This is a genomic window from Jingyaoa shaoxingensis, assembly GCF_014385005.1.
In the GTDB taxonomy this organism is placed as follows: domain Bacteria; phylum Bacillota; class Clostridia; order Lachnospirales; family Lachnospiraceae; genus Marvinbryantia; species Marvinbryantia shaoxingensis.
In genome coordinates this window covers 57,672-110,702 of record NZ_JACRSZ010000013.1, presented here as the reverse complement: position 1 = coordinate 110,702, position 53,031 = coordinate 57,672, and the positions used below count along the sequence as shown (strand labels likewise).

At 42.7% G+C, this 53,031-nt stretch carries 55 protein-coding genes and 1 riboswitch (1 of these 56 cut by a window edge); of the genes, 7 read left to right on the top strand and 48 right to left on the bottom strand.

Features of this window, described 5'->3' with window-relative positions; genetic code table 11:
• A partial coding sequence (locus tag H8716_RS12725) for an IS66 family transposase (protein ID WP_249309352.1) occupies positions 1-450 on the top strand: 450 nt, incomplete at its 5' end.
• A gap of 73 nt (positions 451-523) precedes the next feature.
• Here the strand turns inward: H8716_RS12725 and H8716_RS12720 are convergent.
• The 19 genes from H8716_RS12720 to asnS all read right to left on the bottom strand — a co-directional run bounded on the left by H8716_RS12720 (position 524) and on the right by asnS (position 17,897).
• On the bottom strand, positions 524-829 hold the full coding sequence (locus tag H8716_RS12720; protein WP_249309350.1) for a hypothetical protein: 306 nt from the start codon (positions 827-829) through the stop codon (positions 524-526).
• 183 nt (positions 830-1,012) lie between these two features.
• Entirely contained in the window at positions 1,013-2,269 is a 1,257-nt protein-coding gene (locus H8716_RS12715) for an RNA-guided endonuclease InsQ/TnpB family protein (protein WP_249309349.1), read from the bottom strand.
• A gap of 54 nt (positions 2,270-2,323) precedes the next feature.
• Positions 2,324-2,734, bottom strand: coding sequence for an IS200/IS605 family transposase (tnpA, locus tag H8716_RS12710; RefSeq protein ID WP_283243126.1), 411 nt, complete (start codon positions 2,732-2,734; stop codon positions 2,324-2,326).
• Positions 2,735-2,850: 116 nt separating this feature from the next.
• Complete coding sequence (locus H8716_RS12705) at positions 2,851-3,285, bottom strand: hypothetical protein (protein WP_249309348.1); 435 nt, start codon at positions 3,283-3,285, stop codon at positions 2,851-2,853.
• Positions 3,286-3,453: 168 nt separating this feature from the next.
• Positions 3,454-4,362: a ribokinase gene (rbsK, locus tag H8716_RS12700; RefSeq protein ID WP_249309347.1), complete on the bottom strand. Its 909-nt coding sequence runs from the start codon at positions 4,360-4,362 to the stop codon at positions 3,454-3,456.
• A 427-nt stretch (positions 4,363-4,789) separates the two neighbouring features.
• Positions 4,790-5,065: a CRISPR-associated endonuclease Cas2 gene (gene cas2, locus H8716_RS17895; RefSeq protein ID WP_249309345.1), complete on the bottom strand. Its 276-nt coding sequence runs from the start codon at positions 5,063-5,065 to the stop codon at positions 4,790-4,792.
• A gap of 78 nt (positions 5,066-5,143) precedes the next feature.
• Entirely contained in the window at positions 5,144-6,112 is a 969-nt protein-coding gene (gene cas1, locus H8716_RS12690) for a type V CRISPR-associated endonuclease Cas1 (protein ID WP_249309343.1), read from the bottom strand.
• 1 nt (position 6,113) lies between these two features.
• Entirely contained in the window at positions 6,114-6,680 is a 567-nt protein-coding gene (cas4, locus tag H8716_RS12685) for a type V CRISPR-associated protein Cas4 (RefSeq protein WP_249309342.1), read from the bottom strand.
• Positions 6,681-10,523, bottom strand: a complete 3,843-nt coding sequence (cas12a, locus tag H8716_RS12680; protein WP_249309341.1) for a type V CRISPR-associated protein Cas12a/Cpf1 — start codon at positions 10,521-10,523, stop codon at positions 6,681-6,683.
• Between the two features lie 294 nt (positions 10,524-10,817).
• Complete coding sequence (gene rpsR / locus H8716_RS12675; protein WP_117448796.1) at positions 10,818-11,081, bottom strand: 30S ribosomal protein S18; 264 nt, start codon at positions 11,079-11,081, stop codon at positions 10,818-10,820.
• A 23-nt stretch (positions 11,082-11,104) separates the two neighbouring features.
• On the bottom strand, positions 11,105-11,554 hold the full coding sequence (locus H8716_RS12670; RefSeq protein WP_249309340.1) for a single-stranded DNA-binding protein: 450 nt from the start codon (positions 11,552-11,554) through the stop codon (positions 11,105-11,107).
• A 15-nt stretch (positions 11,555-11,569) separates the two neighbouring features.
• Positions 11,570-11,857, bottom strand: coding sequence for a 30S ribosomal protein S6 (gene rpsF, locus H8716_RS12665; RefSeq protein WP_117448847.1), 288 nt, complete (start codon positions 11,855-11,857; stop codon positions 11,570-11,572).
• Positions 11,858-12,019: 162 nt separating this feature from the next.
• Positions 12,020-12,649, bottom strand: a complete 630-nt coding sequence (locus tag H8716_RS12660; RefSeq protein ID WP_249309339.1) for a hypothetical protein — start codon at positions 12,647-12,649, stop codon at positions 12,020-12,022.
• Positions 12,650-12,675: 26 nt separating this feature from the next.
• The gene (locus H8716_RS12655) at positions 12,676-12,867 is read right to left on the bottom strand and encodes a DUF951 domain-containing protein (RefSeq protein ID WP_249309337.1); all 192 of its coding nucleotides are present in this window, start codon (positions 12,865-12,867) and stop codon (positions 12,676-12,678) included.
• A gap of 12 nt (positions 12,868-12,879) precedes the next feature.
• Positions 12,880-13,605: an NAD-dependent protein deacylase gene (locus H8716_RS12650; protein WP_249309336.1), complete on the bottom strand. Its 726-nt coding sequence runs from the start codon at positions 13,603-13,605 to the stop codon at positions 12,880-12,882.
• 29 nt (positions 13,606-13,634) lie between these two features.
• Positions 13,635-14,540, bottom strand: coding sequence for a class B sortase (gene srtB, locus H8716_RS12645; protein WP_249309335.1), 906 nt, complete (start codon positions 14,538-14,540; stop codon positions 13,635-13,637).
• 11 nt (positions 14,541-14,551) lie between these two features.
• Complete coding sequence (locus tag H8716_RS12640; RefSeq protein WP_249309334.1) at positions 14,552-15,796, bottom strand: sensor histidine kinase; 1,245 nt, start codon at positions 15,794-15,796, stop codon at positions 14,552-14,554.
• Positions 15,786-16,481, bottom strand: coding sequence for a VanR-ABDEGLN family response regulator transcription factor (gene vanR, locus H8716_RS12635; protein ID WP_249309333.1), 696 nt, complete (start codon positions 16,479-16,481; stop codon positions 15,786-15,788). Before vanR ends, H8716_RS12640 begins: the two co-directional genes overlap by 11 nt.
• Before the next feature lie 24 nt (positions 16,482-16,505).
• Positions 16,506-17,897 carry an asparagine--tRNA ligase gene (gene asnS, locus H8716_RS12630; protein ID WP_249309331.1) on the bottom strand — a complete coding sequence of 464 codons (1,392 nt, stop codon included), beginning with the start codon at positions 17,895-17,897 and terminating at the stop codon, positions 16,506-16,508.
• A gap of 513 nt (positions 17,898-18,410) precedes the next feature.
• Between asnS and H8716_RS12625 the strand changes: the two genes are divergently transcribed.
• A complete protein-coding gene (locus tag H8716_RS12625) occupies positions 18,411-19,637 on the top strand; it encodes a pyridoxal-phosphate-dependent aminotransferase family protein (RefSeq protein ID WP_117448804.1) in 1,227 nt (408 codons plus the stop codon).
• 131 nt (positions 19,638-19,768) lie between these two features.
• Here H8716_RS12625 and H8716_RS12620 read toward each other — a convergent pair whose 3' ends face one another.
• From H8716_RS12620 to fdrA, 8 genes are all read right to left on the bottom strand, one after another.
• Positions 19,769-20,356 carry a DUF4317 family protein gene (locus H8716_RS12620; protein ID WP_249309330.1) on the bottom strand — a complete coding sequence of 196 codons (588 nt, stop codon included), beginning with the start codon at positions 20,354-20,356 and terminating at the stop codon, positions 19,769-19,771.
• Positions 20,357-20,358: 2 nt separating this feature from the next.
• Positions 20,359-21,018: a YczE/YyaS/YitT family protein gene (locus H8716_RS12615; RefSeq protein WP_249309328.1), complete on the bottom strand. Its 660-nt coding sequence runs from the start codon at positions 21,016-21,018 to the stop codon at positions 20,359-20,361.
• A gap of 83 nt (positions 21,019-21,101) precedes the next feature.
• Positions 21,102-22,754 carry an N-acetylmuramoyl-L-alanine amidase gene (locus tag H8716_RS12610; RefSeq protein WP_249309327.1) on the bottom strand — a complete coding sequence of 551 codons (1,653 nt, stop codon included), beginning with the start codon at positions 22,752-22,754 and terminating at the stop codon, positions 21,102-21,104.
• A gap of 116 nt (positions 22,755-22,870) precedes the next feature.
• Entirely contained in the window at positions 22,871-23,860 is a 990-nt protein-coding gene (locus tag H8716_RS12605; RefSeq protein ID WP_249309326.1) for a FadR/GntR family transcriptional regulator, read from the bottom strand.
• A gap of 121 nt (positions 23,861-23,981) precedes the next feature.
• Positions 23,982-24,185 carry a hypothetical protein gene (locus H8716_RS12600; protein ID WP_249309324.1) on the bottom strand — a complete coding sequence of 68 codons (204 nt, stop codon included), beginning with the start codon at positions 24,183-24,185 and terminating at the stop codon, positions 23,982-23,984.
• Positions 24,186-24,195: 10 nt separating this feature from the next.
• Entirely contained in the window at positions 24,196-25,806 is a 1,611-nt protein-coding gene (locus H8716_RS12595) for an L-lactate permease (RefSeq protein ID WP_249309321.1), read from the bottom strand.
• Between the two features lie 83 nt (positions 25,807-25,889).
• Positions 25,890-26,825: a carbamate kinase gene (gene arcC, locus H8716_RS12590; protein ID WP_249309319.1), complete on the bottom strand. Its 936-nt coding sequence runs from the start codon at positions 26,823-26,825 to the stop codon at positions 25,890-25,892.
• Positions 26,826-26,848: 23 nt separating this feature from the next.
• Entirely contained in the window at positions 26,849-29,845 is a 2,997-nt protein-coding gene (gene fdrA, locus H8716_RS12585; protein ID WP_249309312.1) for a bifunctional FdrA/YlbE family protein, read from the bottom strand.
• Between the two features lie 204 nt (positions 29,846-30,049).
• On the opposite strand from fdrA, the gene H8716_RS12580 reads away from it, so the two are divergent.
• From H8716_RS12580 to H8716_RS12565, 4 genes are all read left to right on the top strand, one after another.
• Positions 30,050-30,502, top strand: coding sequence for a MarR family winged helix-turn-helix transcriptional regulator (locus tag H8716_RS12580; RefSeq protein ID WP_249309309.1), 453 nt, complete (start codon positions 30,050-30,052; stop codon positions 30,500-30,502).
• Positions 30,492-31,841, top strand: coding sequence for an MATE family efflux transporter (locus H8716_RS12575; RefSeq protein WP_249309306.1), 1,350 nt, complete (start codon positions 30,492-30,494; stop codon positions 31,839-31,841). The genes H8716_RS12580 and H8716_RS12575 overlap by 11 nt, the downstream gene beginning before the upstream one ends.
• 79 nt (positions 31,842-31,920) lie before the next feature.
• Complete coding sequence (locus H8716_RS12570; protein WP_249309303.1) at positions 31,921-32,820, top strand: alpha/beta hydrolase; 900 nt, start codon at positions 31,921-31,923, stop codon at positions 32,818-32,820.
• A gap of 15 nt (positions 32,821-32,835) precedes the next feature.
• On the top strand, positions 32,836-33,585 hold the full coding sequence (locus tag H8716_RS12565) for a sulfite exporter TauE/SafE family protein (protein ID WP_249309297.1): 750 nt from the start codon (positions 32,836-32,838) through the stop codon (positions 33,583-33,585).
• A gap of 38 nt (positions 33,586-33,623) precedes the next feature.
• Here H8716_RS12565 and H8716_RS12560 read toward each other — a convergent pair whose 3' ends face one another.
• From H8716_RS12560 to H8716_RS12480, 17 genes are all read right to left on the bottom strand, one after another.
• Entirely contained in the window at positions 33,624-34,856 is a 1,233-nt protein-coding gene (locus tag H8716_RS12560; RefSeq protein WP_249309293.1) for a M20 family metallo-hydrolase, read from the bottom strand.
• A 75-nt stretch (positions 34,857-34,931) separates the two neighbouring features.
• A complete protein-coding gene (locus H8716_RS12555; RefSeq protein WP_249309291.1) occupies positions 34,932-36,173 on the bottom strand; it encodes a dicarboxylate/amino acid:cation symporter in 1,242 nt (413 codons plus the stop codon).
• A 326-nt stretch (positions 36,174-36,499) separates the two neighbouring features.
• A complete protein-coding gene (locus H8716_RS12550; RefSeq protein ID WP_249309289.1) occupies positions 36,500-37,294 on the bottom strand; it encodes a dihydroorotase in 795 nt (264 codons plus the stop codon).
• A gap of 14 nt (positions 37,295-37,308) precedes the next feature.
• Entirely contained in the window at positions 37,309-37,752 is a 444-nt protein-coding gene (locus H8716_RS12545; protein ID WP_249309286.1) for an aspartate/glutamate racemase family protein, read from the bottom strand.
• A 159-nt stretch (positions 37,753-37,911) separates the two neighbouring features.
• Positions 37,912-38,604 (bottom strand): YoaK family protein, encoded by a 693-nt coding sequence (locus H8716_RS12540; protein ID WP_408610893.1) that lies wholly within the window; start codon positions 38,602-38,604, stop codon positions 37,912-37,914.
• A 22-nt stretch (positions 38,605-38,626) separates the two neighbouring features.
• Positions 38,627-39,190 (bottom strand): Fe-S-containing hydro-lyase, encoded by a 564-nt coding sequence (locus H8716_RS12535; RefSeq protein WP_249309272.1) that lies wholly within the window; start codon positions 39,188-39,190, stop codon positions 38,627-38,629.
• Position 39,191: 1 nt separating this feature from the next.
• Entirely contained in the window at positions 39,192-40,034 is an 843-nt protein-coding gene (locus H8716_RS12530; RefSeq protein WP_249309268.1) for a fumarate hydratase, read from the bottom strand.
• A 14-nt stretch (positions 40,035-40,048) separates the two neighbouring features.
• On the bottom strand, positions 40,049-41,662 hold the full coding sequence (locus H8716_RS12525) for an FAD-dependent oxidoreductase (protein WP_249309266.1): 1,614 nt from the start codon (positions 41,660-41,662) through the stop codon (positions 40,049-40,051).
• Between the two features lie 14 nt (positions 41,663-41,676).
• On the bottom strand, positions 41,677-42,351 hold the full coding sequence (locus H8716_RS12520; RefSeq protein WP_249309263.1) for a 4Fe-4S dicluster domain-containing protein: 675 nt from the start codon (positions 42,349-42,351) through the stop codon (positions 41,677-41,679).
• A gap of 17 nt (positions 42,352-42,368) precedes the next feature.
• Positions 42,369-43,223: an FAD/NAD(P)-binding protein gene (locus H8716_RS12515; protein WP_249309261.1), complete on the bottom strand. Its 855-nt coding sequence runs from the start codon at positions 43,221-43,223 to the stop codon at positions 42,369-42,371.
• Positions 43,223-44,263, bottom strand: coding sequence for a 4Fe-4S dicluster domain-containing protein (locus H8716_RS12510; RefSeq protein ID WP_249309259.1), 1,041 nt, complete (start codon positions 44,261-44,263; stop codon positions 43,223-43,225). The genes H8716_RS12515 and H8716_RS12510 overlap by 1 nt, the downstream gene beginning before the upstream one ends.
• A 3-nt stretch (positions 44,264-44,266) precedes the next feature.
• Positions 44,267-45,241, bottom strand: coding sequence for a 4Fe-4S dicluster domain-containing protein (locus tag H8716_RS12505; RefSeq protein WP_249309258.1), 975 nt, complete (start codon positions 45,239-45,241; stop codon positions 44,267-44,269).
• Positions 45,229-45,672 carry a hydrogenase iron-sulfur subunit gene (locus H8716_RS12500; protein WP_249309257.1) on the bottom strand — a complete coding sequence of 148 codons (444 nt, stop codon included), beginning with the start codon at positions 45,670-45,672 and terminating at the stop codon, positions 45,229-45,231. The genes H8716_RS12505 and H8716_RS12500 overlap by 13 nt, the downstream gene beginning before the upstream one ends.
• A complete protein-coding gene (locus H8716_RS12495) occupies positions 45,663-47,651 on the bottom strand; it encodes a CoB--CoM heterodisulfide reductase iron-sulfur subunit A family protein (protein WP_249309256.1) in 1,989 nt (662 codons plus the stop codon). The genes H8716_RS12500 and H8716_RS12495 overlap by 10 nt, the downstream gene beginning before the upstream one ends.
• A gap of 5 nt (positions 47,652-47,656) precedes the next feature.
• Entirely contained in the window at positions 47,657-48,046 is a 390-nt protein-coding gene (locus tag H8716_RS12490) for a 4Fe-4S dicluster domain-containing protein (RefSeq protein WP_249309254.1), read from the bottom strand.
• The gene (locus H8716_RS12485) at positions 48,043-48,846 is read right to left on the bottom strand and encodes a CoB--CoM heterodisulfide reductase iron-sulfur subunit B family protein (protein WP_249309252.1); all 804 of its coding nucleotides are present in this window, start codon (positions 48,844-48,846) and stop codon (positions 48,043-48,045) included. Before H8716_RS12485 ends, H8716_RS12490 begins: the two co-directional genes overlap by 4 nt.
• Before the next feature lie 16 nt (positions 48,847-48,862).
• Positions 48,863-49,810 (bottom strand): L-lactate dehydrogenase, encoded by a 948-nt coding sequence (locus H8716_RS12480; protein WP_249309251.1) that lies wholly within the window; start codon positions 49,808-49,810, stop codon positions 48,863-48,865.
• 116 nt (positions 49,811-49,926) lie between these two features.
• A riboswitch (cobalamin riboswitch) is annotated at positions 49,927-50,133 on the bottom strand.
• A gap of 186 nt (positions 50,134-50,319) precedes the next feature.
• Here H8716_RS12480 and H8716_RS17750 point away from each other — a divergent pair.
• Entirely contained in the window at positions 50,320-51,234 is a 915-nt protein-coding gene (locus tag H8716_RS17750) for a DUF2877 domain-containing protein (RefSeq protein WP_330606615.1), read from the top strand.
• Here the strand turns inward: H8716_RS17750 and H8716_RS17890 are convergent.
• From H8716_RS17890 to H8716_RS12455, 4 genes are all read right to left on the bottom strand, one after another.
• Positions 51,145-51,369, bottom strand: coding sequence for a nitrous oxide-stimulated promoter family protein (locus H8716_RS17890; RefSeq protein ID WP_334299715.1), 225 nt, complete (start codon positions 51,367-51,369; stop codon positions 51,145-51,147). The genes H8716_RS17750 and H8716_RS17890 overlap by 90 nt on opposite strands.
• A 395-nt stretch (positions 51,370-51,764) precedes the next feature.
• Complete coding sequence (locus H8716_RS12465; protein WP_249309250.1) at positions 51,765-51,947, bottom strand: helix-turn-helix domain-containing protein; 183 nt, start codon at positions 51,945-51,947, stop codon at positions 51,765-51,767.
• A 696-nt stretch (positions 51,948-52,643) separates the two neighbouring features.
• Positions 52,644-52,808: a hypothetical protein gene (locus H8716_RS12460; protein WP_249309249.1), complete on the bottom strand. Its 165-nt coding sequence runs from the start codon at positions 52,806-52,808 to the stop codon at positions 52,644-52,646.
• A gap of 131 nt (positions 52,809-52,939) precedes the next feature.
• A protein-coding gene (locus H8716_RS12455; RefSeq protein ID WP_249309247.1) for a response regulator transcription factor crosses the window boundary here: on the bottom strand, positions 52,940-53,031 show its 3' end. The gene runs 598 nt beyond the window's last position; the window shows 92 of its 690 coding nt (coding positions 599-690); the start codon falls outside the window, past its right edge; it ends in the stop codon at positions 52,940-52,942.

The following is a 53,031-nucleotide window of genomic DNA, read 5'->3' as shown; positions in this document are numbered from 1 at the left end:
GCAAAAAATCACACTGCGGAGAAGAGAAAACAATTTCGTCTTGAAAAGGAGAAGCCGATACTGGAGGCATTCTGGAATTGGCTGGATCAACAGCGCCCAAACAAGGGAACCCGTTTGGCGAAAGCGGTGAACTATGCCCAAAATCGGAAAGACACCCTGATGACCTATCTGGAAGACGGTCATTGCAGTTTATCCAACAATCTTAGCGAGAATGCAATCAGACCATTCACTGTTGGCCGGAAGAACTGGCTGTTCAGCGCCAGTCCTAAAGGAGCCACCGCTAGTGCTATTGTGTATACAATAGTTGAGATGGCAAAAGCGAATGATCTGAATACCTATAAATATCTGACATATCTCTTATCACAACGGCCAAACGATAAAATGTCAGATGAACAGCTGGAACAACTTGCTCCATGGAGCGAGACTGCGAAAATGAACTGTCAAAACTAAAATAAAGTAAAACGCTTGCATCTATCATTTTGGTGCAAACGTAATTTACGAGTAACGTAGCAATATTTTGCGCTTACACTACAAGTACTCCTCCATTACATCGTCCCCCACCAGTTTGCTTCAGATAGCTGTTCTGGTTTAAGAGTCCGGTAAGTGAATCCAGCTGATTCCACATCTCATTACAATAAATAAAATACAATACCGACAGCAACGTTACACATAACCAGGTAACGTGGAGTTCAGGAAGCGCCACCTGGATGGTTGTTTCCACCATCACAAAAAGAATCAGTGGATAGATCAGCAGTCTGCTGCGGTTCTGATACTCCCTGGCAGTGACAATCGTAGATGCTGAAAGGTACAAAATTGCCCCAAAATACATGATGACATATATGCAAAAATGTGGGCCTCGTGAATAAATATTATCTGCATTCACGGAAAATACCATTCCGTGTGGGATAGAAGTGAACTACTCGGCAACTAAGTTGCCAGAGCATCTGAAATCTGGCGAGATGCCGCCTTTTTTCAGGGTGCGTCCATGACACCAATACTGCTTACCTTTCGGCTATGCAGCTACTTTTATTATTTCTGGATTTTTCAGTCCGGTTACGGACAGTTTCTTCTGCTTTCCGGATACGGAAAGATATTTCCGCAGGATATTAAATGCGCCTACTGTATCTGCGTTAAATCTTACTCCGCCAGTTATATACATACCCCGCTCTTTTCGATTTGACGCTTCTGCATATTTTTTTGATACTTCCGGTGATAACGGACTACACTGACTGGTATAGCTTTCTTCCTGTTTTATCAATTGTATTCCATACAGTTTCAGTTTATATTCCAGCATGATATACAGCCTGTTATATGGCAGTCCGTGGAACTTCTGGTTGGTCTTATGCCCCATATCTTTTTCTTTACGGATATTTCGGATGTCTCCCACAACCACACAGCGGATATCTTCTTTTCTGCAATATTCTGCAATCCATCTGGTCACTTTGTGAAGGTAATCCTTTACTGTATTCTGCTTTTTCCTGTAAAGTCTCTGAATATGTTTCGATGATTTTGGGTATTTTATTCCTCTTTCCGATTGCTGCGCATACCATACAGACTGTACTCTGGCTATCTCTTTATGAAAATATCTTTCCAGAGAAAGATATTTTCTTCCCAGGATAAAAGTCCTGCCATTTCCAGAATCATAGCAGGTCATCAGATTATGAAGTCCCAGATCAATAGATAAATAATGTCCATTCTGGGAAAGCTCTTCCGGCTCTTCAATCTCATAGATAACAATAAGATCGCATGTTCCGTTTTCCGGTGGATAGATCCGCAGCTGTTTTATACGATCCATGTCCCTGAAAATCTTATTTTCAAGATATAGAAATTTTTCATGGATCCCGTATGTTTCTTCCATGTAGCTTTTCAGCTCCTTTGGCAGAGACAGCCGCAGCTGGTCTGAACCTTTCTCATGCCGGATCCCCATCTGCATGTATGTGACCGGTATATTGTCCTGTTTAAAACGGGGCGGATTTGGTTCGTTGATCCCTCCGGTCTTTTTCAGTACATAAAATGATTTCCATGCTTTATCCAGCTGTTTGCAGGTCTCCTGCGCTGTCTGTGACGGAAGCTGTTTATACCACAGATTTTCTTTATGTACTTTTTTCTGATAATACCAGTCAGGATACTTTTCCAGTCCCAGTTCCTTATAATGACGCCGTTCGTAGTTGCAGATATTCCAGAGTTTGGATGCTGCATAACACATATGTCCTATGATATTGGAATATTCCGGCCGGATTTTTACAGATGTTCTATGTGACAGCAGCATTCCTCTCTCCCCTTCAGACAGTCACGCGAACTGATATTCACAGTCCGCTTTAAATTAATACGACTTGCTCTGATGTTCAATATAACGGCGGATATTTTCCTCAGATACAGATCCGATCGTTTCCACATAATAGGAATGGTTCCACAACTCTCCCTTCCATAGCTGGTTTCTTATTTCTGGAAAACGTTCGAACAGTTTTCTGCCGGTGATTCCCTTCAGATACTTAACGATTGCTGTTATGGACAGCTTCGGTGGAGCTGATACAAAGCAGTGGACATGATCACCTTCGCCACATTCGAACAGATGAACGGTAAACCCCTTATTCTCAGCAATCTGCTGCACCAGTTCCTGAAGATATTCCTCGATTTCTGGTTTTAATATCTTCCTCCGGTATTTCACTGACCATACCATATGGTAGTTGATATTACACACACAAATCCTGTAATGTATTAGATTTTCTTTCATGCATATAGTATAACATAATGAGTAGAAACACACAACAAATATTCGAACATATTTTCGATTGATTATATGTCAGTTACAGCATTCATATCAAGAGCCGGGAGATTATTATATTATTTTCACTGTGCAGATATGCACAATCCTGCGCTTTCATCTCGGTAATTGAATTGCCGAGGATTCCCGCTTATTGTCCTAAAAAGAAACATCAAATATCCTATTTCACAACAAATCGCTATCCCGATCTTACGTCGAAAGGCTGTTTTTCTGTCCAGGACATACACAAGACAGATCGCCACTGCCGGTGACAGACCAAATCCCAGATAGTTGGCTGCAATATTCAGCCAGCGATAACCTGACGGCAAGCCGTCCACTGCAAGGGTAACAACTTCCAATATCGAAATCCCTGCGATTAAAAGATAAGCCAAAAAAAAACCACGCTTTTGTTTTTTACTAAGCGATTCACTCAGATGTGTGAGAATGCACATAAAGCATAAAACAAAAAGATCAATTGTCGTTAACACAAAAAAATACCCATTCATTACAAACTTTTCCATTCATTTCAATTCCCAACTACCGTTGCCTGTAAATATCTATTTTGTTGTTCCACAGTTACGAATTTTAATTCCGGGTTAAATATCGATGTACAGCCTCATTTACTTACTACATAGTAAAATCCCACATACACTGCACTTAGAATCAATGATATATGGGATTCATAAGCTTTATTTTTTCAAGACTTCCTGTAATGTCGGAATAGAGTCTTGCGCCCCTTCTCTTGTTACTACAATCGCAGACACCTGATTGGCGAATTCTGCTGCTTCTTCCAGTGTTTTTCCATCTAATATCATAGCTGCCAGTGCTGCCGTGAAAGAATCTCCCGCTGCCGTAGTATCTACTACTTTCACTTTTTTCGCCGGGATATGAACTGCCGTCTTATTTTCAGCATCCAGATATGCACCTTCACCGCCTAAAGTAACCAGAACATTTTTCACACCGTGATCTTTTAAGATCTGCACTGCTTCTTCCAGATGGTTCTGTGCATCTGCAATGCCGGTCAGACGTGATAATTCAGATTCATTTGGCTTGATGATGTCTATATACTGATAAAGTTCTTCCGGGAAATGCTCCGGTGCCGGTGCCGGATCCAGAAGCACAATTTTCCCCAGTTTTCTGGCCAGCTTCACTGCATAAAGAACCGTATCCATTGGAATCTCCAGCTGAAGGATCACAATCTCACATTCCTCAATCAGATTGCGGTGTGCTTCAATATCTTCAGGTGTAAACTGTGCATTTGCTCCCTGCACCACCACAATGCTGTTATTCCCTTCTTTATTTACTGTAATAAATGCTGTTCCGGTGCTTACGTTCTCTTTTGTGAGCAATCCGGATACATCCACCCCAGACTGCCGAAGGCTCTGACGCTGCATCTCACCATAAGCATCATTTCCGATGGCTCCCAGCATGATTACATCCGTGCCAAGTCTTCCCGCTGCGCAGGCCTGGTTGGCACCTTTCCCACCGGCAACTAACTTCATACCATCACAGAGAATCGTCTCCCCTGCTACAGGCATGTGATCCACCTTCATTACCATATCGACATTCAAACTTCCGATTACTAAAATCTTACCCATTATGAAAAACTCCTTACAACCCATCAAGTTCTTTTATATTGCTTAACCTGAAGCAATCAAGACATTTGATGAGATATCTACATTAGTAGAAATTCTTTTATATTGCTTAACTAGGTGATGCGTTATGATGACTCTTGCTATCTACATTAGTAGAAATTCTTTTATATTGCTTAACAATGTATTGAAAAGGTTGTTATAACGGGAATCTACATTAGTAGAAATTCTTTTATATTGCTTAACCAGTATGGATTCGCTGATGAAGTCCGATCTACATTAGTAGAAATTCTTTTATATTGCTTAACTCCTACATCGTGAATATTCACAATTTTGAAGCTATTTTTCTTATTTAAACTCATTCTTTTATCACATTTGCACACATCTGGTTAGGCAATATGTTCTTTTTCTTTTATTAAGACTGAGGTTTGCGTTAAGTTATAATTAGGAAATCCGTTTCATCGTTTTTCGCATACCCGAACCGCATTACTTCACAACTGGATGACATTTTGAATATGATTACGCTATCTGTCTGAGCAAACTTAGATTCATATTTGTTCTTCAAATCGTTTACTATATTATTTACGATTCTTTGGCTATTGTCAATCTCAAAAACAGAATACTGAATTCGATGTCCGAATCGTGACAAATATTTTGCAAATTTTACCCGCAACTTATCATCGGATATATCATAACTCACTATAATCATTTTATGTCTCCCTTCAAACAACAATTTCATCATTATATTTTAGATGTTATGCCTTACACATCAAACGTGTTTCGTATTTTACACCTTATATAGTAAAAATATGGGTAGTTCTTCTACACTTCTTCTCTTCATAAAATATCGATAGTATTGTTGCACATACAAAAAAATATCATCTTTATATTCTAAAATTGCCTTCATAAGAAACTGTATGTATTCTGGATTTTTTTTATATTTGAGGCACCATCTCTGATCATATACATCAAAATCGTCCACTTTACACTGACCCAGATTAATTGCTTTTCTGATCTCATAGTCCACGATCGGACGCATCGGTTCCATAATATCGCATACCAACGACTTTCTCATATAAAAGCATTTATGAAATACACCATAATAAGTATCAAAGCCATACACTTGCAGCATAGCATCTACAATATTAAAAAGTATAGTGTATCCAATATCTAATGTAACATTAATGTAATCATTTTTGATTCTAGGTTTTCGTCCATTCCACTGTACATTATCAAACATCCTTGGGAAATATACTCTGGCTGCATTTCCTTCTATCCCCATGATTTCAAGATATTCCAGATTCTCTTCCAACTGCATCTGAATATCATCCAGTAACTGAATTCCCTCTTTTAAATATTCTGTCTTACGTCTGATATTCCGCAATGCCTGAGCCTGATTTTTGATTTTATTCTGCTCAATTTTTCTACCGATCTCATCTCCGTCATAATCATACTGGTGACGACGCAATAACGTATTTCCTTCCATTCTTGAACCCAGTACCTCATACACCTTAAATGTCGTGCTCATTAAGCAAATAGAAAATCCGAATTTCTTACTTCTCTGTATCAGTCCACTGGTGATTGATATATTTCCAATTACACATATCATAAATAATCGATAACAAGTAGACTGATATTTTATTTTTCCTTCTTTGTCCTTTACCACAATATTATCATTAGAGAATGAAAGTTTCTCTCCTGCATTAGTAAATAAAAATATAATCTGCTTTTTCTTGAAATCATTGGCATTTAACATCTTATTCTCCTCTGTTTAAGGATCTGTCGCAGGCATCCTCATAGATACAGTTTTTACACTTTTCTATGTTTGTCTGGTAAAAAGTTTCCAAATTGAATGTTCGCATTTCTTCTATTAAATGTTCAAATTTTTGCAGCATGTTGGGATCCTTTTCAGGTAATGCTATCTTATAATTTTTATTATCATCCATGCTTCGTATATAAAGTTCTTTCACTTCATATCCCATTTCTGTCATGGCGTAATACTGCGCATATAGCTGAAAAATATATCCCTTATAAATCTGTCTGACATGCTTTTTTCTTTCAATCAGCCTTTTCTTGTCACTTTCATATAAATCAATTTTTCCACACAAACCATACTTTTCCGAATAAACATCCAGTGACATCATAGCACTTTTTCTGGTCGAATATTTTTTCTCATCAATTGTTTCATGAGCTTTCGTTCCGTTTATCTGTGCGGATGATTGATATAGCAGGTTGTCCTGGCTTCCATATAATTTATGAAAATATATGGAAACCGGGCAGAATATAAAATCATTTAAATTCGAAATGATAATCAGATCTTCCATCTATCGGTACCTTTTATTCTGTATATAATCAAACCAATCTGTATTATTTAATCGTAAGACATCTGGTGATAATACCTCTTCTTCACTCCAGTTTTTCTGTATAGCCTGCATGATATATAAGCCTTTTAATGCAATGCAGTATGCACCGTTGGCATCGGCATCTACCGGCAGAATCTTTTCTTCCTCATCGTCTTTATCTCTGTACTTAAAAGAATCAAAAAATTTTCCCTCTTCATTTAATACCGGGGAGAGCAACCGGTCATACTCATCATCTACCGCCTCACTTTTGCTGTTACGTAGCTGCACAGTAAAACGGACTATTCTTTGCAATTCACAGAACAGTTTTGTATTGCTTACTTTTTCCAACTCCGGTAAAAGATTTTGTCCTGACCGAAACTCTATACCTTCCGCTTCCAATATGTTCGACATTTCTTTTGTCAGATCCAGTTCTTTTCCGGTATCACGCACACGTTCATTAACAAACTCTTTCTGTGTTCTGGTTCCATTGGTATAAATAGTCCAGTTGTTTCTGGCTAGTGTCACATTATGTGTAGCAAAGTTTGCGTAATCAAAGCTGAATCGAAACAACTGTTTTTCTACATCATAGCAAATCTCATCAAACGATAAGATAAATTCACGCTTTGCCTGATCGGTTGGATATGCCTTGTGATTGAATATATCCACAAATCCGGTAGTTGGATCTATCTTTGAAGTAAATGCAGCTGGAACATAGAAAATCATTCCACACTGTCTTCCCATTTTCTTCACAGAATCCGGAATATAGGCTAACTGATAACCACGCAGTACGCCACCATCTTCATCTGCTGGACGGTCTTTGAAAACGAGGTAATTCAGCTTTTGAATCAACATGTTTTCGAACTTCTGATAAATCTGTCGCTCTACTTTAAAGCGCCCCAGTTTAAATCCATAATTCAGATCTTCTATCGCTATGATTGCATGAAATTCTATCATCATTTTAGCTATTTCATGTATCACTCCTGACAGGTATCCTTCCTTTAAATCCTTGATCTGCCCAATCTCCTTCCAGTTTTTTCTGGCTTCATCTCTATTTTGTTCTCTTTCTTTTAACTTTTCTTTGTAATTATATTTATTTACCACATTGAAAGATTTCTGCTCTATGATCTCTCCCTTCATATTGATAACAGATACATAGATGAGGTTCCGTTCCCCTCTGTCTATACCAATCACATGCATATCATTCTGATGCGCAATATATCTCTGTGCAACGGAATTTAACGCTTCTTTTCCTGAAGCCCTGTAATTAATTGTAATTGGAAGGTGAATAAAAAACTTGTCCACACTGTAGCGATAATCTTTCACAATATCTTTTTTCGTCTCATGGTAGACTGCTTTTTTCAAATATTCCTTTGCTTCTGCCGATAGTTCTCCCTTCAATCTATGATTCATGTAATTATAAATTTCCTGATACGCTTTCTCCGGAATGTTCGCTTTTACAGTTTCTCCATGCATTTCTTCCATATACGTGCGGTTCACAAGTATAGTGCCTTTTTTGTGAATAATCGGCTTCTTTACACTGGATTTACGGAAAAAGATCTCTGCCTCCCCATTTAATTTCAGCACCTGTTCTCTGGCATTTTCTTCACTGAACAGATTTTTCAGATACATGGTATGTAGATTCTCTCTCCCAGTGCTTTTTTCCGAGAAGTCCTTATTATAAATCTGAAATAAATAAAGTTTTCCCTCTTCATTTAAACGATCAATATCTGCTTCTTTTATATAAGTCCAGTCTATTTTGTATCCTTGTTCTTCTACCTCACGATAAAAGCCACTGATATCCTGATAGGTATCTGTATCAGAAAAATCGAATCCAAATATTTTCCAGTCTGGATTTCGCTCTATTCCAGATTTGAAATAATCAATTAGGTCATGACAAAACTGCAGATCAAATTTTTCTTCTGATTTTATATGTCTGCGTTCTTTATAGCCATTGATGATATACTCTGATGGCAGATAGGTTTCCATGCCTTTTTTACTGAGCAGGACTTTAGGAAGCATTTTGTTAGCTGATGGAAGATAATAATATACCATTTTTTTATATTCTTTTCCTCCAAGAGGCTGTGAATGCCCTTCTATGATTTCTTTTTCTGGTTTTTGTGCAGGATTAAAAATTCCAAGATAATATTTTCCTGCTTTTTGAAGCAAAATCGCATTATAATCATATTCCTTGCTCTTTGACCAGCCATTTGCAAGTGTCGGTGTGCCAAAATTCAATTTTATTTTGGTATCAGAATACGGCTTCTGTGTCACATAATTTCGCACTTTATTATATAACGGCACAATGTCCTTTATCTCCTCGTACAGGTCATCCAGTTCACCGTAAAAGTCTACCTCTTTTTCTACAGTCTCTTCTATATAGAACCGTTTTATCCAGTGAAACAGGTTCATATAATTGTCTAATACATCTTTTATTTCTGTAGCATATTTTTCATTTTCAATCAGGTTCACTTCTGGATGATATTCTAAAGGATGTACTTCTTTTAACAAAACAATATTCTCAATCTCTGCAATATACTCTTCGGGTTTTCTTTTGATTTCCTCTGTGCTTGCATATTCTTCCAATAACCGTTTTATTTCTGACAATGATTTCCATTTATCAGCTTTTACTGCAGCCTTCACTTTTTGAGCTTTCCGCTCGCCCTTTCCGGCTATCTGTTGTTCATAATAATGTGTCAGACTATCGGTAAGTGTGTTCCAACTGCCACACAGGTGATTCGATATTTTTTCATAATAAGGCGCTGTGATATAGATCTTGTTCAAATCGAAACTATCTGTGCTGTTTTTTAATACAGCAATTCGTTCCATCACCTTTTTATCTATAACATTTTGCAGGAATCTGTTGACGGCCTCATATACTTCTGCATCATTATCATACTTTCCCGGAATTTCAAAAGATGTAGAAGTTTTGCTTAAAATCTGTTTATGTAACCTCTTCATACGATACAGGTTCCAGTTTTTCTTTTCTTTCTGGCAATATTCCTTCATATATTGATTTACTACACCACATATATCATTGTAATGTTCGATTTCTTTCTGCGTCATCAGCATCATATAATAATCTACTATAAAAATATGTGATAATTTCCATTCAATAAAGCAGTCTTCGTTTTTTCTCTCTATGATACTGATCTGGCTTTCTGCATCTCTCTGAATGTTTTGAAAAGCCACTATATTTTCTAAAAAGATCTCTGCATTTTCATGCACAACTCGATACCCAATAGCAGTGACCATGGCTTCTTTCGCGAAAACATTTTTTCTATTTGAAAAAAAATCATTAAATGACGAGGTAAAACGATGGAACAATGCAACTGTCTCCAGATTCTTCTTTTTTTCTTCTTCACTGTATTCTCCATTTGTTTGGATAAAATCTGGCAGAATTCCAGAAATCATTTTTTCTTTAAACATTTCTGAAAACACTGCATCATCTGATAAGTATTGGTAAATCTCTTTGCGCTTCTTCTCCTGGATCTTTTCTAATTGCTTTTTTGTAACATCCGTCTGCTTCTTCTTCACTTTTTCCAACGCATCAAATAACTCACACCAGTTAATATTATGAACATCTCTTAAATGTACATCAATATAATTCCTATAGTAATCATCCATGATTGCTTTCAGTTCTTCTCTTTTTTCTGCTCTTAGAGTATCCTTTTCCAAAATACCATGTTTCTGTATATATTTCAAAGTACTTCCAACCGGTATCAAACTGTTCCGTAGTGTTTTACTTGAACTGCTTAAACCAATCAACTCTCTATATCGATTATACATATTCTGATTATTCTTCTCAAAAGAACGTTTACCTTCCATCCTGTTGTTTTCCCCCTATAATTTTTTATTTATTGCTGTTGTTCTCTCTTTTCAGTGTATCTTATTCCTAATATTTTTTCAATTCTTTTCTATATATATGTTATAATTTATACTATTTATCAAAAAAATAACACCTCATAAGGTGCTACTTTTTAACAAATATATATAATCTACAACAGTAGAAATTCTGACATATTATCTGCCAACCGCAAAAGTGTTTTATAAAAACCCCTCAGCCACCGCTCTTGCAGTCTCTAAGGGGTTCTTTTATGTTCTTCTACGTGAGACTATTGATTAGTCCTGTACGTATGGCATCAGTGCAACGTGACGTGCTCTCTTGATTGCAGATGTAAGAGCTCTCTGATGTTTTGCACATGTTCCTGTGATTCTTCTTGGAAGGATTTTTCCTCTTTCAGAAACGTATTTCTTTAATTTGGCTGTATCCTTATAGTTAATTTCATTATTTTCTTTACCGCAGAATACACAAACTTTTTTTCTTCTGCGTCCGCCTCTTCTCTTCATTGGAGAGTCGCTTCTATCACTTCTATTGTAAGCCATGATTCTTACCTCCTATCGAAATTCTAGTTAAACGGCAGCTCCTCATCGATACCATCCGGTATATTCATGAATCCGTCTCCTGCTGCGGCACTAGGTGTCGGTCTGCTCGGTGACGGTGCTGCACTATAGCCGCCTTCTGATGCTCCGGATGCATTCTTGCTCTCAGCGAATTCCTGTTCTTCTACAACAACGTCTGTTGTGTAGACCTTCATTCCGTCCTTATTGGTATAGCTTCCTGTCTGGATACGACCGGTAACCGCGATCTTGATTCCCTGACGGAAATATTTCTCTGCAAATTCTGCGCTTCTACCGAATGCAACGCACTGAATGAAATCTGCGGTTGCTTCTCCATCACGTTTAAATCTGCGGTCTACAGCCAATGTATATCTTGCTACTGCGGTAGCATTCTCGCCTGCTGAGTAACGAACTTCCGGGTCTCTCGTTAAACGACCCATTAAAATGACTTTATTCATTCTGATCTCCTCTTATTATGCGTCCTGTCTAACACACAAATATCTGAGAACGTTTTCCATAATACGAACATGTCTTTCCAGTTCTGCCGGGCAAGTAGCCTCTGCGTCGAACTGAATGAAATAGTAAAAACCTTCGCTCATTTTCTGAATGTCGTAAGCAAGTTTCTTCTTACCCCATTCGTCAACATTCGTAATTGTACCGCCAAAACGTGTAATATACTCTTTTACTTTTTCTACGGTAGCTGTTCTTGCGTCGTCCTCAAGCTTTGCGCTGACAACAACTGCTAATTCATACTTGTTCATGCGTTTTGCACCTCCTTGTGGTCTCTGGCCCCTTTCCGAAAAAGGAGCAAGGAATTGAAATATATCACGAATATATACTTTAGCACAGAAAGTGCCTGAAATCAAGCACTTTCTGTAAAAAATCAAATATTGTTTTTGATAAAAACAGTTATTCCCTGTCTTTTATTTAAACTCGATATTTATATACTGTGTACGTTTCAGTTTCGTATTTTCTGCACATACCCAAAGATAAAATCCTTTTCCTCCGGATATCTTCACAGATCCACCGTTCTTTAATGCCTTGTCCTTATTCCAGTTTCTCTGTGAATAAGATATTGTTCTCAATTTCCAGCCTTTTTTCAGATTGAGTTTTATTTTCTGCTTCTTGTTCTGGTATTTGGAATAACTCAAGTATATAGTAGTTGCTTTATTGAAGCGATTTCCTTTTATTGTTGTCTTTCCAATTTTTACAGATGAAATAGGATTTTCATATTTCAGAATCGTAAGTTTTGTTTTATAGGTTTTCTTTCTAATCTTGGTTGTAATGGTTACCTTACCAGGCTTTTTTGCATGAACCCAGATTACACCTTTTTTTACCTTCACTGTCGCAATTTTGGTATTACTGGATTTTACAGTTGCTTTCGCCTTTCCTACTGATCCGATATTATAATCTTCATAAGTACCCGGAATCAACAGATTCGTCTCACTTGTGTGTATGTCATAATAGGTTTCTGCTGCCATTACCGGAATGGCTGTTACCATAATCATTACTGCCAGTAATATGGATATTGTTCTTTTCATCATTTTCTTCATAATTGCAATCTCCTTTTCTTTTTCTGTTATTCTTTCTTTGTCAGTCCTCTGGTATTTTTCTCTACCAGTTTCCGGGATACCATGACCTGATGTCCGCATCCCAGACACCTCAGCCGGAAATCTGCTCCCACTCTCAGGATCTCCCATTCCTGGCTGCCGCATGGATGTGGCTTTTTCAGTTTTACTATATCACCTACGTCATACTGTAAACGTTCCATTTTCATCTCCTGCTATTGAATTTCAATACTTTCAAATACTTTTCCGATGCTGTTCTGAATTACCAGATCCGCATTTTTATCTCTGGATGTTACGCTCTTGTTGATTACCACCAGATGTTTGCCACGGAAGTAATCAATCAGTCCTGCTGCCGGATAGACCACCAGTGATGTTCCACCGATTATCAGTACCTCTGCCTGAGAGATGTACTCCACGGACTTGCGCAGTGTGTAATCATCTAAGCCTTCTTCATACAGCACGACGTCTGGCTTGATGGTTCCGCCACAGGTACAGGTCGGCACGCCTCCTGCATGAAGCATATATTCCGCATCATAAGACTTATGGCATTTCATGCAGTAATTACGCAGAACGCTTCCGTGAAGTTCCAGCACTTCTTTACTTCCTGCTGCCTGATGAAGCCCGTCAATATTCTGGGTAATCACAGCCTGTACATGTCCCTGTGCTTCCCACTGTGCCAGACGCTTGTGTGCCATATTAGGTTTTGCATCCAGGCACAGCATTTTTTTCTTATAAAAACGATAAAATTCCTCTGTATGATACATGAAAAAGCTGTGACTCAAGATTGTCTCCGGCGGATAATCATATTCCTGATGATACAGCCCGTCCACACTTCGAAAGTCCGGAATACCGCTCTCCGTAGAGACTCCGGCACCACCGAAAAATACCACTTTGCTGCTCTCCTGAATCCATTTCTGTAAAGTCTCAATTTCTTTTTCCATGTGTTATTCCCTCTTTCCTGCCTTAAAACTCAGTCTATCCGTTCCTCTGTTTCATAGCCACCTGCTTTAGGTACCGCCTGGTAGGTTCTGACTCGTTTTCCCTGTACAATAAACCTGGTTGCCTCATTACCTGTACAGGTGGACAGGGTCACTACCGTATCGGTATAATCCACATCTACGCCGGTATCATATAATGCCTGATCCTGTGCACGATAAATGAATTCCCGGAAGTCTTCTTTATCCCGGAAGGTAATCTGATAATCCTGCCCGAACTTGTCCACTTCTGCACATGCAAAAATCTCGTATTTATAAATTCTGGTCGGTGTATAGATCCAGAAATACGGACTTTTCTGGTATACTTCCTGATCCCGGTAATCCTTCAGACTGCCAAACATAGAGCCATTTTTCATGTTGTGTCCATATACAATGGTATTACGCTGCCCAAAATTGCTTTTATTCATATAATCCATGAATATAGAACCAGCAAAATTATCTGTCCTCTGGAAGGTCCGATGCAGATAATAATCATTGTCTTCGCCCTGTACAATCGGATAATTGATGGTATCCACAGCTTCCATCTCCAGCCAGCCAATCACATCCGGGTTAATTTCCTGTAGACTGTCAAAATCAATGGGATTTTCCATGCTCTCAAACCGACTGCTGCCACTGTGCTCCGTCAGTTCTGCATCTCCCCATTCATCTCCCATGGTATCATTGGCATCCATGGAATCTTCCAGACCTTCTGTCACTTTTTCATTGTCTGCATACTCTTCCAATGCCGTGTATTCATCCACTCCGGTCTTATAGTCCAGATAGATGGTCACCAGCTTCCATGCAGCGAAACAGAAAATACCGATTGCAATTAACAGGATCAGTGTACTGATTACATTCCCGATCCCGCCTTTTTTCTTCTGCCTCTGTCCTCTTCTTGCCATAGACTTCCCCCTTACACTTTTCTTCGATTCTTTTTCCCACTTTCTGACTTCTTATTTGTTCCAAGCCTCTGATGACGTGTCATTGGATCCTCTTCTTTTGGCTGTTCTGGCGGCTGAACCTTCTGCGTCGGGTTACTGATTCCCGGAAGTATAACGGTAAATGTGGTACATTCCCAGTCGCTTGCTGCCTCAATAATACCACCGTGTAATTCTACGATACGCTTGGCAATAGACAGTCCCAGTCCGGATCCGCCGGTCTGGCTGGATCTGGCATTGTCCACACGGTAGAACTTTTCAAAAATGGTTTTCAGGTTCTGCTCCGGTATCTCATGACCCTGATTCTTGAATGTAATGACGATGTCCATTCCCTTGGCTCTCGCCTCAATCTGGATCTCTGTATCTGTATAACTGTAAGCTATAGCATTTCGAAGCAGATTATCAAATACACGGGCAAGCTTGTCCGGATCCCCCAGTACCATAAGATCATCATCTGTCTCTATGGAACAGGTCAGATATTTTGCCCTCAGGACACCATAACTTTCATCTGCCAGCTGTTCCAGCATCATGGACAGGTTCAGTTGTTCCTTCTCCAACACAATATCCTGCAGGTTGTATTTGGTGATCTCAAAAAATTCATTGATCAGTTCCCGCAGTCGTTCTGCCTTTTCCAGGGTAACATGAATGTATTTCTGCCGTTCCTCATCGGCTATGGTTTTTCTCTGATCCAACATAGTCAGATAGGCAACTACAGAAGTCAGCGGAGTCTTCAGATCGTGTGCCAGATAAACGACCAGATCATTTTTCTTCTGTTCACTGATAGCAGTCTCCATCTCCTTACGCTTCAGCGTCGCCCGCAGTGCCATCAGCTTATTTTCCAGTGGCTTCAACTCCGGTACCAGCACAATCTGCTCATCATCTTCTCTCTGAATTGCATCAATTGCCGCTTCCACACTGCTCAGGTAATGCAGCATTCGCTTGATCAGAAGATTGTAAAAAATCAGAAACAAAATAATAAATCCCAGTATCAGGAAAAAATCCTTATGATCCATGAATATTCTGCCGTACCACTCATTGGCTGTCACTGCATCCATATTGGTGCTGGTGAAGATCCCCATGATGAAGTTCGTAAACAAATCCTGAAAGATACCGTCAATGAAAAAATGGACAATCCCCTCCCCTATGACCAGTGTCAGAAATGCCACCAGCCCTGTACGAATCAGAATTGTCCTCTTTAGCTTCTTATAGTTACTTTTCAACCTTGTATCCAACTCCCCATACGGTCTTTATGAAGTCTGTCTTTCCCATAGAGCCGCCCATCTTCTCACGAAGGTGACGGATATGTACCATTACCGTATTGTTGCTCTGTTTATAATATGTCTCATGCCATACCTGTTCAAACAACTGCTCTGAGCTGATTACCTGTCCACGGTTCTCACACAGAATCCACAGAATATCGAATTCGATCGGTGTCAGCGTCAGTTCCCGTTCGTTAAACTGGCACTCATGGGTGCTGCGGTTCATCACCAGACCGCCGAAATCTATGATATCTTCCTGTGGCTTGGTTCCTTCATTGTATTTGGTGACACGGCGAAGCTGCGCTTTTACCCGTGCCATCAGTTCCAGGGGATTAAATGGCTTTTCAATATAGTCATCTGCCCCCAGAGTCAGTCCTGTGATCTTGTCCATGTATTCGGTCTTAGCCGTCAGCATAATCACAGGGAACATATAATTTTCTCTGATTTTCTGTAAAATCGTGAATCCATCAATGTCCGGAAGCATCACATCCAGGATGGCGAGAGAAGGATGTTCCTTCTCTACTGCCTCCAGAGCATCTTTTCCATTGTAGCATTTGACCACTTCAAAATTCTCATTCTGAAGATAAAGTCCGATGACGTCGGCAATCTCCCGTTCATCATCTACTACAAGTATCTTATCCGACATAATTTCCTCTTCTTTCTTTTCTGGTTACAATTCACAGTTCCCTACTGTTCTTGGGAATGGAATGGCATCTCTGATATTGGCCACACCGGTCAGATACATCACGCATCTTTCGAATCCCAGACCGAATCCTGCATGACGGGTGGAACCGTACTTACGCAGATCCAGATAGAACTTGTAATCTTCTTCTTTCATTCCCAGTTCGTTCATACGAGCCAGAAGCTTGTCGTAATCATCCTCTCTCTGAGAACCGCCGATGATCTCACCGATACCAGGAACCAGACAGTCCATAGCAGCAACGGTCTTGCCATCTTCATTCATCTTCATGTAGAAGGCCTTGATCTCCTTCGGATAATCGGTTACGAATACCGGTTTTTTGAAGATCTGCTCAGTCAGATATCTTTCATGCTCGGTCTGCAGGTCGCATCCCCAGCTTACCTTGTAATCAAAATTGTCATTGTTCTTTTCCAGAATCTCAATGGCTTCTGTGTAGGTTACATGACCAAAATCAGAAGACACTACACTGTTCAGACGATCGATCAGTCCCTTATCCACAAAGTTGTTAAAGAATGCCATCTCTTCCGGTGCATTCTCCATCACGTAACGGATAACATATTTCAGCATGGACTCTGCCAGTACCATGTCATCCTTCAGATCTGCAAATGCGATCTCCGGCTCGATCATCCAGAATTCTGCTGCATGACGTGCAGTGTTGGAATTCTCTGCACGGAAAGTCGGTCCAAATGTATAGACGTTACGGAATGCCTGTGCAAAAGTCTCTGCATTTAACTGACCGCTTACGGTCAGGTTGGTGGATTTGCCGAAGAAATCCTGTGTATAATCTACTTTTCCATCCTCTGTCATCGGCACATTTTTCAGATCCAGTGTTGTTACCTGGAACATCTCGCCGGCACCTTCACAGTCACTTCCTGTGATCAGTGGCGTGTGTACGTATACGAAATCTCTCTCCTGGAAGAATTTATGAATCGCATAAGCAGCCAGGGAACGTACACGGAAGGTTGCCTGGAACATATTGGTACGAGGACGCAGGTGGGAAATAGTTCTTAAGAATTCCACACTGTGTCTCTTTTTCTGTAATGGATAATCCGGTGCAGAAGTTCCTTCCACTTCTACGGAAGATGCCTGAATCTCAAACGGTTGCTTTGCCTGTGGTGTCGGTACCAGTGTTCCTTTTACGATCACGGCTGCACCTACATTTAATTTGCAGATGTCTGCAAAGTTCTCCAGCTGATCTGCAAACACTACCTGCAGTGTCTCAAAAAATGTACCGTCATGAAGTACCAGGAATCCAAATGTTTTGGAATCACGAATGCTTCTTACCCATCCGCCTACGGTTACTTCCTGATTCAGGTACTGTTCTCTATTTCTATAGATTTCTCTTACTGTAATCAAGTCCATATCTCCATACTCCTTTTTAAAGAATCCTCTATAATGATTATACGGATTACTTCGTGCACCACACTCTCGTAATTCGTCCCCTATATTCGCATATCGTGGTGCTGACGCTCCACTTTTATGCTCATATCGCGGCGTGTCCCAAAGTCAGATTTCACCCTGTGCGAGCACAAATGAAATCTGACTTTTTGACACTGTAATCATAGTATATCCTATTCTGAAATGCGGTGCAAGCTGAATTACACCAACTTTCCCTCATTCTGTCTAATATTTTGTTTGTGGTCAACCAGTTTTAATTTCCATTTTTTATTTGCGTGATTTATTCAAATGCCTTTATTATCTGTATTTTTCATTATTCTCATTCATAATTTCCAAGATTTTTCATGATTTCATATTGAAATTCAAAAGGGATCAGTATATACTATCCATAAAATGATTCGGAAGCTTTTCCGGAACGCATGTTATGAGCACTATACATTAATATAACAAGATATAACAAGATAAAGGAGTATTATTATGAAGACTTTTAAAGAAATCAATCCTTCTCCTCGTACACTGATGACACCAGGACCTGTTGAAGCAGATCCTCGTGTATTAAAGGCTATGTCCTCTCATATCCTTGGCCAGTTTGACCCGGAATTCACTGATCTGATGGCTGAAACTCAGGAAATGGCACGTATCCTTTTCCAGACAGAAAACAAACAGACTTACTGTGTAGATACCACTTCCCGTGGTGGTCTGGAAGCAGTTCTGACCGGCGCTATCTGCCCAGGTGATAAGGTTCTGATTCCTGCATTCGGACGTTTCGGATATCTGCTCAGCGAGATTCTGGAAAGATGCGGCGCTGACATCACACTTCTGGAAAGAGAGTGGGGAACTGTTTTTGATCCGGAAGAAATCGAAGAAGAATTAAAGAAGGGCGGCTACAAAGCTGTTGCCTGCATCCATGGTGAAACTTCTACTTCCATGATGCAGCCAATGGAAGAACTTGGCAAGATCTGTAAGAAATATGATGCTCTGCTGATCGTCGATACGGTTGCTACCATGGGTGGTGTTGATATCCCGGTTGATAAATGGGGCATCGACGGATGTATCGCAGGTACCCAGAAATGTATCTCCGCACCATCCGGATCTGCACTGATCACATACAATGACAAGATCTCCAAGATCGTAAATGAAAGAAAGAAAGTTGAAAAAGGTATCCGTACCAGCAGTGATATCGATGGTACTCTTCCACAGATTCCAAGTAACTATCTGGATATCGCACAGCTGGAAGATTACTGGAGCCCACGTCACCTGAATCATCATACAGAGGCAACTTCCATGCAGTACGCTGTACATGAAGCACTTCGCTGCATCATGCTGGAAGGTCTGCAGGAACGTTTTGCACGTCATGCCCTGAATGATAAGGCTCTGTGTGCAGGTTTGCAGGCAATGGGTCTGAAGATCTTCGGTGATCTGAAGCACAAAATGCCATGTGTAACTGCTATCTGCATTCCGGAAGGCATCGATGGACCGACTCTTCGCGGACAGGCCCTGCGTGACTTCGGTATCGAGATGGCTACCTCTTTTGGTCCTCTGGATGGCAAGATCATCCGTATTGGTAACATGGGTTACTCCAGCCAGAAGAGAAACATTCTCTTCACATTAGGTGCTATCGAAGCAGTCCTGATCGACAACGGCGTAAAAGTACCGGCCGGCGAGGCAGTTGCTGCAGCACTTCAGGTTTACAAGAACGCATAAGACGAAAAAATCCGGGTGGATTTTAAATCCCCCGGATTTTTTTATTTACGCGAGCAACAAGCCAAAGTCTGTGCTTGCACAAGACCTTGGCGACTGCCGCGATAACTTGAGAAACTCGCGGAGCGTGTTTCTCATAGTTTTGCATGAAACACATCGATGCCATACAGATCGCTGCTGTGATCGGTAAACGCAGGGAACAGGAAGCCACATCTGGCATCCCCCGGTTCATAATCTCCTGATACCGGACAGATGGCACATATTAGGAAATTGTACACTTCCTCTGAATCCCACAGGCTTTCTTTATCTTTTGCCTTTACCGGCACATCATAGCTTCCGTAAAACATATAGATAGCATAATCTCCGGATGCGCTGTACTGATCTGACACGAATTCATAAAAGGATTCCAACAGAGCATCGTTTTTTAATTCACTGTTGCGCAGTTCCATCAGTACGCTCCAGACATTGCCCGGTTTTTTCGCTTCTTCTGAAAAATGGTATAATTTTAATTCTTCATTTGTCTCTGAAAAAGGAATGGCTTTGGCTATCTTCAGATTCTTCTCCTGATCTGCTGAAGACAGCTTCTGAAAATGGATATTGAAAGTGCCGTCAATGAATCCGTCTGCATCCAGATAGGCTCCTGCTATTCTGTGAAAGCAGTTGCGCTTCACAGTCATTCGTCTGGTCAATTCCAGCATATCTTCTCTGTTAATTTTCTGCATGTCTACAACTCCCGGAACAATTCAAAATGTTTTGCCAGCCATTCTCCCATCCAGCTGATAACCGGTCCCAGCATGAGTACCATTAACACCGTAACTACTCCAGGTGTCTCTCCCAGTATCCATCCAATCAGCGTCACAATCAGATCGAATGCAATACGAATGGTTCGAAACGGTACGTTCGGCAGTCTTACAGAAATCAGATATGGAATGGCATCGTACGGTGCTGTTCCCATATCCACATCCATATAAAGAGCTGCGGACAATACAAATAAAATGATTGCCGGAATCAGCACTCCGATCCGTACACTCCATAACTGAAACATCTCCATTGGAAGAATCCGATTCCACAGCCAGGTACAAAAATCTATTGTATAACCTATTAAAAACATGTTAAATAAGGAACCGAATCCAAAGTTCGTTGCACCAAAGATCAGTACGATAACCAGCAAAATAATATTCATCAGTGCCTGCCAGTTGCCCAGACTCATATGCAGCTTTGCTGCAACAGCACGGTTCATCAGCGTACATGGGTCCGTTCCCAGATTTACCTGTATCAGGAAAGATAAAGTCACGCCCATGCTCAGAACTGCCAGCAAAGCAATGAAAAGTCTTGGCCAGAAATTCTTCTTTCCAATAAATCCACTCAGTAAATTTTTCATCATTCTCCTCTTTTCCTTTTCCTTTTGTTGTTCCATGGAGATCTTCCCTGCATCCTATGGAAATTGTCTGTTTTCTCGTATATCTGCTATTTTTCTTCTATGAGCTGATACATATCGGAAGAAATCCCTGCAATGTTACTCTGCGCCGCTCCCACATCAGACAGATTCTCTGACATAATACACAGGATATACGGTATATCCGCAAATACAATTGCAGCATCGTTCTCTACCGTATCCAGTTCACCTGTTTTATTGGCGCTTTCCACGCCTTCCGGAAGACCTGCCGGAATCTTGTGTGTACGCTGCTGATTCTTCAGAAATCCCAGCATCTCCTCTGCATGAGGCAGTTCTCCCTTATATACTCTACGCAGGAATTCTGCACAGTCACTGACCGAAGTCAGATTATCCCCGTTATCTGCCGGTGCCAGCAGCATACGTCCCATGTTGGTACTCTCGTAGCTGTTGGATGCACAGTATTCATTTACCACCCCGCGGCCTGTGGCATCATCTCCGTCTCCCAGATAATTCGTCAGGGTGTTGGCTGCTGTATTATCGCTCACCGTAATCATATCTGACAAAAGGCTTTGTATCTGATCTTCACCATAAACCGCTGTCAGACTGTCATAACTGTCATACACTGCACCCATGATGAACAGCTTAATCAGGCTTGCTGCCTGCATAGACTGATTGTTCACCGTACAGCTGTCTTCTGTATTTAAATCCACGACTGCTGCTGACCAGTTCTCACCGGCTCCGGCACGAACTGCCAGATCCTCTGCCAGTTCATTTTCAATTCTGTCCATATCCGCAGATGATGTTACGGTCTCTGTCGTACTACTGTTCTTCGTATCTGTTTCCTGCTCGCTCTGTGATGTATTCTCAGTCTGTTCCTCTGCCTTCTTTACTGGCACTTTATCTTCGAAATAATCATCTATTCCATTGGCAATTCCCTCTGCCATCACTGGCTGAAAGGTCTCATCTGCCATCAGAAGATCATCGTTCTGATTGCTCATGAATCCCATTTCCAGAATCGTCACCGGAATGGTACTCCAGTTGATGCCGGACATGTTATCGTAATACTGCACTCCATCATCTGCGATCCCTGTGCTTTCACAATAGGCCTTTAAGATATCTTCTCCCAGTTCATAGCATTCCTCATACATATATCCAACATACGGATTACTCTGAGACGGCACCATGGCAAGTGCGCCATTCACGGATGTATCATCACTGCCGTTGGCATGAATCCGCACCAGAATATCCGCACCTTCCGCTGCAGCCAGCTCTGCACGTTCTTTATTGCTGATGGCAGTATCATGGTCTTCTCTGGTCATCACCACTTCATAGCCACGATCCTCCAGTTCGTCTCTTAATAAAAGCGATACCTGCAGATTTAATTCATATTCATTTAATCCACTGAACTTTCCGGTGGTTCCTGTGGTGGCTTTCGCCTTTGTCTCAGAAGATCCCGGTGCCGACGGCTCCTGAGCACTCATATCCACCCAGCTGCCCTGATGCCCCGGATCAATTGCAACCTTCCAGCCATTGAGCTTCTCTGTTGCAGCTTCTGTACTCTTTTCTGCGTCTCCGACTGTCGTCTCTGGCTCTGCCACAGAAGTTCCGCCCTCTCCAATTCCAACCAAATGTCTGGTTCCGCCTGCTGCCAGCACACTGCTTCCCAGCGCTGCACTAAAGAGGCAGAACGCCACTGTAACTGCATATACATTTCTTTTTTTCATATATAAGATCTCCTATTCTGTCTCTTCTCCCATTTAGTTTATGTCATTTCACATCCTATAACGCTCCGGACATCATTTGTTGCTGTCCACACTCTGTGAACAGCAGCCTTTTTCTCTCACCGGTAATTATATCTTCCTGCTGCTCTTTCCAGATGATACTTCATGGCCTCTGCTGCGCCTTTTCCGTCATGTTTCAGAATGCAGTCATAGATCCGGCTGTGTTCTTCTTCGCTTTCCTTCAGCTGCTGTGCATTGACCATACCGCTTCCACTGACATGTCTCATCAGACTGCTGATGGTCTGCATCATACTCAGAATTACCGTATTCTGGGAACATCTGGCAATCCCCTGATGGAACTCCAGGTCTGTCTCCAGAAAAGCTTTATAATCCTGTTGGGCATAGGCGCAGTTCATTTTCTCATCTACCGCTTTTAAGTTTTTCAATGCGTCTGTATCTGTACATTCAGCCGCCAGCTCTGCCGCCTTTACTTCCAGGAGATTTCGTACCGTCAGAATGTTCTCCACCTGTTTTCCATTTAAAAACAGGGACCAGGATAATGGGATAATAAAAAAGTTGGTCTCATCATTACTAATATAGGTACCCTGTCCCGGACGGATGTCGATCATTCCCAGCACATCCAGTACCTTCAGTGCCTCCCGGATTGCAGAACGTCCCACACCAAGTTTTGTCGCAAGTACACGGTCCGACTCGATCTGATCTCCTTTTTTCAGCTTATGATCAAAAATCTGATCTGCAAAATACATGGTCAGGCGATACAAAAGCTGGTTAATATTTCCCTTGCGCATACCATTTTCCTGAATTTGTTTATTTCTGGACTGGCTTGGAATCAGCATATCGATTTTTTCCGCAAATTCTGCAGAATCCATAGAAAAAATCATAGAATCCATCGAAAGCTGTTCGGCTATCGAAAGCACCACATCATTCAGTCTTACTCCTCCTCTGGATTCCAGATTCGAGTAGGTGGCAATACTCATGCAGGGCATCCCATTTTCTTCACTTAAAAAGCGTGCAATAAATTTCTTCTGTGTCAGTCCGAGATACCGTCTCAGATATCTCAGATTATCTTTTTTGTGACTTGAATTCAAATTCGTCGACTCCATATGTCCTCTTTCTGTCTGCCGGCCATTTCCCGGTCACTTCTTAATTGTATCTATTCAGTACCTCCACAAATTCGGACATGAGTTCCGAACCGTTATCTCCAACCTTTTACTTTCCATGTATCCGGTCAATCAGATACATCTTCACAGGTGAGTATAACATCGCTGCCACAATCATCAGAAATCCCACCGTGCACAGTCCATTTCCATCGGACTGCAGTCCTGTTACAATCAGTACGCACGCCACTGCAATCACCAGAAATGCAATGGTCAGACGTCCCGCTTTCGTCTGAAAAAATCCTTTTTGTCCCATTTCTTTCCCCCTAAATCATTGTAAGCAGGTACCCTATTATACCGATAATCGCGGTACCCGTCAATGTAATCGGCATGATCTTTTTGATTACTTCACCTTCCTGGCCAAGAATATTGGCTGTGGTCGTTCCCAGAATAATTTTACTTGGTGCAATCGTACTTCCCACTGCACCTCCGGCTGACTGGGCGCCCAGAACTACCGATGCATCCACATTCAACAAATTTGCCGTAGTTGCCTGAAAGCCGCCAAACAAAATGTTGGAACTCATGTTACTTCCTGTCATAAAGGTTCCCAGAAGACCTATAAATGGTGCCAGCAGTACATATACTTTTCCCAGTACACTTGCAATACCGTTGGCCAGCACAATGGTCTGTCCGGTTCCGTCCATGACCTTCGACATCATAACCAGACCAATCACAGAAATGCCGGACGGCATAGTCATGGAAATCGCATTCACAAATACTTTCTTTACGCCATCTTTTTTAATCCATCCCTTTTTCCGGTAATATATCAGGCCAATCACCGCAGATAAGAACAGGAACATTCCTGCATGGGTAAACGGACGGATCGGTGAGTAGCAGTCAGATGCTGCATTCACTCTTCCATAGCCGGTGACAGTCTCCGGAAACGGCAGTCCCAGTGCCACTTGATTCAGCACCGTATTTAACGGCTTAATCAGCAGTACCGCCAGTGTAATCACTGACAGCAAAATATATGGTACAAATGCCTGTAACAGCGTCATATCTGTGGATTCCTGGATGTTTTCTTTTTCCGTATGCTGACGGTTCATAATCGGGCTGTCTTCTACACACCATTCTTCTCCGTAAAATCTGGTCCGTCCTAGGAATAAAATTGCAATCAGTGAGACGCAGGCCGGCACAAAACAGGACAATGTGGTATTGATCTGACTGAGAAGAAGTTCTCCACCGCCCTGAATTGCAGACAGCAGCAAAATCGCCGGAAAGCCTTTTTTGATGGCCTTTCCTTTTCCATAAAACCAACAGACTGCAAATCCGCTGACTGCATTCCAGAACCAGATAAAGGCCGCTGTCCAAAACGCTGTCATCAGATAGTCTCCTGTTCCCTGTGTCAAGCCTGCTGACATAGCAAGGGCATCCCATGCTGCTGCCAGTGTTCCGTAGGTATTTCCCCAGGATTCGCCAAAAAGAGGGAGGACGACGGCCCACAGAGGATTGACCCCGATTCCGATCAGGAGCGGAGCACCTACCGCATCAGGAACACCAAATCCGGTGATTCCCTGTAAAAAGCTGGTGAATACATATCCGATTGCCAGTACCAGAAGCAGTTCATTTGGCAGGAACTTCTTCAGACCGTTTCGGATTACCTGATAGGCATTGGCTTCATTTCCCACCTGATACAGTAAAACAGCAGTCCAGATGATAATCAGAATCACCAGCGCACTCCAGAATCCCTTGGCACTCTCCGCTGCCAAAAGACGCACATCTGCTTTATAAAAGCAAAGACCTGTTACAATCGCAATGATAAGTCCCACCGGGGCAGCTTCTGTGGCTCCCCACTTGAACTTTAACATCAAAATCAGCAAAACAATGATTGGCAAAAATGCCATCAGCCACATAAATGGTGTTACCGGTATGTTCATAATATCTCCTTTTCTTTTGCAAAAATGCTCCGGAGCCCTGCTCTTGCTGCAAAACCCCGGAGTCTTTTTCCTTCTCAAATCCATCAGGAATGTATCATGGTTCCTGTTTTTCCTGCAATTCCCTCTGCTGCTTTATCCAATAGGGTAATCAGAGTACTTTTTCCTTCCCCGGATCTGGCGAAGCGTACTGCTGCCTCAATCTTCGGAAGCATAGAGCCTTTGGCAAATTCGCCCTGCTTCATGTATCTTTCTGCCTGTTCCACAGTCAGATCAGAAAGCCACTGCTGGTCTTCCTTTCCAAAATGGATGGCTGCTTTTTCCACTGCTGTCAGAATGACCAGATAGTCCGCATCCAGCTTTTCTGCCAGCAGACTGCTGGCGTTATCTTTATCAATGACTGCATTGACACCCTCCAGACGGCCATTTCTGGATACCACCGGAATTCCCCCGCCGCCACAGGTGATAACGATATGTCCTGCCTGTAACAGCGTCCGGATCGTCTCCAGCTCCCGGATCCGTTTTGGCATCGGGGATGGCACCACAATGCGGTAACCCCTGCCCGCATCTTCCATACAGGTAATGCCGTGCGCCATATTTTTTTCCGCTTCTTCCTTTGTCAGGAAACGTCCAATTGGCTTGGTCGGATTCTGAAATGCCGGATCCTGTTCATCCACTTCTACCTGCGACAGAATAGTGGATACTTTTCCGTCAATTCCACGGCTGTATAATTCATATTTAATGGCGTTCTGCAAATCAATGCCAATATATCCCTGGCTCATGGCCACGCAGGTCGGCAAAGGCACCTGTTTATAATTTTCGTGATGTACCATCAGACTATCCATAGCATCCTGTATCATGCCAACCTGTGGTCCGTTTCCGTGGGTTATGATAATGTCAAGTCCCTGAGAGGCCAGATCCACAATTACTTTTGCAGTCTTTGCCACTGCTTCCTTCTGCTCTTCCACATTTTTGCCCAGAGCGTTTCCACCCAGAGCAATCACTACTTTTTTCTTTTTCATTGTTTCACACCATGATGATATTTCTACGCTTCAAATCCCAGTTTCTTTGCATAGGCTACGATGGCTTTTTCAAAGCATTCCATTGGCGGATGTACCGTTCCGGCACCTACCTGGCCGTAACCTGCAATCTTGTGTGCAATACCGGTATTGATCACCGGAGTGATGCCTTTTTCCACTACCAGTCTGGCATCAATCCCCAGGCAGGTTCCCTGGAAGTTCCAGGTCGGAATGATAAAGTTCGGATTGTGATCGATGGTGATCTCTGCCATCTCGTTGCTGACACGAAGAGCATCTTCGTATCCACCGGCTCCTACGAACCGGGTAACGGCAGGAGCTGCGATCATGGCCATACCACCAACACCGAAAGTCTCTGTGATTGCACTGTCTCCCATATCCGGGCATCCGTCCTCTTCATCATATCCGGTGAAATACAGCCCCTTTGGTGTATTTACCGGACCTGTGAACCATTCATCACCCATACCTGCAATACGGATACCGAATTCCACACCGTTACGGCACATGGCTGTAACGATGGTTCCATCCGTGATGGTACGTGCACCGTCCATGACAGACTTAGCTGTTGCCATCATGATATTCAGGAAGAACTGGTCTGTATCTGCCAGGAACTTGATCACGTCATAACGGTCTTTTTCAGACATATCCAGCTTTGTAATCACCGGAGCTACTTCCTTCATAAATGCCAGGGATGCGGCAATGTTTCTCTGGTGGAATTCATCACCCATGGCTACTGCCTTGGCTACCAGTGGATTGACGCTTAAACCACCCAGCTCTGTGATGGCACGATCCAGCGTTGGGCCAAGGACATCACGCATCCAGCGGAGACGATTGACTACCTCTTCGGAATAAGCACCAAATCTCAGTACTTTTCCGATACCTTCATTCATGGTACAGTATGCTTCATTGCCGTCTGTCTCATTTTTGACTACGAATACCGGCATGTTGGCAGAGGTGATACCTCCCATCGGTCCTACTGCATTGCAGTGATGGCAAGGGATGAACTTCACTTCACCGGAAGCCAGCAGTGCTCTGGCATCTGCCTCGTTATCTGCCCATTCTTCAAAAAGAACGGCACCTACGCAGGAACCCTGTACAGGATCCGGCATATTTTTAAATTCAATAGGCGGACCCGCATGAAGAATCACTTTTCCTTCTGCAATCTGCGGGATCACTTCTTTGGCACGTTTTACATGTTTGATTACCGGCTGGCTGGCTACTACTTTGGCAATGACACGCTTGTTAGCTTCATCAATACCTTCGTAATTTCTCAGGAAATTCAATGTCTTAATCAGACGTACATCTCCTCCTGCTGGCGGCATCCAGTCATACTGTACCACTTCACATCCGAAGTCCTCTGCTACTTCTGCAAAGCTCTTTAAGCCTACGTTGATGATCTTCGGCTTCTGAGAAAGCAGCTGCATCAGTTTTTCGGAAGGTTCTGCCTTTTCTGCTGCAATCGTTTTCTTTTCACGAATCTCTTTTACAGGCTCTTCAAAGTCCAGACCCACTGCCTGGATCGCAGTACGGACTGCCAGTTTATTATTCTCGCAGACAATCACGCCTGCGTCTTTTAACTTCTTCACTGCTTCATCGTAGCCCTGGAAGTCTTTTCTGGTTCCGCATACAGTGGCTACGAAAAATACCTTTCTTCCGGCTGCGGCTGCTTTTGCTTTCAATTCTTCAATCGTCGGAATTAGTGCACCTGCCATATCTTCGTGGGAACCATATCCCAGCATGATATCAAAAAGAATCGCTCCGGTACTCTCATCGTCTACGGCTTCTTGCATACACTCAATACGCTTTGCAGGATCAATCATCGGATGCGGTTTACCCTTGGTGTAAGCATCGTCTCCCAAGTCGATGACTACGTTGCCATTTAACTGCAGCATATAGCCCTCGATATCTTCCGGAGGGATCTCACAGTTCATAGCATCCTTGATCAGCATAGCTGCTTCATTGGCCAGTGTTCCACCTGAATAATAAGCTTTGATGGTCTTCTGATCCTCTGACTTGTAGAATGCGGAACTGTCCACATCTGCTGTGGCTTCCGGGATCTCCTCTCCTCTTACCAGGCTGACTGCCAGACGGGCAGTCTCATCCAGTGTATAAGTATGATAGAAATTCTCTTCGTGGTATTCCGGTTTTTCTCCTAAGAACAGGGTAATGACCGGTTTGCTGAAATTACTCAGACGGGCTGAGATCTTTTCTCTGACTTCCTTTGCAGGTGGCTTGGAGATAACGATCAGTACCTTTACGCTGTCATCTTTTTCCATGGCATCGATCATATCCATCATGGTAATGCCGCCAACGGCTGTGGATAAATCTCTTCCTCCAGTTCCGATGGCATTGTTCACTCCTTCGCCCAGACGATCGATGATGGTGGTCAGCTCCTGAATACCGGTTCCGGATGCTCCGATGATACCGATGGAACCCGGTGCTACCTTATTCGTAAATGCTATCGGAACACTCTGGATAATTCCGGTACCGCAGTCTGGTCCCATAACAGAGAGTCCCTTTTCATGCGCCTTTTTCTTCAATGCCACTTCGTCTTCCAGTGTCACATTGTCACTGAACATGAAGACATTCATGCCTTCATCCAGTGCACGGTCTGCTTCCAGCGCTGCGTACATGCCCGGAATGGAGATGACTGCCAGATTGGCATCAGGCAGCTTTTCCAGCGCCTTATCCCAGGACTTCACACTTTCCTCTTGTTTACCTGCGCTGACCGTTGACTGCTTTTTAAAAAATTCTTCCGCTGTTTCCATAATCTGATCCAGAAGACTGTCATCCTCTACATCAGCTACTACCACCATATCATTGGCAGTTGCTTCCATCAGTTCCTGTGTATCCAGTCCGCTCTGTTTAAAAATATCTTTATTTGCCGGTGTTGCCATCATGATAGATGCCTTTTTTACGCCTTCCAGTGCGGAAATCTGGTTGGTCAAAAGCATCAGAACAACGGAATCATGATAACTGCCTTTTTTCACAATTGTCTTTAACATGAACATTCCTCCTGTTGTGGTCAGCCACTTTTTACTGTCTCTATTATGGCAAGAAGTATACTGTTTTTCAATAGATTTTTGAATTAATTTTCGAATATATGTGATGCATGATTGAAATACATTTTACGTTGACAAATTTATCTATTCTTTTTATAATTACCAATGTTAATTATCAATGGTAACTATATGATAAGGAGTTCTGTTATGACAATTGAACTGTTAAAACGTATGATGGATGCCTGTTATCAGGCAAAACGTATCCGTGATATGCTTCCTCCTCTGCCAGAAGGCGTGACTTCCTCTTATATTCAGTATCTGGATATCATTGAAAAGATGCAGCATCAGGGCATGCGGGTAAAGATTTCGGATATCAGCGACCGGTTATCTCTGCCGCGACCCGGTGTGACCAGAACGGTAAAAGAGATGGAGCAGAAGGGATATCTGAAAAAAAGTACCTCTCCGAAAGATGGACGGATTACTTATCTGACCCTTACAGAGACCGGAAAGGCACTTTCCCAGAAGTATAATCAGGAATGTTTTTCCATTCTGGCTGATTATACAGAAGAGATTTCCGAAGAAGATGCGGAATGCATGATCCGTACCATGGATCGACTCTATCATATTATGTGCGAAAGGAGAATCCATCTTGACAAGTGAAAAAAATGATTTTACACAGGGCAGTATTCTGAAAAAACTGTCTCTCTTTATGCTTCCGATTCTGGGAGCACTGGTGTTACAGGCTGCCTATGGTGCGGTAGACCTTCTCGTAGTAGGAAGATTCGGTTCTACCTCCGGACTTTCTGCCGTATCTACCGGAAGTCAGGTGCTGAATCTGGTGACCTTTGTGGTGACGCAGTTTGCCATGGGTATCACCGTACTGATTGCCCGATATCTGGGCGAAAAAAAACCGGAGCAAATCGGCTCTGTCATCGGCGGAGGTGTTGTGGTGTTTGCCATCATCTCTGCGGTACTGTTCATTGTTATGGTCGCATTTGCCCGCCCGATTTCTATTCTGATGCAGGCACCGACTGAAGCATTGGATCTGACTGCCAGTTATGTGCGTATCTGCGGAGGGGGAATTTTCTTTATCGTTGCCTATAACCTGCTTTCTGCCATCTTCCGTGGACTGGGTGACAGCAAATCTCCACTGCTCTTTGTTCTGGTTGCCTGTATCGTGAATATCTTCGGTGACCTGCTTTTGGTAGCCGGACTGCATATGGATGCTGCCGGAGCTGCCATCGCCACAGTCTGCGCCCAGGCTGTCAGTGTGGTATGTGCTATTTATATTTTACTGAAAAAGAATCTGTCATTTCAGATTCAGAGATCCGATTTCCGAATCAATTCCCAGTGCCGGAAGTTCTTAGGCATCGGACTGCCTCTGGCTCTTCAGGAATTCCTGACACAGGTTTCTTTCCTGGCTCTGTGTGCTTTTGTCAACCGGCTTGGTCTGGAAGCATCCTCCGGCTATGGTGTTGCCTGCAAGATTGTCAACTTTGCCATGCTGATTCCAAGCTCACTGATGCAATCTATGGCATCCTTCGTCTCCCAGAATGTGGGTGCCAACAATCACAAACGTGCCAGACACGCCCTGTTTACCGGTATCGGAATCGGTCTGTTCTTTGGCTGTATCGTATTTGTCCTTGTGATATTTAAGGGTGATCTGCTGGCAGGCTTCTTCTCAGCCGATCCGGCGGTTGTCCAGAATGGATTCGACTATCTGAAGGGCTTTGCACCGGAGACGATTGTGACTGCTATCCTGTTCAGCATGATTGGCTACTTCAACGGAAATAATCAGACGGTCTGGGTCATGATCCAGGGGCTGGTTCAGACTCTTCTGGTCCGGCTTCCGATGTCCTATTACATGAGTATCCAGCCAAATGCCAGCCTGACCAAGATCGGTCTGGCTGCACCGACTTCCACTGCAGTGGGAATCGTGCTGAATATACTGTTCTTCCTGTATTTTACAAAGAAAAACAAAGAGAAGAGTTTTTCTTAGGCATGTGCAGGAGAACTTAATCAGATATTGCTACCTCATCTCTAATATGCTAATATCCATTGGGGAAGGAGCTAAAATTATGTATACTATGAATACGATTTCGATAAAAGGCAGATTCTGTGAGAAATCTGCAACGATATACAAGAACCCGGACGTAATCTCAAGAGCCTGTATTCTCTACTTTCACGGTGGTGGTCTGCTCTATGGATACCGGTGTGATCTTCCGGAAGCACATCTGGAACAGTTCACATCTGCAGGTTTTCCGGTGATTGCCTTTGACTATCCACTGGCACCGGCCTGTGATGTGAAGGACATTCTGCAGGATGTGATTGATTCTGTAAATACTTATCTGACTGTGCCTGATTTGTTTCAGATAACTATGCCTGGATCTGATCCCCTGCCTTATGTGCTCTTTGGTCGATCCAGCGGTGCTTATCTGACGCTTCTGTCTGTTGCCAGCATAGGAAAACATGATTTTTCCATGCCAGATGACCTGCCTACATTAAAAAAGGCACCTGCCGGTGTCCTCTCTTATTATGGATATGGTTTTCTGGAAGATCTCTGGTATGAAACGCCAAGTCACTATTACCAGACACTGCCGGCAGTATCTGAATCGATTCTGGACAGTCTGACATCTGAGCCGCATACAGAAGGACCTCTGGATACCCATTATTCTGCCTATGTTTATGCAAGGCAATCTGGAAAATGGAAGTCTCTTTTCTTCCATGATCGTGAAAAATACTTTTTATTATACTATTCTCTGCGTCTGTGCAGTGAACTGCCATGTCCTGTTTTCTGCGCACACAGCACCGGAGATACGGATGTGCCATTTGCAGAATTCCAGAAACTGACAGAAAAATATCACGCAATCCGTTTCATTGCATCCGGCAGTCAGCATGACTTTGACCGGGATACAGACAGTGCCCAGACAAAAGAACTGCTGAAAGAAACGATTACATTTTTACATACTCTGATATAAGGACGGTATCCAGCCATGAATTTCATTCCATTTTTGATTATCTGCCCGCTTACTTTTCTCGCCGGTCTGGTGGACTCCATTGCCGGCGGTGGTGGTCTGATTTCCCTGCCTGCTTTTTTGCTTGCCGGACTTCCACCGCACAACGCTCTGGCTACAAATAAGCTGTCCTCTTCCATCGGAACAACAGCCTCCACGGTGCGCTATTGTAAGCACGGCTATTTTGATAAGCGACTCACCGTTCCCAGCATTCTCTGTGCTTTGATCGGATCTACCTGCGGAGCACACCTGGTTCTGCTGACCAGCGATACCGTTGTGAAAAAATTGATGCTGGTGGTTCTGCCTGTTGTTGCTGTCTGTGTGCTGACTGACAAAAAAGAAGCCACGCAAGTTGCCGCATTTTCCCACAGGAAACGAATGCTTATTGTATGCATCAGTGCTTTTCTCATTGGTATATATGACGGATTCTACGGTCCCGGTACCGGAACCTTTCTGCTGCTGGCGCTGACCCGTCTCGCCCACATGGATGTACGCACTGCTTCCGGCAATGTAAAACTGATCAACCTGTCTTCCAATGTTGCTGCGCTGTTTACCTTCTTATTCAGCGGGCAGGTGCTGTTCGCTCCGGGACTGGCAGGCGCCGCTTTCTGTCTGGCAGGACACTATATCGGCAGTGGGATGGTCATGAAAAATGGGACGAAAATTGTTCGCCCCATTATCATTATCGTATTAATCTTATTATTTATCAAAGTAATCTCCGGGAACTAAGTTCTCCCGGAGATTTTTTCATTTATGACCTCAAAGGATCAAATCTTCTGGATCAGTTCGTATAATACCTGTACTGCTTTGGAAAATGCTTCATACTCGGTATGTTCTACCGGGCAGTGGCTTCTGCCATCTTTGCTTGGCACAAAGATCATGACAGTGTCAATGGACTGTCCGATGGCAAGAGCATCATGTCCGGCACCGCTTGGCATTCTTTTGTAAGAATATCCCAGGTCCTTGCAGCTTCCTTCCATGATATCCAGCATAGCCCCGCTTAACTGCACCGGTGTGATGGTCAGCTTACGGTCAACGCTGTAAGTTGCCCCTGTTGCCTGTGTCTCTTTATCCAGTTCTGTCATAATCTGAGATGCAATCTTGTCAATGATCTCATTTTCTGTGGAGCGAATGTCAATACTGAAGTCTACAGACTGTGCCACGACGTTCATGGCACTCGGTGTTACCTTCATGTATCCTACCGTTGCTACAGTACCTGGTTTTTCTGCTCTCGCCATATCACCAATCTTGCTGATGACTTTTGTCGCAATATCTACTGCATCCTGGCGCATATCCATCGGTGTGGTTCCTGCGTGGTCAGAACGTCCGTTTACGGTAATCATATATCTCTGAATTCCCACGATACAGTCTACCAGTCCCAGTTCAATACTGGTTGCATCCAGTACCGGTCCCTGCTCGATATGAAGCTCAACAAAATGTCCGATGGATCCTTCCGGCCATGCTGCATTCACCAGATCTTCCGGAACCAGACCGTAAGACTTCATGGAATCATATACAGAGATATCATCTTTATCGGTAAAGTGCTTACACTCTTCTACCGTCATCTGTCCCAGCATACACTTGGATCCGAAGTAGCCGGTTCCGAAGCGGCATCCTTCTTCATCCATAAAGGCTGCCACGACAAAGTCGCATTCCAGATTCTTGCCCTCTTCGTGGAGCATTCTTGCCAGTTCTACTGCACAGATGACGCCGGCAATTCCGTCATAATCTCCTCCGTTGTATACAGAATCATAATGAGATCCTGCCATAATGCATGGAAGACTTCTGTCCCTTCCCGGAAGAACACCAAAGATATTTCCCACACAGTCTTCTCTTACTTCCAGTCCTGCCTCTTTCATGATCTTTTTCAGATATTCAGCCGCATCTCTTGTTTCTCTTGTAAATGGCATTCTGGTACATCCATTACCAGGTGTTGCGGTAAAAGTTTTCAGGAAATCCAGATCATCTGCGATCTCTGCTGTTATTTTCTTTAAATCCATATTTTTTCTCCTTTATCTCTTTATTCAAGGAAAGCGAACCCATATCGTTACAGGTCCGCTTTGCCCCAATCTTTTTTATCGATTTTCATATGAAACTGTCTTCTTTTCGTCATATACCTCTTTATCAAAGACACCACATACCTTTGATACGATCATACCAACCATAACGTCCACGTCTACGTTCATCAGTGTACGGAACATACCGGAGAACCAGTCGATGCCGATCAGGATTGCAACAGCTTCGGTAGGAAGTCCCATAGTTGCTGCAAAGAATGTATAGGTAACTACCATTCCACCAGGAACTACAATGGTTCCCATACACATCAGGCATGCCAGAAGAATGGTCATGGCAAACTGTGACATGGTGAAGGTCATGCCGGTTGCCTGGCTCATGAAAAGCATAGCCAGCACGTAACACTGAACTGCACCACAGCTGTTCATAGACATGGTGATCGGTCCTACAAAATCAGATACCTTACGGTCTACACCAAACTTGGTTACCATATCTTCCATCTTGGTCGGCAGACAGATTGCAGAAGATGTGGTAGTAACTGCCATCATAGACATCTTAGAATACTTCTTTGGCATCTTTGCCGGGCTGACACCACAGAATGCTGCGGTAAACGGTCCGTAGATCAGGAACTGGATCACGTCACCAACTAACAGGCATCCAAGGAACTTCAGCATCGGAAGAATAACGGTAAATCCTGTACCGCCTGCCACATCTGCCAGCAGACAGAAGATACCGATCGGTGCAAGGTTCATAACGATCTTGATGATGTTCATGATAACACCGTTGATAGCTTTGACCAGATCCATTACCATGTCATTTCCGCTTGTTCTGCCATATGATCCGGCACATACACCGAAGAAGATAGAGAACAGAATACATGGCACCATATCACCGTTTGCCATAGCACTGAAAATGTTAGTAGGTACAAAGTTAGTCAGTGTCTCGGTAATACTTGCGGATGCAACCTCTACGGCAGCCGCTTCTGTACCGATGGTCACACCTACACCTGGTTTTACAATCAGTCCAAGCGCAAGACCCAGACCAGCAGAAATCATGGTAAATACGATAATACAGATAAACGTTACCAGTCCCATCTTTCCTGCACCTTTTCCCTCAATTCCGCCGATGGCAGCTGCTACGGACGTCATAACCAGACATACCACAGACATCTGAATCAGACGGATAAAAATGGTGCCGATGAACTTCAGATTGGATGCCCATGGTCCTACAATGGATCCAAATACAATTCCGGCAAGTGTGGCTATAATAATCCACGTTGTCAATGACAGTTTCTTAGTTTTCATGTTCTCTCCTCCTCAAATGTATATACACCGTCATAACAGGAACTATCATTTCCCATTATACAAAAAAATAGTAACCTCAGGTTCTCACCCTGCAGAAATAACACAGTTATTTCTGCTGCGCTGACCTGTCTTCTTTGACCGACCAGACACATTTGTTGAAATCTTCCGTTACTGTTTTCTTGTTCCATGTGTTTTCTAATGGACATTATATAATAAAGAGCATATAAAAACAACCGGAATTTAATCGTTATTTTTTCATCATAGTATCTGATTTTTCTTATTTTGTGCGGATGTTCAGCTTTATGCATTAATCAGTCCAGCAAAATTCATTGAAACTTAACCGGACTGACAAAGATGCCATGACCAAAAGCCTCTTCTTTATACCTGCCATTTTCTGCCACAACCTTTCCACGTATAATCGTACAAATCGGAGAGCCTTTTCCGCTTTCTCCCTCAAAACAGGATACATGTCCTTTGGTAAAAAGTTTTTTCTGATCACAGATCCATGGTTTTTCCGGGTCTACGATTACCACGTCACCATCAAATCCCAGTTCAAAAGCGCCCTTTTTTCCATATAAGCCGAAGATCTTCGCAGGATTATAATCCATCACCTTTGCAATCAAAGTCGGACTTAGCTGTTTTTTGTGTACAACCAGATCAAACATCATTGGAAGAAAATACTGAATGGCATTTAGTCCTCCCCATGCTGACCAGATATCTTTTGTCTGATTGTCTTTTTCTTCATCCGCTGCCGGAGAATGATCACTTCCGATGCAGGATAATGTTCCATCTAAGACATAATCCCATAGTTTTTCCATATCTTCTTTTTTGCGCATCGGTGGTGTACATTTGGCCGGTGCCCCTTTTTCCAGCACAAATTCTTCCGTATATCCCAGATAATGAGGGCAGGTTTCCGCAGTAACCGGAAGTCCTTCATAAATAGCTTCCTTTACCAGCTGTGCTGACATTGGATGACTGACATGACAGATATGTACCCTGCCTCCGGTAATGCGTGCCATATCAATTACATTCTTCACTGCCACATATTCCGTCCAAACATCATGTGCATCCAGAAAATCCCGGATTTTCTCTTTCTCTGATCTTCCTTTTTTTGCTTTCATTTCCTTTGTAAGTTCTAATATCTGCCCATATTCTTCACAGTGAAACCCGCAAAGTGCTCCATATGATAACTGTTCACCATGTTTTCCATCAGCGGAACGGCGCGCTCTCCCGCTGCCAGTATGGAATATTTATTTCCCAGCATCAATGCCGTGGCAATAGCACTCTCTGCGATTCCCACCACTGCGCCGTCCAGCATTTCTTTTAATGCATCGTGCCCGGGATCTCCAAAACAGGCAATCAGCACTCCGTCATACTCTGCTTCTTTTCCTGTCAACATATCTATCATCGCATTGGTCGCAATTGCCGTATCATAGGCCGATTCCAGAGATTTCGGTCCGTACGCCGGATGTACCGTCTCCACTTCCACATCTGCTCTTTTTATGCGGTTTACCGTCGCCCTCACATCTGTTGTCATCTCTTCTGAGGTATTGGGATTAATTACCAGTATTTTCTTCATGCCGTTTTTCCTCCGTATGATTCATAGAATGTCTTGTAAAAAACAAAAAGACTGTAAAGAACAGCATTGTTCCCACAGTCTTCTTGGATTTTATTTTTGTCTACTATATTACATCTCTAATTAGATGAAAAGTATCTTTTCATCTGATCATTCAACTTTTTAAATCTGTTTCAGTTTTTCCAGCGACATCAGTAAGTAACTGAACATTAACAGGAGACAACTTATCCATATTACAGATATTCCATATTTTACTGATAAATTCCCTCCTGTACCTGCGCCAAGTGCAAACATAAGAATAATTGCAAAATAATGAATACTCTTTTTTAACTGTTCCGGTTTTTTCTCCCGCATATAAACGGACAATGCATCCACGCCACTTCGCAGATTTCCGATACACATGGTACTTGCGTAGGCATATCCACCTACTTTTCGGAATCCCTGCACCTGCATGGCACAGGTGAAAGATACCAGTACGGTTGCCACAATATTATACTCTTCCGGAATAAACCCGACTATAAAAAGGGTCAGAACTTCGATTAACAAAATTTTCTGTCTCCAGTGTATTCGTTTTGCATATTTATAACGATGCTGTATCTGCTCCGTAACCAGCACCCCCAGAACAAATGCTATGACAGGTATCAAATAATGCAGCATGGTCATCCATTCTCCTGACATAAAAGACTGACTCATCAATACCACATTCCCTGTCTGCGCATTTGAGAAAACTCCTTCTCTGGTATTATAGGTATATGCATCCTGAAATCCACCGGACAGTGCCAGAACCGCATTGTTTATAAATGCTTCCGACATCTGATTTTGAGGAAGGCGGAGCCTATGCCTCGTTTCTTCCATAAAATCCATACCTCATTTTCCATTATTCATTATGCTGTCTGAGATATTCTGCCCGCCCGCTTTCATACAGATTGTTTCCTTCGCTGTCGATAATGACTACCAGCGGCATATCTTCTACATACAGTTTTCTCAGTGCCTCTGCTCCCAGATCTTCATATGCGATCAGTTCTGCTTTTTTGACACATTTTGCAAGAAGTGCACCTGCTCCTCCGATTGCTCCAAAGTATACACCATCGTATTTCTTCATTGCTTCTACTACTTCCGGAAGACGTGCCCCTTTTCCGATCATTCCCCTTGCCCCCACAGACATCATGGTTGGCGCATATGCATCCATACGTCCGCTGGTTGTCGGGCCTGCTGATCCGATAACCTGCCCCGGTTTTGCAGGAGTCGGTCCTACATAATAGATGGTAGCATCCGTCGGATCGAATGGGATCTTCTCTCCTCTTGCCAGTGCCTCGCACATTCTTTTATGACCGGCATCTCTGGATGTATAAATCGTTCCCGTTACCAGTACTTGATCTCCTGCATGAAGTGTTTTGGCCAGTTCTCTTGTCAGTGGGAGCGTAATTTTTCTTCTTTCCATCTTAGATCACCTCCGATTTATGACGGGTTACATGACAGTTAATATTGACTGCACATGGCATACCTGCAATATGCGTTGGCATAGTCTCAATGTTCAGTCCGATTGCAGTCGTCTTTCCACCAAATCCCTGTGGTCCGATGCCCAGCTTATTCACCTTTTCCAGCATCTCTTTCTCCAGATCTGCATAGAACGGATCAGGATTGGCAGAATCTACCGGTCTCATCAGTGCTTTTTTCGCCAAAAGCGCTGCTTTATCAAAGGTTCCGCCGATTCCCACACCAACTACCATAGGCGGACATGGATTCGGTCCGGCAGTTTCTACTACTTCCAGGATAAAATCTTTGATTCCCTGCAGACCTGCTGACGGCTTAAACATACGAATCTGGCTCATATTCTCACTTCCGAATCCTTTTGGTCCGACCGTGATTTTAATATTTTCACCCGGCACAATTTCTGTATAAATCATGGCCGGTGTATTATCTCCCGTATTTCCACGGCGTACCGGATCTTTTACAACGGATTTTCTCAAATATCCTTTGTCGTATCCACGGCGGACACCTTCGTTGACTGCATCTGTCAGATTGCCTCCTGTCAGATGTACATCCTGTCCGATTTCCAGAAATACACATGCCATTCCTGTATCCTGACAGATTGGAACACATTCATTATTTGCAATTTCAAAGTTTTCGATAATGTTATCCAGAACACCTTTTGCGATTTCTCCGTCTTCACATGCACGGCAATTCTTAATTGCACATTTTACGTCTTCCGGAAGGTGTTCATTGGCTTCCATACAAAGCCGTTCCACCACATCCGTAATCTGTCTTACTTCTATCTCACGCATTGGAATTTCCTCCTTTACCGCTGTTCGTGTCTTGCATAATGAGGAAGCAGAAGCGGTGAAACTTCTCCAGTCTCTACGCCTGCTTTCTTTAATTCTTCATCGTATGCATAAATATGATTCAGATTCGGTTCTCCCAGGTTGATCTCTTTACATTTGGCAGCTGCTTTTTTACCTGCATTTCGGCCAAATACGATGACATCCAGAAGAGAGTTACCCATCAGTCTGTTTCTTCCGTGGATTCCTCCTGCTGCTTCACCGGCAACTAAAAGGTTTGGGATTTCTTTTGTGAATCCGTCCCCGTCGATTTCCAGTCCGCCATTCTGATAATGAAGTGTCGGATAAATGACGATTGGGACCTTTCTCATGTCGATGCCATAGTTCATATACATACGGAACATTGCCGGAATTCTCTTTTCAATGGTACCTTCGCCGCCAATCAGTTCAATCATAGGCGTATCCAGCCATACTCCCTGCTGTCCTCCCGGTACTTCTACTCCACGTCCTTCTCTGCACTCCCGGATAACACCGGATGCATTCACGTCACGTGTCTCCAGTGGATGAATATAAGCTTCACCCTCTGCATTTACCAGCTGTGCTCCAACGGAACGGACTTTTTCCGTTACCAATGCTCCAAGAATCTGAGATGGATATACTGCTCCTGTCGGATGGTACTGAATGGAATCCTGATAAAGAAGAGATGCTCCTGCACGGTATCCCAGAACAAGTCCATCTGCGGTCGCACCGTAATGATTGGATGTCGGGAATCCCTGATAATGCATTCTTCCTGCACCACCAGTTGCAATGACAACTGTTTTGGCTCTCGCAACGGAATAATCACCGGTTTCCATATTTAGAAGAACGGCTCCTGCCACTTGTCCCTTCTCATCTTTCAGAAGTTCTACGGCTGAAGTAAATTCTACTACCGGAATGCCCAGATTTATCACTTCATCTCTTATAGTACGCATAATCTCTGCGCCGGAATAATCCTTGGCAGCATGCATTCTCTTTCTCGAAGTACCACCACCGTGTGTGGTTACCATTCTTCCGTCTTCTTCCTTATCGAACTCAACCCCAAGTTCGTTCAGCCATTTGATTGCATCCGGAGCTTCCATAACCAGTCTCTTTACCAGTTCTGGTTTGGCTGCAAAATGGCCGCCTCCGAAGCAATCCAGATAATGCTGTACAGGGGAATCGTTTTCTTTATCTGCTGCCTGGATTCCTCCTTCTGCCATCATGGTATTGGCATCACCGATACGAAGCTTTGTTACGATCATAACATCTGCACCGGCATTATGTGCCTCAATTGCACAGGAAGAACCTGCCCCGCCACCACCAATGATCAGTATATCTACATCATAATCAATTTTGGTAAGGTCAATCTTTTCCTTCATAAGACGGCTTGTAGAATGAAGCATATCTGCCAGCTCCAATGGAGCCTTCTGACCTTTATTCGGTCCCACTTTAATCTCTGCAAATGCATCTGGATTATAATCCGGATGGAACTCTTTCAGAAGCGCATCTTTTTCCTCAGCAGACAGACGTCTCGGTTCTGTCCCCATACGTTTCTCTCTGGTTGCTTCTACCTTTTTGACCGATTCCATCATATTTTCTGGATATGGTGCATACATCTTTCATGCCCTCCCTATTTCTCAATATCTCTGTTATTATAAAGTTCCTGCATTTCCGTAAGCGGCTTCTGCATGATCTGTTCAATCAGTTCATCATACTTACCTTCGTGGATCTCTTCTACTCTCTCTGTAAGATGCTTTGCCTCAGGAGCAATATATTTTCCGGTAAGACGTCTTGCCAGAAGTCCTACCATTGGATGAGAAATACCTGCAGGACATCTTACACTGCAGCATCCACAGCCTACACAGTCAAAAGATTCTTCTGCACATTTTTCAAATTCGCCTCTCTGAGCATATGCAATATACTGCATAACATTCAGATTCTGAGTACATGCTTTTGTACAGGCATTACATCCGATACAGCTGTATATTTCCGGATACAATTCCATCATAATCTGCTGTTTTGCCTGGATTTCATTAATGTTATAGGTTCTTTTATCGGTTGGGAAGAATGGGATACTTGCCACATACATTCCTTCCTGAACCTGTGTCTGACAGGCCAGACAGGTTTTCAGCTCATTCTGTCCCTTAATTCTGTAAATGGTTGCACAGGCACCACAAAATCCGTGACGGCAGCCACATCCTCTTTTCAGAGTATATCCGGCATATTCCATGGCCGTCATGATTGTCAGTTCTGAAGGTACACTGTATTTTTTACCGAAAAAATATACATTCACCATGTTTTCCATATTGGTAACTTCCTTTCCTAGTACTCATTAGGTAATTCTTCTATTTCATCATAACGGAACACCGGACCGTCTTTACAGACATATTTGGAACCGATATTGCATCGTCCACATTTTCCAACTCCGCACTTCATACGCAGCTCCAGAGTAGTATATACCTGTTCATGGGTAAATCCAAGTTCCTGAAGTCCTGCCAGAACAAATTTGATCATAATAGGCGGTCCACAGAGAAGCGCTGTCTTGTCTGTGTCAAATCCCAGTTCTTTTACGTAATTCGGCACGAATCCCACATGACCGTCCCAGCCTTCCTGTTCACGGTCAATGGTCAGATATACATTGACGCCCTCTGTTTTCATCCAGACCTCCTGGATTTCTTTTAACTGAACCAGATCATCTGCGGACCTTGAACCGTATACGATATCTACGGTACCATAATCATCACGGTTATCCAGTACGTAATTGATCACGGAACGCAGCGGTGCAAGACCGATACCACCGGCAATAAACAGAAGATTTTTTCCTTTCAGTTCTGTTTCCACCGGAAAATGATTACCGTAAGGTCCTCTTACTGTAATCTCGTCTCCTACCTCCAGGCTGTGAAGGTATTCCGTAAGCATACCACATTTTTTGATACTGAATTCCTGATATTCTTTATTGGTCGGTGAAGACGTAATGGAGAACATTCCTTCACTGATCCCCGGTGCACAAAGCATGGCACACTGACCAGGCATATGATCGAACAGTTTTCCTCCTTCCGGTGCATTGACACGAAATGTTTTTACATCCGGAGTCTCTTCGCGGATATCGGTAATCACTCCTACTTTAGGAATCAAGGTATCCAGCGTGTAATTTTTATGACAGGTACATTCGCTCATTATTTTTCACCTCCCGCCTTCTGAAATGCTTTTACTACCTTCACAATATTTAAAGATGCCGGGCATTTTTCCACACAACGGCCACATCCCACACAGGAATACATGCCATCGTTGTTTGCTGGGAAATATACCAGTTTGTGCATAAATCTCTGACGGAATCTCTGCATCTGACTGGTACGGTTATTGCCGTGTGCCATCATGGTAAAATCAGAATACATACAGGAATCCCAGCAGCGATACCGCTGTATGCCATGACCGGTATCGTAATCTTTGATATCGTAACACTGGCAGGTCGGACATACGAATGTACAGGTTCCACAGGCCAGACATGGTTTATACAACTCTTCCCATACCGCAGAATTAAATCTCTCGGTCAGTGCATCCCCATTCCATCCTTCCATGGAAAGTCCGGAGTATGGAAGCTTTTCTACAATACTGCGGATTTTTGTTTTTTCTTCTTCTATGGTTTCTTCGTCTTTCTGATCAGCTCTCTCCAGAAGTTCTTTTACACTTTCTGTCAGTGTCTGTCCTTTTTCTGTCAGTGGTTTCCAGTACAGTTCTTTTTCTGTCATCCATACAGCGACATCTGATGCCGGATCCGCACAGTCGATACCAAATACTTTACAGAAGCAGGATTCTTCCGGTTCATGACATGCCATGGCAACAATGGTTCCATGTTCTCTTCTGGCTGCATAATAGGTGTCTACAGGGTCTGCCAGAAATACTTTATCCAGCACTTTTATACCCTGTACATCACAGGCTTTCATACCAAATACGACGAAATCTGCTTCTTTCAAAGTTCCTGGTTCCACAGATAATTTTCTGCCTTCTTTTTTTACGCTGTAAAGATTCTCACACTGCGGAAAAAAGGCATCTTTTGGTGATTTTACTGTTTTCAGAGTATTCAGATCCACCTGTGCATCTTCACTCCACACTCTGAAATTTACCTGATCACTTACTTTTACCGGCAGGTAAAGTTCCTGGCTGGCCGCAATCTTACGGAATAATGCGGACAGATTTTCTTTTGCGATCTTATACATACATTATCCCCTCTTTCCTACGATACTCGGTTCTGCATCCTCAAATGTATAACTTGTCAGCGGAGCTTTTGATGTGGTATCCTCTCCGGCCTGATATTCTCCGTACAGTTCATCAATGTCTTTGATAAACTTTCGATTAAACAGATGCAGTGGAATTCCCTGCGGACAGACTCTGCTGCATTCTCCGCAGTCTGTACATCTTCCTGCAACGTGGAAAGCGCGAATAATATGGAACATCTTTTCTTCAAAAGAGTCTGCATTTGCTTTCTGTGAACTGTCAAACTTATTACTGTCAAATACACATTTTCGGCAGCTACATGCCGGACAAACATTTCTGCAGGCATTACAGCGGATACATTTGCTCAGCTCACTCTGGAAAAATGCAAATTTTTCTTCCGGACTCATTGCCTCAATCCGTTTCACTTCTTCGAAACGGTCTGCATCCTTTGTGTCCTTTGATTCGCCAATCAGCTCATCATAGATTTTATGTTCCTTTCCTTTACAGACATGGCATCTTTCCAGCATGGCGTCTGCATAGGCACATGTTTTTTCACCATAAAGGGTCTGAATGGTCAATGTATCTGCGTCTTCTGTAAGTTCGGCACCGGAAATGCTTTCGATTCCCTTGATACCCATTTTTCTGATTTTTTCAATATCCAGCTTTCCTTTACATCCCACACCGATAATATAGGCTTTTTCTCTGTCCACACGATGTTCTTTGATCAGTTGATTAAAGCTGTATGTATCACATGGTTTCAGACAAACCATTGTCTTTCCTTCCAGTTTGGAAGCTTCTATCATATATTTGCTTAAATTTGCACCGCAAAATCCGTTGTATACAAAATCCTTCAGGGATTCTTCTGTCTCAAAATAAGCCGGTTCCGGATTATAAGGCAGGTCTCCGGCTTTCCATCCAAGAACACGGGCAACGGTTCCGTCAGCCAGTAATTCTTTTGCACGATTTATTATTGCCTGCATCTTAAATCCTCCAATCTCACATTTTTACCCAGTGAACGAACTTTTTCTACAAATTCATTCATTGTCTGGGAAAACTTCACACCCTCTGCTGCGGATACCCATTCTACACGGGTACGTCCATTTTCCACACCGATATAATCCAGCATGGAGAACAACAGAGTCATACGTCTTCTTGCGTAGAAATTACCAGTGCTGTAATGGCAGTCTCCCGGATGACATCCACACAGGATCACTCCGTCAGCGCCCTTTTCAAATGCTCTCAGAATAAACATTGGATTCACACGGCAGGAGCATGGGACACGAATGATTTTTACATCTGCCGGATAAGAAAGACGGCTGCTTCCGGCAAGATCGGCACCTGCATAACTGCACCAGTTACAGCAGAATGCTACGATTTTCGGTCTGAATTCTTCTTTTTCTTCTATCGACATATTGCATCTACCTCCGCGATAATCTGTCTGTTTGAGAATCCCTGCAGGTCCATGGCTCCGGACGGGCAGGCAACGGTACATGCTCCGCATCCCTGACACAGTGCACTGTTTACTACTGCGATGCGGCGTTCTTCACGAATACCGTGGTCATTTACCTGTTTTACTTCATATGTAATTGCTCCGTAAGGGCAAACATTCGCACAGGTGGAGCATCCATTACACAAAAGTTCATCAGACTGAGCCGTACAAGGATTGGTCATCAGTTTGTCCTTTGCCAGAAGTCCAATCGCTTTGACTGCTGCTGCACCGGCCTGGGCTACTGTCTCCGGAATATCCTTAGGTCCCTGGCATACACCAGACAGGAAAATACCTGCTGTCGGAGACTCTACCGGTCTGAGTTTTGCATGTGCTTCTGTCAGGAAATTATTGGTATCAATACTTGCTGTAAGCATGGTCGCAATCTTGCGCACATCCGGATTCGGTTCAATTGCAGTGGCAAGAACTACCATATCTGCTTCTTTCAGAATCTGCTTATTATCCAGAAGATCTACACCCTGCACCAGAAGCTTTCCATCTGGCTGTGGAAGAACTTTTCCAACCTGACCTTTGATATAATTCACACCATACTGCTCTACCGCTCTTCTGTAGAACTCATCAAAGTTCTTTCCTGGTGTACGCACATCTATATAAAATACAGTTACGTTGACATCCGGATATTTATCACGGATCAGCATGGCATGTTTTGCAGTATACATACAGCAGATTTTAGAGCAGTAACTCTTTCCTCTGTCATCTGCGCATCGGCTTCCCACACACTGAATAAATACCATCTCTTTTGGTGCTTTTCCATCAGAAAGACGTTCAAGGTGTCCTTTAGTAGGTCCCGCAGCATTCATGATACGTTCCAGTTCCAGAGAGGTAATCACATCTTTACTCTGATTGTATGCGTATTCATCGTACTGATCCAGTTTGATGGTATCAAACCCTGTTGCCACTACAATTGCGCCATATTTTTCTGTTACGATTTCGTCCTTCTGATCGTAATCGATAGCTCCTGCCTGACATACCTTTGCACATGCGCCACATTTACCGGTCTTAAACTTGATACATGCTTCACGGTCAATGACCGGAACATTTGGAATAGCCTGTGCAAATGGTGTGTATATAGCACTTCTGTTATTTAAGCCACGGTTAAATTCATTCGGCGTCTTTTTGGAAGGACATTTTTCCTGACAGACTCCGCAGCCGGTACATTTATTCATATCTACGCTTCTGGCCTTTTTACGGATATCTACTGTAAAATCACCTACGAAACCGGATACTTTTTCCACTTCACTATAGGTATAAATCGTAATTTTCTCATGGGCTGCAGCTTCTACCATCTTTGGTGTCAGAATACATGCAGAACAGTCCAGTGTCGGGAACGTTTTATCCAGCTGAGACATTCTTCCGCCAATACTTGGTGTTTTTTCTACAATATCTACCTCATATCCTGCATCAGCAATATCCAATGCTGTCTGAATTCCCGCAATACCTCCTCCGATAACCAGTGCACGTTTGGTAACACGGCTTTCACCAGGCTGCAACGGTGTATTTAAATTTACTTTTGCTACGGCAGCTCTCATAAGGATCACTGCTTTTTTCGTAGCCTTTTCCATATCTTTGTGAATCCAGGAAACATGTTCACGAATATTCGCAATTTCTACCATGTATGGATTCAGTCCGGCACGCTCTGCTGCTTTACGGAATGTGGTTTCATGCATACGCGGGGAACAGGAACATATTACCATTCCTGTGAGATTCTTTTCTTTGATGGCTTTTGCAATTAATGCCTGTCCTGCTTCTGAACACATATACTGATAATCTTCTGCATGAACAACGCCTGGCTCCATCATAGCCATTTCCACTACTTTTTTCACATCGACTGTCGCGGCAATATTACTTCCGCAATGACAGACAAATACTCCAATTCTCTGCATCGATCTTATCTCCTGTATCTTCTGAATGCACTGACTAACAACTGCTGTGGAAGATCCGGATCCAAAAGTTCCGGAATCTCATCTGGTGAAAGATGGCTCTGTTCTCTCTGGCGAACTACAAGCTGCCTTGCTGCATCAATCAGTTTTCCAGGTTTGACATCTCTTGGACAACGCTCTACACAGGCAAAACAAGACAGACATTTCCAGAGAGATTTGGAATTAACCAGTGACTCGATATCTTCATTTACCACATAGGACACAAACTGATGTGGTTTGATATCCATCTCGTTAAATGCCGGACAGGACGCAGAACATTTTCCACATTTCATGCATTTCAGCGGATTCACTCCACTGATTTCTTTTATTTGTTCTGCCTGTTTCTTTTCATTTATCACTGTTTCTCCACCTCCCTGTCCACTTCTTCTTTTACTCCGAGAGCTTCTGCCAGAAGCTCTGTAAAGTAATGTATCGGAAGTTTTCCATTCTTATTCAGATTGTACAAACACAATGGACAGGCAGTAATCAGCATATCTGCTCCAAATCCTGCTGCACTGTCACAGATTTTGTTGCACATGTTCTGAGTCATATCTTTTTCTTTCAGAGAAATATACCCTCCACAACATTCATTTCGATATGGGTACACAACCGGTTCTGCCCCGATAGCACGAATAAAATCTTCTAAAACAGAAGGGTTTTCCGGATTATCAAATCCCATGATCTTTCCCGGTCTGAGAAGCAGACACCCATAATAAGCACCGATCTTCTTACCTGTCAGCGGATTTACGACTTTTTCTTTTAGTCTGTCAAATCCCACCCGGTCACGAAGCACTTCCAGATAATGAAGCACTGTTGTTTCTCCTGCATAAGGAGTTTCAAGCTGCATATAGTTATTGGCTCTGGTGCGAATATCTTCCACATTTTTCATATCATCATTGACACGTTTGATGACATGATGACAGGCAGAACATAATGTAACAAGATCCTGTCCTTTTTCTTTTGCATCATTCAGTGCCCTGACGGATGACAGTTTTGTTGCAATCTCATCTGTCCCCAAAGGATATACTCCTCCGCAGCACTGCCAGTTGTCAATTTCTTCCAGTTCAAAACCAAGTGACAATGCGGATGCTCTTCCGTATGCATCCAGCATCTTTGCATTTGTTCTTAATGTACATCCTGGAAAATAGCTGTACTTCATAAGATTCTCTTCCTTTCTACCACTCAATCTGCGCAATTACTGACTTCAGTGTATCTGCACTGGCTTTCAGTTTTTCAATCTCTTCTTTTTTCATTCGCATCGGAAGTTTTCCCTGAATTCCATTTGGTCCAAGGATCGTAAGTGTACTCAGACATACATCTTCAATTCCATACTCACCGTGCATCATAGATGATACGGTTGCAATAGAATCCGAAGAAGCTGCTACTCTGGCACAGATTTGACAGACTGATCTGGAAACTGCATAAAAAGTTGCACCTTTATTTGCAATAATTTTTCCGCCTGACTTCTGTACATAGGTCAGCATCGCTTCCTTATCCACTGCCTCAATATCTTTTCCACGGGCTTTCATAAGCTCGTAAAATTCATCTACACTGACGCCGGAGATATATGCTCCTGACCACGGAATGAAGGAACTGTCTCCATGCTCTCCAAATACATAGGCATGTATATTTTTCTGTGCAACACCAAAATGATCTGATAACGCAAATTTCAGTCTTGCAGTATCCAGAATAGTACCGGAACCTATAATCTGTCTTTCCGGAAGTCCTGATATTTTTGTAAACACATAGGTCATGATATCTACCGGATTACTTACGATAATATAGATCGCATTTGGCGCTGCTTTTACAATCTCCGGTGTAATACTCTTTAAGATGTTCACATTGGTCTGGGTCAGTTCGATTCTCGTCTGACCTGGTTTTCTGGCAATTCCAGAAGTGATGATCACAATATCAGAATCCTTTGCATCTTCATAGTCTCCACATACAATTGAAATCGGATCTCTGAAACAGGTTCCCTGTTCAATGTCCATGACTTCTCCCTGAACCTTTTCCTTGTTGATATCAATCATTACAATCTCTGATGCAATGTTCTCTCCTGACAATGTATAGGCAATCGTCGCTCCCACACTGCCTGCTCCAATAATCGTAATTTTACTACCCATATTCTTCCTCCTATGAAATAAAAAAAAGCCTGTGTTCGCAAACACAAGCATACCCAAACAGACTATGAGCTGTTATCGAAATTCCTCATAGTCTTTTGATGTTTATGCTGTATCTGGAGCACATCTCATACCAGGCAGGTTTCCTGACTCACAGATCATCACGTACCTTTTCCTTCTCACATATTTCGATTTTATGCAATGGATTCTAAAGGCATATTTCCTGTTTACAGTGACCAGTTCGTTCAGGCTTTTCACCTGATTCCCTCTTTTTCGCAAAGGTAAAGAAGCTATCCTTATCTTTCACCTGGTATGCATATATTAAGTTTTCCATGGTTAATATAATAACACTGTTGTTATTTTTTTGTCAATTCATTTTTCTGTTTCTTTTTTTCATGACTTTTCATTATGATTTTCATCTGATATGATAATAGAAAGTTTGTAACTGTTCAGAACCATTGTGAAGGTACTGAACAAATACGAAAGTTTTTAATTTAAACAGGAGTCCTCCTATGCAGCTTACTATTTTACAGGCGTCTGAATACGCATTTGACATTTTGAAACATACACCTGCTACCCCCATCGTTCACTCCATTTATCGGAAAGCTGTGAATCTGAAAGCAGGAAATCAGTTGCTGACCCTCCAGCCACGCGGTTCTGTCCTTTCTCCCATCAGCATGATTACGGCCTGTACGGAAGGGGAACTGGCAGAATTGCCTTTTGCTGCCCGTAAAACACTGTCCGTTACATTAAAGACAGAACATACTTCCCGTCAGGATCTTTTTCTTTCTGCCAGAAAGCTATCTTCCCATGTCTATACAGAAAATCTGCATAAAAAAATCCGCCAGGCAATTGCCATGGCGGAAAACTCAGATCTGCCACCCCATATGCGTGGTGTGGAGCTTATTTTGAATCAACCGGATCTCGCGGAAGAATCACTCTATATGAACGCCGTCCAAACCATCCTGCTGCAATTCCGTCAGGCAATTGGTGACTCTGCCAAAATGGCTGATACTTTGTGTCGACTGATCGGACTTGGCATTGGGCTGACTCCAAGTGGTGATGACTTTCTGTGTGGATTCCTTGCAGGGCTGCGGATGTCTTCATCTGTGTCATCTCAAATTCTTACGGTTAAATCTGATAACTTCCGGCAGATTCTTGAGAAAAAGATCTGCTCACATCTGAACCGTACTAATGAGATCAGTGCTGCTTTTCTGCACTGTGCTGCACTTGGTCAATTCAGCATCCCAATACATCTGCTGCTGAGTTCGGAGATCACTGCCGAACAGATTTATCAAGCATTCTCTGGCATTGGGCATTCCTCAGGTATCGATACCTTATGTGGGATCTATGCTTCTTTCCCGAATGTTGCAAGCCAGATGCCAGACAGTCATTCCCGGATAATACAACAGCCTTCTCAGTCCTGAAAATCGCATAACTTTCCGAATCTCTTCTCTCATCTGCCCATTATCATTCTTTCTGTGATTTTTTCTGCAGTACAGAGAAGTCATTTTCTCTACTACCTGTTGTTCTCTGATACGTTTTCGTTCTGTTTTATTCATATTTTCCAGTCTTTTATTCCGCCGTGTCTTTCACGAATTACACCTTAAACCGATATCCCGTTCGGACCACCCCGGAATCCCTCTTTTTACCATATTTTTCCTTGGAAAACCCCTTTATTTATGGGAAGAATTCCGCTTTTTTCCTTTTATATTTTTCTAATCGACTCTTTAACCTTTTTTGTTTTTGTAGGTCCTTTGGTAGTTTTTGCAGTAGTTTTTAAAAACTACCAGAATTTTCATCAAATTTCACGTTTTTCAGAAAGTGCTCCGCAAGCGTCTGTATTATTTCCCTTTTTCAAGTACAAATGAGGATAGTATACTTTCCGAAGAACACCCCACTTTGCACTTTACCAGAGCATTATCGCAGCGCTGTACTGGCTCCTGATCCTGATCTTTTACAAGCTTTTTTCAGCTCTTACCTTGTATTCCATAAGCCGGAAAACGTAGTCTGGCATTGATCTTTTTCCAAACTCCCAATCAGTAACTGTACAATACGGGATGCCAAAGTATTCGCAGAATTCTTTTCTGTTCATACTCATGCTTTCTCTAAGTGACTTTTCTTCTTTCTGAACATCCATGATTATAACCACATCTATCAATAGCAGATTATCATTTCAAGAATGCCTCGGCATTCTTGCTGCGAGATGCGCGTCATGCAAAGCATGACATATTTCTTTTACGCATCTCTGCAATCCTGCCGGATGCTATATCAAGTCAAAAAATTATTCAACTCACAAAAATATGTTTTCGTAAGTTGAATATTATTCTATCTTGTGTTATATTCTAAATAAAGAAAGACATCTGCTGTAACAGATGCCTTTCAACGGAAAGTATCCATTCCAAAAGTGGATGCTCCCAAGCAAGGTGTTATTGCACTCTTACGAGCGCCGCCTTACCTGTTGGCAGACAGGTAAGGCATTTTTATTTTCTTCTGCTATTTCTCTTATTATCGAGAAAGGTCAGAAACGCAATTACTAATGTACCAAAGGATATCAGCAAGCCGATAATCCCGATGAATATCAAGATGATATCTGCACATGTCATAACTACACACCTCCCTTCCTATGTATTCCGGCAAGCCGGTCATTAAGCTCGGGAGGCTACCACCCCTGTCATGGGTTCCGTATTTCAAATCTTATCATATCTCTGTATTCATTTCAAACACAACCTTCAAAAAGGTAACGCTTTTCCATTCGATTTTTTGAGTTCTTGAACAATTGTTCCACCGATATAGAATTAACACACGCTGCCCCTTTCGTTACATTTCAAATAGTTTATGTAATTCCATAGCTTTCCCTGCGCAAGGAAAGACAAACATTATAAATTACTCTATTCAAACGAAGCTGACGTCCCAGATCAATCGTCACGATGTACATGTTATCGCTGATTCTCTGCTTAATTCCCGGGTATCCGGTCTCCTTGTACAATTCTTTCTTCATAAAGTTATTCCTCCATCCTGACGCGTTCGCGACATAAATTTCGATTTTGGTAGTTTTTAAAGAAAAAAGCCACTCTTTAAAGGCTAAAGAATGGCTTAAATACAATGAAAAACAGTTTTTTGATTCACAAATTACACCTTAAACCGATATCCCACACCCCAGATAGTCTCTATATACTGCGGCTTGGCAGTATCAAATTCGATCTTCTCACGGATCTTCTTGA

Bases quoted from the DNA above. Each gene is read 5' to 3' on its own strand.
- H8716_RS12720 (WP_249309350.1), bottom strand. From the start codon at position 829: ATGTATTTTGGGGCAATTTTGTACCTTTCAGCATCTACGATTGTCACT.
- H8716_RS12715 (WP_249309349.1), bottom strand. From the start codon at position 2,269: ATGCTGCTGTCACATAGAACATCTGTAAAAATCCGGCCGGAATATTCC.
- tnpA (WP_283243126.1), bottom strand. From the start codon at position 2,734: ATGAAAGAAAATCTAATACATTACAGGATTTGTGTGTGTAATATCAAC.
- H8716_RS12705 (WP_249309348.1), bottom strand. From the start codon at position 3,285: ATGGAAAAGTTTGTAATGAATGGGTATTTTTTTGTGTTAACGACAATT.
- rbsK (WP_249309347.1), bottom strand. From the start codon at position 4,362: ATGGGTAAGATTTTAGTAATCGGAAGTTTGAATGTCGATATGGTAATG.
- cas2 (WP_249309345.1), bottom strand. From the start codon at position 5,065: ATGATTATAGTGAGTTATGATATATCCGATGATAAGTTGCGGGTAAAA.
- cas1 (WP_249309343.1), bottom strand. From the start codon at position 6,112: ATGTTAAATGCCAATGATTTCAAGAAAAAGCAGATTATATTTTTATTT.
- cas4 (WP_249309342.1), bottom strand. From the start codon at position 6,680: ATGGAAGATCTGATTATCATTTCGAATTTAAATGATTTTATATTCTGC.
- cas12a (WP_249309341.1), bottom strand. From the start codon at position 10,523: ATGGAAGGTAAACGTTCTTTTGAGAAGAATAATCAGAATATGTATAAT.
- rpsR (WP_117448796.1), bottom strand. From the start codon at position 11,081: ATGGCTTACAATAGAAGTGATAGAAGCGACTCTCCAATGAAGAGAAGA.
- H8716_RS12670 (WP_249309340.1), bottom strand. From the start codon at position 11,554: ATGAATAAAGTCATTTTAATGGGTCGTTTAACGAGAGACCCGGAAGTT.
- rpsF (WP_117448847.1), bottom strand. From the start codon at position 11,857: ATGAACAAGTATGAATTAGCAGTTGTTGTCAGCGCAAAGCTTGAGGAC.
- H8716_RS12660 (WP_249309339.1), bottom strand. From the start codon at position 12,649: ATGAAGAAAATGATGAAAAGAACAATATCCATATTACTGGCAGTAATG.
- H8716_RS12655 (WP_249309337.1), bottom strand. From the start codon at position 12,867: ATGGAACGTTTACAGTATGACGTAGGTGATATAGTAAAACTGAAAAAG.
- H8716_RS12650 (WP_249309336.1), bottom strand. From the start codon at position 13,605: ATGGAAAAAGAAATTGAGACTTTACAGAAATGGATTCAGGAGAGCAGC.
- srtB (WP_249309335.1), bottom strand. From the start codon at position 14,540: ATGGCAAGAAGAGGACAGAGGCAGAAGAAAAAAGGCGGGATCGGGAAT.
- vanR (WP_249309333.1), bottom strand. From the start codon at position 16,481: ATGTCGGATAAGATACTTGTAGTAGATGATGAACGGGAGATTGCCGAC.
- asnS (WP_249309331.1), bottom strand. From the start codon at position 17,897: ATGGACTTGATTACAGTAAGAGAAATCTATAGAAATAGAGAACAGTAC.
- H8716_RS12625 (WP_117448804.1), top strand. From the start codon at position 18,411: ATGAAGACTTTTAAAGAAATCAATCCTTCTCCTCGTACACTGATGACA.
- H8716_RS12620 (WP_249309330.1), bottom strand. From the start codon at position 20,356: ATGCAGAAAATTAACAGAGAAGATATGCTGGAATTGACCAGACGAATG.
- H8716_RS12615 (WP_249309328.1), bottom strand. From the start codon at position 21,018: ATGATGAAAAATTTACTGAGTGGATTTATTGGAAAGAAGAATTTCTGG.
- H8716_RS12610 (WP_249309327.1), bottom strand. From the start codon at position 22,754: ATGAAAAAAAGAAATGTATATGCAGTTACAGTGGCGTTCTGCCTCTTT.
- H8716_RS12600 (WP_249309324.1), bottom strand. From the start codon at position 24,185: ATGGGACAAAAAGGATTTTTTCAGACGAAAGCGGGACGTCTGACCATT.
- H8716_RS12595 (WP_249309321.1), bottom strand. From the start codon at position 25,806: ATGAACATACCGGTAACACCATTTATGTGGCTGATGGCATTTTTGCCA.
- arcC (WP_249309319.1), bottom strand. From the start codon at position 26,825: ATGAAAAAGAAAAAAGTAGTGATTGCTCTGGGTGGAAACGCTCTGGGC.
- fdrA (WP_249309312.1), bottom strand. From the start codon at position 29,845: ATGTTAAAGACAATTGTGAAAAAAGGCAGTTATCATGATTCCGTTGTT.
- H8716_RS12580 (WP_249309309.1), top strand. From the start codon at position 30,050: ATGACAATTGAACTGTTAAAACGTATGATGGATGCCTGTTATCAGGCA.
- H8716_RS12570 (WP_249309303.1), top strand. From the start codon at position 31,921: ATGTATACTATGAATACGATTTCGATAAAAGGCAGATTCTGTGAGAAA.
- H8716_RS12565 (WP_249309297.1), top strand. From the start codon at position 32,836: ATGAATTTCATTCCATTTTTGATTATCTGCCCGCTTACTTTTCTCGCC.
- H8716_RS12560 (WP_249309293.1), bottom strand. From the start codon at position 34,856: ATGGATTTAAAGAAAATAACAGCAGAGATCGCAGATGATCTGGATTTC.
- H8716_RS12555 (WP_249309291.1), bottom strand. From the start codon at position 36,173: ATGAAAACTAAGAAACTGTCATTGACAACGTGGATTATTATAGCCACA.
- H8716_RS12550 (WP_249309289.1), bottom strand. From the start codon at position 37,294: ATGAAAGCAAAAAAAGGAAGATCAGAGAAAGAGAAAATCCGGGATTTT.
- H8716_RS12545 (WP_249309286.1), bottom strand. From the start codon at position 37,752: ATGAAGAAAATACTGGTAATTAATCCCAATACCTCAGAAGAGATGACA.
- H8716_RS12540 (WP_408610893.1), bottom strand. From the start codon at position 38,604: ATGGAAGAAACGAGGCATAGGCTCCGCCTTCCTCAAAATCAGATGTCG.
- H8716_RS12535 (WP_249309272.1), bottom strand. From the start codon at position 39,190: ATGGAAAGAAGAAAAATTACGCTCCCACTGACAAGAGAACTGGCCAAA.
- H8716_RS12530 (WP_249309268.1), bottom strand. From the start codon at position 40,034: ATGCGTGAGATAGAAGTAAGACAGATTACGGATGTGGTGGAACGGCTT.
- H8716_RS12525 (WP_249309266.1), bottom strand. From the start codon at position 41,662: ATGTATGCACCATATCCAGAAAATATGATGGAATCGGTCAAAAAGGTA.
- H8716_RS12520 (WP_249309263.1), bottom strand. From the start codon at position 42,351: ATGGAAAACATGGTGAATGTATATTTTTTCGGTAAAAAATACAGTGTA.
- H8716_RS12515 (WP_249309261.1), bottom strand. From the start codon at position 43,223: ATGAGCGAATGTACCTGTCATAAAAATTACACGCTGGATACCTTGATT.
- H8716_RS12510 (WP_249309259.1), bottom strand. From the start codon at position 44,263: ATGTATAAGATCGCAAAAGAAAATCTGTCCGCATTATTCCGTAAGATT.
- H8716_RS12505 (WP_249309258.1), bottom strand. From the start codon at position 45,241: ATGCAGGCAATAATAAATCGTGCAAAAGAATTACTGGCTGACGGAACC.
- H8716_RS12500 (WP_249309257.1), bottom strand. From the start codon at position 45,672: ATGTCGATAGAAGAAAAAGAAGAATTCAGACCGAAAATCGTAGCATTC.
- H8716_RS12495 (WP_249309256.1), bottom strand. From the start codon at position 47,651: ATGCAGAGAATTGGAGTATTTGTCTGTCATTGCGGAAGTAATATTGCC.
- H8716_RS12485 (WP_249309252.1), bottom strand. From the start codon at position 48,846: ATGAAGTACAGCTATTTTCCAGGATGTACATTAAGAACAAATGCAAAG.
- H8716_RS12480 (WP_249309251.1), bottom strand. From the start codon at position 49,810: ATGGGTAGTAAAATTACGATTATTGGAGCAGGCAGTGTGGGAGCGACG.
- H8716_RS17750 (WP_330606615.1), top strand. From the start codon at position 50,320: ATGCAGCTTACTATTTTACAGGCGTCTGAATACGCATTTGACATTTTG.
- H8716_RS17890 (WP_334299715.1), bottom strand. From the start codon at position 51,369: ATGAATAAAACAGAACGAAAACGTATCAGAGAACAACAGGTAGTAGAG.
- H8716_RS12465 (WP_249309250.1), bottom strand. From the start codon at position 51,947: ATGGATGTTCAGAAAGAAGAAAAGTCACTTAGAGAAAGCATGAGTATG.
- H8716_RS12460 (WP_249309249.1), bottom strand. From the start codon at position 52,808: ATGAAGAAAGAATTGTACAAGGAGACCGGATACCCGGGAATTAAGCAG.